Genomic DNA, 49,466 nt, shown 5'->3' with positions numbered 1-49,466 from the left:
GTAATTACTATCGGTGACTCCCGTGTAGGTAAGTCTACAAGTGCAAGGCTTCTACTCGATTTATATCTGAAGCAAAAATTAACCCCCCGCGTTTATTATCACGGTCATCGCTATAAATTAGCAGAGTACAAAAATTATTTTGATATCAATCAGTTGGGTTTTTCTAGAGGTGATTCGGACAGTCTTTTGATTGATTTGGAACGTGGGGACACTGTTGATGTCGTTTTAACAGATATGCCTGGTCAAAACTTCGTGGAATTTAGAAGTTTTGAAAAAGATGTCTCTTTGCTGAAAAACTTAGAAGCAACTGGTTATCGTGTCACTTTCCTACATCCAATTTCCCACCGTAGAGAGTGCGTAGATCATTACTTGCAAGAAGTAATAGAGGCGATTGGCGATCGCGCAGATTATATAATTGTTAAAAACGAATATTTTACGAAAGATTTTTTTCACTACGATCATAGTGAAACTAAAACTAAGGTAACAGCATTAGAGGGCATAGAGGTAAATTTAAAAAACTTAAGTCAAAATTTATACGAGATGATTGAAGATACTAATTCAACCTATACTTTTGCTTTAGAAGCCAATTCAACCTTGAATCAGTTACAAAAAGGTGTGCTTTTTTATTGGGTAACTGATTTTCATTCTCTTGTTTCTAGCAATGTTGTAGCAGCCGAATATTTAGGACTAACTAATGCCTTGGCTTTATTTGAAAAAATGGATGGAATAATCTAATTATTATGACCGACTCTAGTGTTGCTAAAATTGTTGAGAAAGTTCTATCTGAGTATTCTGAAGAAAAAAAAGCTGAGATCACAAGTTGGATTCTAAAATTAGGGGTAAGACCAGACGATCCGCTATTTAACTTGTATGCCGAACTTGGAACTACCCAGTTTGCATTACAGCAGCTACCAGGTAGACTTGACTCGGTAGTAGTAGGGTGGACAAATATGGTAGATAGCCAACTTAAAAGTGCTGCTACTGTCGCCATACAACAACAAAAAAGTGCCATTGCTGATGCCTCAAAAGAGTTATTGAAAGTAGAAATTAATCGAGGAGGCACGTCTAAGTTAAATTTGAGTTACTCAAACTGGGGGTTAATAGCTGGAGCTTTGGGGCTAACTTTAGGATTAGGCGTAGTCGTAGGTGGTCTTAGCTACAAAACAGCTACAGAATCTGCTCGATCGGTTAACTTACCTTTTCAAGACAAAGAAGCTCTTGTGTGGGCTAAATCGCCTAACGGTAAAGCTGCACGAGCTATTTATACTAAAAATGCGGGTATTATTAAAGCTTGCCAACAGCAGCAAAAAGATTTAGGTGCTTGTATTATTTTAGTTGATTGATGATAATTAACTAATCTTCATATCAGCAACGGTTATAATGCCTGTTTGAATTCCTTTGCGGATAGCATTTAGCTTATTCTCTACGTTTAATTTAGCAAATATATTTGATAAGTAGGATCTAACTGTACCTTCTGCAACATTCATCCGACTAGCTACTACTTCATTTTTCATTCCTGAAGCAATTAATTTTAAACAAATAACTTCTTTTGGCGATAATTGATTTTCTGTCTTGCTTTTACTATCCAAAAAATTTTCGACTAAAATTCCACTTATACTAGGGTCTATCCATGATTGATTTTTGTAAGCTGATACAACAGCTTCAACAAATTTTTCAGCTAAGTTTTTACCTTGACTATTTTTACAATAACAACAATTTGCACCAAGATTTATTGCGGCTTTAATAACTTCTTTATTCCTGTCAAGAGTAAGAATAACTAAGTTGGCTTTAGAATTATTTTTGATGATATTTATGTTATGAAGATCACTTAGACTAAGCCAGTCTATATTAAGCACTACAACATCTGGTTGCAAGTTTTGAATTAGTTGCATTCCCTCCTGGAGATTTTTTGTTAATCCAGAAACTATAAACTTTCCTGTTTTTGAAAGTATTTCAAGCGCTCCCATTCTGTACAAGTCATCATTTTCAATGATAACAACGCTAATTGTTTTTTCCATCTTTTTTTGTCCTGGTCGAAATTGAGTTAAGCGGGTTGATCTTAGTGTTATAATTGGCGTTATTTTGGGCTGTGCATCGTGAATAGAGCAGAAAAAATAATTGCTTGGTTACTTACCGCAATCCTAGCTTTAGTTGATGTGATTGCCATTTCGACTTTTATAAATGACCGTAATTTGAATAATATTATAGGCGTAATCTATTACTCAATAACACTTGTTATCATTTATCCTAGAACGCCTCTTAGAACAAGTACAAGAATGTTTTGTGCATTCTTAACTTTTTTAATTGGATTTAGCCTCGGATTAATTTAACCTATTTCCTTGTCATTTTTCTCAGATAACTTGCTTAATTGATTATTATCTTTGCCTGTATTGAGACTTGTTTTCGTCTTTTCAAAAGTTTTTAAAAACAAAGCTTTAAAATGTTCAAGCTCTTTTTTACTAAGATTATTCACGGTAACATTGTAAGCATCTGAATTGTTATCTTTAGAAGCTAACACAATCTCTTTACTACTTTCACAATCAAAAATAATTTTTTCAAGTCTTAGAAATTGTACATCGTTTTCAGTTTTGGCAACGGCTAAGTATTTTTCGCTTTCGTAGGCTATGGTTTTATTTTCTTCATTAACTACTCCGTTATTTTTTAGTCGTAAAACAATTAACGGAATAACTATATCCCTGACCTCCTGCACTGTAGCTATATTCTCATCTACTTCGATAGGTGCTTCTATTGTGATGGTGTCAGTATTCGTGGCATCTGTGTTAGCGTCTACTTTTGTTGTTGTGCTTGCCTGTAAGTTCTCTTCGTTGATATTTGGTGAAAATTCTTGGGTAAATTGGCTTGCAACAAGTTCTGAAAAAGTTTTAATTTCCGTCTGAAATGCCTCGTTTATTTGATTTATCTCTATGCCAACGTTTTTTATTGCTTTTTCTTGCTCTTCCAGGTTGATGCCATTAGAAGCTATTGCTTTAAAATCTTCAATAGGGATGTCAAGTTGAGCTATTAACTCTTTTAAAATACTAAACTGCATTGCTGTCGTAAGCTTGCCATCTACCCTATCTTGCATCTCTAAATTACTAAGCGATCGCATACGCATATATCCTCAGATAAAAAATAGGTAAGCTTTTACTAAAACTCGTATCTAAATTTCCTAAAATATAATTAGTTTCTATCTAACTATGCAGTATATAGTATATTTGTATTAACACAGTGATTAAAGTATAGTTTGTCAAGTCCGACACTCAAAATTTTTTTTAATGGTTCAAATCGACTTTATTAAAGTAACAATTATTACATTAAGTTTCAGTAGTTTATACGCACTCTATAATTCAAATATAGCTAATGCTCAAGTTGGTGGTCAGCTTGGTTTAGAACAGCCAAACAGAAGTTCAGTGGAACAATTGTTGAGAGATTGGCAATCTTCATCTCAAATTGAATCTGGTTCTGCTGCTAAAACCATCATAGAGGTAAAGGTTTCTAATAGTACAGTATTTAGTCAAGAGGAATTAGCAGTAGTTACATCGCCATTTGTTGGCAGAGAAATAACTTTTGAGGAAATATCTACGATTAGAAATGCGCTTACGCAGTTTTATATTTCAAAGGGATATATTACATCAGGAGTTTTTCTGCCCCCTCAAAATATATCCACTGGCGTTATTCAGTTTATTGCTGTGGAAGGCGAACTAGAGGATATTGAATTTTTGTGTCAACCATTAGTTAGTAGTGTAGAAATGGACACAACAAATTCAGAACGTGGTTCTAGCGAACTTAAGCCTAAATGTCCGCAGCCAGCTTTAAGGCGTTTAGCAACAAGCTATGTAACTTCCCGATTAAGGAGCGGAGCTAAACCTCTAAACCGTTTTAAACTTAACGATAGCTTAGAGCAATTACAACAAAACCCGCTTTTTAGTAGAGTTCAGGCTGAATTGGTGGCAGGATCTGCTCCTCAAAAAAGTGTATTAATCTTAAATTTAACTCAAGCACCAGCGCTTAGTAGTGTGATCGCCATTGATAATAAAAATTCATCTTCAGTAGGTTCTCTGGGAATTACAGCCGCAGTAAGCCACAATAATTTTTTTGGTTTTGGGGACTCTATAAATATTGAGAGTGGTATTACTGAAGGAATAAGCACGTATAGTCTAAATTATGCAATCCCGTTAAATCCCCATGATGGCAAGTTGATTATTGCAGCTTCTCGCGGTAGAAGTAAAATTATTGAAGAAACCTTTGCGCCTTTAGACATCAACAGCCGAGCTACGACTTATTCAGTAGGGTTTCGCCAACCAATTACTCGTTCACCTAGTTCTGAATTTGCCTTGGGTTTATCGGCTGACGTGCAAAATATTCAAACTTTTTTGTTTGACGACGAACCATTTTCCTTTAATTTAGGTGCGGAAAATGGCGAATCCAACGTAACGGCAATTCGCTTGACAACGGATTGGATTAAAGCTAATCCTACTAGCTCAATAGCTGCTAAGTCCCGATTTAGTTTAGGTTTAGATTTTTTAGGTTCGACAATTAATGATAATGGGACTGATGGGCGTTTTTTAAGCTGGAACGGTTCTATTCAATGGGTAAAAGCGGTTAATTTCAGAAAAAATATAGTTTTGGCTACCAGGGTCGCGGCTCAACTAACCAAAGATTCCTTGTTGTTAGGAGAACAATTTACTCTTGGTGGTTTTAATAGCGTCCGGGGCTATCAATATGGATATGCTGCTCATGATAGCGGAATTGTTGGTTCTATTGAAGTACAGTTTCCAATTCTTCAAGACCCACAGGGAATTGGAACTATTCAACTTGTGCCATTTTTTGATTTGGGGACGGGATGGAGTAACAACGATATCGATTCCAGTAATACCTTATCAAGTATAGGTGTGGGAGTGCGCTATCAGTTAAAAGATTACTTATATGCTACTATAGACTGGGGCATCCCTCTTGTAAATATTGACAATCGCAACGATTCCTTGCAAAATGATGGGTTATCTTTTTCAATCAGGATAAAACCTTTTTAAGCAGAGGAGTAAGGAGTTGAAACAGCATAATTTTTTTCATAAAATACTTCACAGCATTGGTTTACTGTTTCTCATATTTGTGCCAATTTTCTCTATAATCTTCAGAACAGGATTAGGATTTTGTATCTTTGCTTATTATTATACTGCCGGAACAAAATATGAGTGGTTCTATCCTCTTCAAATAGGTTTAATATTAGGTTTTGCCCCTTGGGGATGGAAAGTAGAGTCATGGCTCAAAGAGAGGCAGGAAGCAAGAGAGTTAGATCGAATTCGTAGTAGTTACTATTGCTACAGCAAAACAACTGTCGAAATTCGTCAATCCTCAATACTTGGTAGTTTAATTCTTATTATTTTTAAATTATTTCTAAATGGTCTATTAGGAATGGTTTTGGGCTGGAAAGTTTTTTTTGATATGGTAAAAGAGGTGGTTTGGAAGTGCAATTTACTTATTGAATATATTTGGAGTTAATTAATGACTGCCTTAGAAGAACTTTTGAGTAGAAATTACCCAATTGTTGCTTGCGAATCCCCTATTGCAGAACGCCAAAGGTTTTTTTCTAAACTTGTAAACTACGGCAAAGCTGCTAATATTCAAGTTTTTTTGTGGAATTTGAATTTTGGTTGCGTTAAAAAGCTTACTAATGGTGATGACAACAAACTTCTATTAGAGGATCTTTCATGTTTTCTTCCTGTTAATAAGCAAAATAGAGAGAATTACTTTGAAATTTTCAATTTCTGGAGGGCTTACAAAGGAACTGGCATCTTAATTATTGAAAACATTTATCCTTGGCTTAAAGAAAGCGAAACTCAAGATACTGACTTGTTTTTAGTTTGTCAGTGGCTCAAGTCGGCGATCGCTAACTTGGAACTAGAGCGGTCTACGGGTAAAACAGCGATATTGCTAGGACCGAGCGCAGAGATTACGGGGGAACTGGGAAGTATTGTTCCTCTGTGGGTTCAAGAATTGCCAGAGACTAAAGAAATTGTTAGCAATTTAATTGCAAGTAATATTTTTCCGTCTCTTAACCCAAATGAGTGGGAAGCTGTTGCGGTTTCTTCTGCGGGATTATATATTGCCGATATTATTTCGTGCTTGGAAGCCATTAAGATTGATTTTCCCGCAGTCAATTCTAGTGAATTGCCTTCTCTAATGCTTGGTAAAAAAACTCAGCTACTCAAGCGTTTGTATGACTGCGATTTTGTATTACCATCATTAGTAGAGCTTGGCGGTCTTCAATTAATGCAGGAATCTTTTAAAAGATTTAAGGCATTACTTGCTCCTCGCGCTAAGGAATATAATTTGCGCGTCCCCAAGGGGATTTTACTTGTAGGGCCGCCTGGGACAGGAAAATCTCACTCTGCCAAAGCCTGTTCTCAAAACATGAATATCCCTCTTATTATGATCGATTGGGGGAACTTCCGAAGCTTTGGAAACCTTGCTGAAATTAAGCTTAAGCGTTTATTTGCCTTAGCCGATCGGCTTAATCAAGTCATTGTGTATTTTGATGATTTTGATAAAAGCTTTGCTGGAGACGACCCTCTTGCCAAGCGATTAGCGGGGCAACTTTTAACTTGGATGCAGGAACGACAAAGTGATGTATTAGTTATGGCTTCGGTTAACCGCATGGAGTGGTTGCCTCCCGAACTTACCCGCGCAGGAAGATTCGATTACTTATTTAAAATTGATTTGCCAAACGAAGGGGAAAGACACCACATATTTAAAATTCACGCTTCTCGATTTGACAAGCGGTTTGCCAATGGCGGCGATCCCTGGAGCGATCAGCAATGGCGGAGGATTCTTAAAGAAACAAAGCGTTGTGTAGGCTCGGAAATCCAAACTATAGTTGAACGAGCGGCGGCAAGTATTTTTGCTGAGACTATTGCTATAGAAGATAATAGCAATCTAAAAAATTTCCCCTTGATGCTTTCTGTAGAAGCAATCATTGAAGAACGCAGGCAAATTAAGCCTTTGGCAATTCGAGAAGCAGATCGCGTTGAATCGATGCGAAATAAAGCAGATGCCCAGGCATTACCTTCAAGTCCTATAGACGACTCTAAGTTTGCTATTGGCGATCTAGATATTTTCAACTCAATTTCTTGATAAAGTGATGCAAAATAAATCTAGAGAAGATTTTTATTTGAAAGCTTTTAATGTTATTGGACCTATTGCAGGTATTACCCTGGTTTTTTTAATACTCTTTGGTGTTTACTTGCAGCGTCAACCTCGCTATTTACCTATTAATGCTGCTTTTCACAGCAATAATCAAGCTGTTAAACTTGAAGTCGCACAGCAGCCTCAAGACTACTATCATGGGCTAAAATTTCGTCGTTCCCTGCCAGAAAATACAGGGATGCTGTTTGTACTTAAAGAGAAGGAAATTATCAAGTTGTGGATGAAAGACACCTATATTTCTCTGGACATGGTGTTTTTGTCTAACGGAGTCATAAAAAATATTATCGAAGCAGTTCCTCCATGTAAAACTAAGATTTGCCCTAAGTACGATTCAATTTATCCTGTTGATCGCATTATTGAATTACCCGCAGGTAGTAGTAAAAGCTTAAAGCTCTACTTAAATCAAAAAATAAAATTTACCTACTAAGATATTTGCTCTCAAGCAGTCACCCCCATTCCTTTCTGTTAAAAGGAATGGGGGTGACTACTGTAAAGTTGCGATCTCATTAAAAATTGAACGGTTAATAAATAAACTACTTTTCTACTAATAGAGCTTGTCAATAGATTTTTTACTGAAAAATAGCCTATTATTTGCTGGGAAAAAGTGGAAAATTATCAATTGACTTCCTTAGAATTTAACTCGTAGAATGTGTGTCAAAAGCAGGAATTTAAAAACTAATTATTTTTTGCCTGCTTCAATTTTTTGACACGGTACGGCATTCACTTCATTCACAATTAATACCTATGAAAACTCAGAGCAGATTCGACGCTTTACAGAGCGATCGCGTTTACGATTGTTCTAATGGTCGCAAGCGTAATTGGAAGGAAAACACAACCCTGACAGGCATGATGGTTGCAGGCACAGGTCTGATGATCTGTGACATTTCGCTTCACAATATGTTTTTAGCTTCTTTAGTTTTTGGTACAGCGATCTCAATAATGCTGCCAAAACAAACAAATGCGCTTTTTAATAACTTCAATAAATTGCAGCGTAAATACGGCGTAAATGTATTTCACATTTTATTTTGCATAGTAGGGTTGTTATTTCTGTTAGATATGGCAGTTGCTCCTGCTCATGCTCAGTTCATGAATAATGCTGAAACTTTCTTTGAAAACCAAACTTATTTTCCCAATATCGACCCAAGTGTAATTGGCTTTATTTTTGGCATCTTACGTGGTTTATTCCTTATTTACCTTGCCATTAGTTTAGTTAGAGTAGTACAAGGAGCAAGGAACGATGAAGACTGGCAAATTTTAGCACGTACGCCAATTATTATTGCAGTTACCGTAGTAATTGGCGATATATTAGCTGGCTTAGTAACTGGAGTTGCTGCACCTTAAGTCATTGATGCGAATCCCGCAAAATCAAAATGTGCAGAAATGCCGAGAAGTAGACAATTACGTACAGTTAACCGCATCTTAGGTACTCAACCCCGCCTCGGTCCCTTCCCCGCCGATCAAATCATCCCGTGGGCAGCGATTTTACTTATTTCTTACATGGTTGTTAAAGAAGGTTTGCAAGCATCTTGGTTAGTAACTGGAATCGTTGCTGCTTGGGCAGTGGCAACCTGGTGGGTTGTATCTTCTAACAAAAGTTTTTTAGGCAAGTTTGTTGGTACTCCTCGCGTTACTCGCGGTTATAAACCTTTTATTTCCTTTACAAATCCTCCATCTCCTGAGCGAAAGAAACGTCTTAAAAACCGCAATGAAAAGAAAGCTAGAAACCTCTCTTGACATACATCAAATAAGTGTTGTTAACAATCCTACGCCCTTTGAAAGCCTTGATTGCTATGCCAAAATTCTTGATATTCAAAGTTTTCCTGGAGTAATACCGAATTACTTTGACTTCGAGAGCAAAATTATTCTCAAAGACTATGCCGAGTTAATGTAAACCCCATAAAAATAATAACTATGGCAGTAAAAGAAAAAATCGGAAAAAAGTCTCTTGACACTAGCCAAATCAGTGTTGTCAAAAATCTCACTCCTTTCGAGGACATTACCCATGTAGCTGGAATAGCTAGTATTTCTTTAGGCAACCGCACTGATATAGGTGCAGTTATTTTACAAAAAAACCAAGACATTCAAGTGAAGTTTTGCTTTGACGCTCAGGGATTGCACCCGTCACTTCCTGAAGAACAAATATTTCCCATTCTCGAAAATATTGAAAGTGGTCTAAAAGAGCTTCCCGAAGGTGAGCTTCTCACTATCCACCTTGGTTCTTTTACTGATGATTTTGTGCGTCAGCGAGAATTAAAAGAAATTGAAGATCAATGCAAGTTGCCTCAGTTGAGTCTATTAATTAGATCCGAACGGCTGCGAATAAGAAATCTTACAAAAGCAGGGCTTCGTAAAAACAAATTTCTCCGTTTATGGTGTACTTACAGCGCAGTAGCTTCAGAAGACAGCCGTAGCACTGACGCAATCGAAAAAGTTATTAAACAATTGCAAACTACTTGGTTTCAATTTACTGGGCAGATTCACTCTCTGCGCCAGGAAAGAGTAGAAACAGTTTTGCGGGAAAGTTTTAATTCTGGGTTTCAAAGGTGGGAACAGCTTTTCACTAATTCAATGGGGCTTTCTGTACAAGCTTTAACCAGTAAAGAGATATGGTCAGTGCTTTGGAGTCAATTTAATCGTAGTGACGCGCCCAATATCCCTAACCCTATCAAATTAGACTACAGCACAATAGCTGAAGACCAAACCAGCGATTTTCACATTCGCCATCATTTGATGGAAAATGAAAAATCTGTTCCTTTTTTAGATCGTAGTTGGGTAAAACTTCAAGACAAGTACATTGGCGTTCTTCAGTTTGGCGAAAAGCCTCAAGGATGGATTGATGAACTTGCTCAAATTCGTTACCTTTGGGCAGTAATTGCCAAAGAACAAATCACCGACACAGAAATATTTTGCCAGTTATCAAAAGCCAATCAAGGACTAGCAAAAACAGCTTTGCAAAGAATTACCAAGCAATCCATAACTTCTAGTGCCATATCAGTAAGAGGTGGATCTATTGATGTCAAAGCCAATATGAATATCGAAGAAGGTGTCAAAGCCCAAGAAACTATTTTTCGAGGCAGTTTACCTATTTATACTGCTGTCGTGTTTTGTATCCACCGAGATAACCGCCGCCAGCTTGATGAAGCTTGTCAATACCTAGCTAGTTCTTTTTTGCGTCCTGCTGTTGTTTACAGGGAAACTGAGTATGCCTGGAAAACATGGTTGCAATGCAGTCCGATTGTTTGGGAAAAACTATTAACAAAACCCTTCAACCGCCGCTTGCCCTACTTTTCTTCCGAAGCGTTGGGGCTTATGCCTTTAGTAAAAACAGCTACGGGAGACAAGTCTGGGTTTGAATTAATTGCCGAAGAAGGGGGAACTCCTGTATACCTTGACTTGTATAAGCAACACAAAAATCTTGCAGTTTTTGGCACAACAAGATCGGGTAAGTCTGTATTGGTTGCAGGTATACTAACTCCAGCTTTAGCCCAAGGCATTCCTGTAATTGCGATAGATTATCCAAAACCCGACGGTACAAGTACCTTTACTGACTTTACAAATAATATGGGGAGCGAAGGAGCTTACTTTGACATCAGTAAGGAATTTAATAATTTATTTGAGTTGCCGGATCTAAGAGGATTTGAAAGCTCGGTTATCAAAGAACGAATGACAGATTTTAAGGACTTCTTAAAATCTACATTAATTATGATGGTTTTAGGAACTAACCCTGTCGGAATTAATGCAATGATGGTTTCAAATATTGAAAGTATTATTACAATTACTCTAGAGACATTTTTTAACGACCAAGATATTAAAGTTCGTTATAGAAATGCTTTAGATAAAGGGATTGGTACACCAGAATGGCAAGACAGCCCAACTTTAAATGATTTTTACAATTTCTGTTCTCCTGGATTTATTAATTTAGAGTCCATCAGCGACAATAGCAAAAGTATACTAGATGCCCTCGACCAAATTAGATTGCGATTAAAGTTTTGGTTAAATTCAAGAGTTGGACAATCAATTTCTAAACCCTCTAGTTTTAGAGCCAATGCCTTACTTATAGTTTTTGCTTTGCGCTCCTTGGGCAGTGAAGGAGATGCGGCTATTCTTGCTCTGAGTGCCTATGCTGCGGCATTGCGTAGAGCTTTATCGTTTAAAGTCTCAATATTTTTTTTAGATGAAGCACCCATCTTATTTAATTTTGAAAGCATAGCGGACTTAGTTAGTCGATTGTGTGCTAACGGTGCTAAAGCTGGCATTCGAGTAATTTTATCTGCCCAAGAGCCAGAAAGTATTTATCAAAGTAAAGCGGGATCTAAAATTTTTGCTAACATGACGACCCGACTGATTGGGCGTATTCAATCTGCGGCGGTCGATCCTTTTATTAATAGGTTTAAATACCCCTATGAAGTTATTTCACGCAACTCAACAGAAGCCTTTTATCCTAAAAAAGAAAGCATTTATTCTCAGTGGTTACTTGATGACAATAGTAAATTAACTTTCTGTAGATATTACCCGTCTTACTGTTTACTCGCTGCTGTAGCAAACAACACAGATGAGCAAGAACTACGCACTTTATTTCTTAAGAAATATGCTGATAATTTAATGTTAGGAATGGTGAGATTTTCGGAAGCTTACGTTTACTTACTTTCTCAGAATAAGCTGAATGCCGAAGCTAAAGAATTGGTGGAAGAAAACAATGCTAGAGCGATAGTTTTTAGTCAAAGCTTAGAACAAAAAAATCTAGCTAAAGCATCTCTATCAGAAAAATCCCCAGTTATTTCAAACCAATCGGCAGCTTGAATAACTATTTTATTAATTTGAATAGGTACTAAATTATGAAATTAACGCTCGTCTCTCCTAAGAAAAAAATAGCAATTGTTTCAACGATTCTTGCTGTTAGTTTATTAAGTACAACTCCAAGTTATGCTCTTAATATTTTAGGTGTATTTGAAGATTTATTAGGACAATTAAATGGATTTTTTGAAGGCATTGTGACAGAAGTTGTAGCTGCTATTGAGCAGGAGTTTCCTGAGATAGAAAACTTCGGTGATCTCGTCGCATCTGGAAAAGGAGGTATAGATATAGGTACTACTGTTGATAACATCTATCAGGAATTACTAAATCAAGACCAAGTGAGTTCTGAGTATGGTGGTACAGAAGGAATAAGAGCGGAAAATGCTGCTTTAGAAGCTGAAAATAATATTATTTATTCTTCTTCAACTGGAGTTTTATCAGAACAAGGGCAAGAAATTGATTCAAGCAACATTGATGCAGCAAGCCAGTCTGTAGAAACTATGAACACCACCAATAATTCTGTACAACAAGCAACTTCCTCTCAAGATGCTATTAAAGGTTTAGCAGAAATACTCAATGCTCAAGGTGGAATTAATTCTACATCAGCCATCACTGCAATTGAGACAAAAAAGCTGATAGCACAAAACAATGTACTAGCTGCGCGATCAAATGAGCTACTACGAAAAGAGTCTATTGAGAGGAGTTTAAAAAGATTTGGAGACGATAATGAAACATTGCAGCTAGCAGGGGGACTAAATCTCACAACTACTGCCGACCCCTAGTTAATAAGCCTTATTTAGGTAATTAGCCTACCTAAATAAAAATACTTTTTATTTAATTAATAGTTTTTCTTCTCTAGCTAATAACTGGTTAGTTTTACCATGTTAAAAACCTTTGTTCTCGCAGAAATTTCAGGGTCTGATATTATCGAAAATGCTGCGGCAGGTTCGTCTCTAATAAGTGCAAGTTTTAACGACCTTTGGCAGCAAACTCTAAACGGCGGACTGTACACGGCTATTTGTTCTTTGGGTCAAATGTTTGCTGTTGCTACGTTAGTTTTCTTTATGGTCGAATTAGCTAAAAACTGGATTAATGGTGATGAGGCTCAACCATTTGCTAGTTTTATTTGGCCTCTTATAGTAATAGTTCTTTTGTTCAACAACGGTGCTTTATTAAAGACTGGAACTTTCTCAATGAGAGATACAATCAATGAAGTTAATAATGATATTCTTGAATATACTGCGGCGGAGGCTAACTTAAATGAATCCTTTAAAAGAGCAGTTAATAATATTGCTTTGACACAAAAAGTCAACACGGCTCTTCAAGAATGTCGTTCGCTTACTGGAAGTACAGAAAAATCAGTTGAATGTTTAAACAAAGCTCAACAAGAAGTTGAAGCTTTATCAAGTAAATTATCAGCGAACACTCCGCCTTCAGAATCTAATTGGGAGAATGAGCCAAAAACCTGGCTTCAGCAAGCGGCGGACGGTATAGCAGGTGCAGGAGATGCGCTTTCTGCGGGGTTAAGCTCGGCTATTACTGGGTTTGCAACAGTAGTTTTATTAGCTTTATGTAATGCCTACCAGTGGGGAGTAGAGTTCAGTATGCTTCTTACTGCCTTATTAGGACCAATGGCTGTTGGCGCATCTCTACTTCCTTACGGGAGTAAACAAATTTTTACTTGGTTAAAAGCTTTTTTCAGTTTAGGAATGGCAAAGCTTTCTTTTAACATAATTCTTGGTTTATGCGGTCAGCTTGTTTCTAATGCCGAACAAAATCAACCAATGATATTCCTACTCTTTATTGGTCTTATTTCTCCTCTACTTGCAACCGCTTTAGCCGCCGGAGGTGGCATAGCAATCTTTGGCGCGGTAAGTCAAGCAGCGGCAGCAGGAGCAGGTGCGGGGCAGCAGGTTTTTGGTACTAGTTCAAACTCTGTAGGAAACGCGATAAATAATCGAAAAAGTAGTGCAGCAAGTGCGGAACAAAAAGCAGATACTTCTATTCGCCATGCACAAACAATTGCAGCAATTAAAGGTTCTAAATAGTTATGCTTAAATCTAAATCCAAACCTCAATTAAAACCACTTCTTAGCTACGGAACAATAACATCTACTCCCGTTGCGATCGCTGTTTCTATTACCGCTATTGGAACAATACTATCCACTTTTCTTCAATTCATAAATTTAGGCACGAATTTGAATGTTAACCGCCATGTTAAAGGCATGACTGTTGTACAGCTTAGTGATGGTACGGCGGCAGCAGCTAGATTTGTTGCACCGCTAGTAAGAGATGACAAAACTATTAAAAGATTTGTCTCTAACACGATGATTTCAATGTTTAGTTGGAATGGAATTGTAGATACAACAGAAAATGGAGAAAGTGTAACTAAGCCAGATAAAGGTATAGAAATTCCGACTCAAAATAATAATAAAAAAGTTATTCCTACAAAAACCTGGGAGACAGCTTTTTCTTTTTCAGAAGAACGTGATTTCCGTAGTAATTTTTTGATAAATCTAGCAGAACTTGTACCGTCAGGAGTATTTAGCGGTCAAATCCAAGTTTCACTTATACCTCGACATATCTCAAGCCCCGTGCAAATAGAAGAAGGCGTTTGGGAAATTGTTTATATCGGTACATTAGTAAGTTTCAATAGACAGAAAAATCAGGGGGAAGGTATACCATTTAATAAAGTAATTACTATTCGAGCCATAGATAGTTTTCCTTTGCCACGCAAGCCAAGTGAGTTAGATAAAACTATCTATGCAGCTAGACAGTCAGGGTTAGAAATTACTCAAATTGTTGACTACAGTATAAATCCTAAAAAGTAACTGAAATATGTCACTACTAACAGAAAACTCTCCTTCTAATGTTGAAGTTAATGCTCTTTTGCCAATGGACGAAAATATTATCAAAAAAGACGTGAAGATTGAAGCTGAGATTATTGAGAAAGAAAATCAGCAGGTTGAAAATTTCGATTTTGAAGACCCAGCAACAGTACAAACGAAACATAGTTTTGCCACATCTCCTTGGACGAAACTAATATTTATTGGAGGAACTTTTGGTATTGGCTTTTTGATAGTATTTTTTGTACTTAATAATCTTGGTAAGACTAATGTAGTAGCTAAAAAAACAGAAGCTCCTTCCAAAACTTTTACTGATGTAAAGCCTCCTAAAGATAATTTAGGAGATGAAGCTATAGGTAGAGTTGCTCTTATTGAGCAGAAAAATGAACTTGAAGTTCTAAATAAACAAGAAGAAGGAGGCAAGTCAAATCTAACGTTAGAAAAACAAGAATCTTCACTAAAAGGAAAAAAATATCAAACAGCTTCGTCTCGAAGAACCAGTAATACTATTGATGTTCCACGCCGCTCTTATAGCCAAACCTCACCAAGAGCAAGTAGTACAAATAGTTACTACCCTGCGCCTCAACGGGTAAGCAGTAGCTATGCACCAGTATCTGTTCCAAGACGAAATAGACAAATAAGCTCTAATTCCAATTTATTTAATTCAGCAGCTAGTTTTCCTCCTCCGTCTCCAGAGTCTAATAATCAAATTTCTCAAGTTACCGCAAGTTCAGCGATCGCCGAAATAGATCGTCTTCGTACTCTAGGTAGTGTCGGTCAAGTTGAATACAAAACAGCCAAGGCGATACCTGTAAATCCTACTCAAACTAAAAGATCAACTGTTCGAGAAATTGTGGCTGAAAATTCAGCAGGCAATACGGAAGAGCGACTGCGACCTAGTGGTACAAGAAGTAGTGATAGAGCTAGAGGTGCTGCGTCTACTAGAAATACTGTTGAAGAATTGATTCCTCGATGGGAACCTACACCGGAAAAATCTGAACCTAGTGATAACAACGATTATGCAAGCGATTCTATAAAGAACTCAGATATATCAGATTTCAATTTAACAACACCTATACAGCCAGAAAAAATTGCTTCTACTGACATTGGTATGATAAGTGATTTGCTTGCCGAACGCGACCGCACCTCAGACAATTTTAGCAACGAGAAAAATCCCAAAGCTAGCAGTATTTTAGAGGAGGAAAAGCTAATCTTGGAAGAAAGCTACCCTCAATATTTGGTTGTTGGCTCTTTTGCTAAAGCAACTTTAGTAACGCCCCTATTAGTCTCACAATCAACTAATCGTGATAATAAAGAAGCAGATACGCTAAGATTTGTCGCTACTTTAGATGAGCCACTTTATAGCAATACAGGTAAAGTAGCAATTGACGCAAAAACTCAATTAATAATTGCTGTTTCCTCTATTAGTTCTTCATCAAGAGTTAATGCTGAAGTGGTAGGAATTCTTATGAATAAAACTGAATATCCAATTTCTCCTGGTGTTATATCAGTTCTAGGAGAAGGAGGCGGCCCCTTAGTGGCTAGTCCCTTTGACAACAAAGGAAGTGAGATTGCAAAATACGATACGTCTTTGGGTATCTTTGCAGGGTTAGCAAAAATTGGTGAGATTATTAACCAGCCGGATGAAGAAATAATTAGCGAGAACTTAGAAACAGGATTAACGACAACTCGCAGTAGTAATACTAATCGTAGTATTGAAGGAGCTTTTGTTGAAGGGTTATTTGGTAGTTTAAATGACAACATCAGCGAGCGTACTAATAGGGCAGTTAAAGAAATTAACGACCGTCCTGTAGATTGGTATGTTCCTCAAAATACGAAAATAATTGTTGAAGTAAATAAATCTATCAAGCTGTAAAACATCGCGGCGCGATCGCGTTGTTTAAAATCTCAACCAGAAAGTATCTTATTTTGAAGGTTAGGCTTAATAATGAAATTCAAATTTTTAGTACAATTTCAACATGCGACTTGCGTAAGTGCGATCTCGTTTACCTTATCACTTGCGCCCATATTATCCGCCGATGCAGGTATTGTCCGACAGATTGCCGCGTCGCAACTATCAGGGCAAACAGCAGAAAACTTATCTTTGCAAACAGTTGAAGTATGGAAAGGTCACGGTGTATCTGTTTCTTTCTATAAGACGGGGGAAGTTATTAAGAAAGTCTGGCTTGACGATCCATCAAATATTGTGATGGATTTTGATGGATGTTTGGAGAAATGTTCTACAGGCATAGGAGCGGGATTAATTCACTTACGACGAATTGATAAGATTTTAATTCCTGGCTTGCCTCCAGCAGAAAATGGAACTCATTTGACTGTAGTTACAGAATCTAATGCAAATGCTAAGAAAATTTATCATTTTAGAGTAGTGTCTGGGAGCGGTAAGCCTAAATACAGTGAGATTGAAGTTATAGGTGACAGTATTAAAACAAAGGATTCTGCAATGCAGCCGAGAGCTAAGAAGGCTATAGATGATAGTAGATTCATTACTAAAGGAATGCAAATTGCTTTACAAAATAAATGGATTGCATCTGATGGCGAGCTTTGGCAGCGATTAAATCAAGCTGTTAGCTTACGCTCTCAAGGAGCGGATATTAATGTAGTAGTGAAAGAAGCTGGAGTTTCAATAGAATTAGTCGAAAAATTAATTAGCTTAGGTAAAAATAATCGATAGCCAAAACAGTAAAACCAAGAATTTTATTTAGATCGATTGAGCTATCGGGATGTACTAATAAAAGAATCAGAAAATTTAACTATGAGCGATAATAACAGCTTGAGAAAAGACGAGATGAAGGAACAAGAATTACCTCAATTTATTTACCAAGAACCCGAAGAATTTGCCCCAAAACCTTTGACGATATCTTACCCGTTACTGCCTACACCTGCTTTCAAGGAAGAAAAAATATTTCTACCTTACACCAACCTCACTGACCAGCAAGTTGCTATTTGTTTTAAAATGCCAACAAGCGATCGGGTAATTACTCCTGCTAGTAAACTTGCTCCAAGAAAAAACACTTTCAAACAGCAAAAACAAAAAGAAAACTTAGACAGAATGCAGTTTTTAATGCTTGCTGGGCTTATTGCTTCGATTGCTGTACATGGTTTAGTTAAATACTGGGGCAAATTTAATATAAGTAGCTTATTTATGGAAAAAGTAGTAGCTCAATCTATTCCTGCTAGCGAACAGCCCATACCTACTATTTATGTTAATGGTATACCTACACCTGATTGGAATCAAATAACTTTTAGGAGTTTGAAATTTTCTGGTAGTGGAAACTCTGATGTGCCTGTTCCTGAAACTCCTATCCCTGGATTAAAGACAACTCGCATTTGGAATGAGGGACAGGGTTTATCTGAAGTTATGGAATTAGGTGATTTTGAAGGAATATTTGGAATAGAAGAACTTGCTTTGCAAAAAATAGCTGATTTTGCAGGGATAGAGCTTGCAAATTTGCCATTATCAGATTTTCAAACTTTACAGTGGCAAACACTAACTGATTTAGTTGCTGCTATACCTGAGCTTGGGGAAATATCGATTGATTCTATTGCACCATTAGCTGATTTAGCAAGTAGTGTTACAGGTCAGCTATTATCGGGTTCGGTTAGTTCGGTAATTGAAAACTATCCTGATTTAGCTGTAGCTCAATTGGGTGAATATATTTCTCTTAGCGATTACAGTTTAACCAGCATACCCAATATTGAACAAGTAGCCTTAAAAGAATTTAGCAATTGGCAAAGTACGGTTATTAATGGTATTCCAGGATTAGAAAATATACCTTTTAGTTATCTTTCAAATGTTCCTGTTCCTGACTTTAGTTTTATTGGGAACGTTGATTTACCACTTAATGCTAATGAAGCAAACCGTTCTCGCTCTATCTCCGGTAGCAACCAAGCGGGGTTTAATGTTTCCTGTGTTTCCCCATGCGCTCATATAGAATTATCTGGCAATAACAATTTAACAGGCGCTCAGTGGATTTCGGGTAAAGATCAGAAAAATATTAAGGGTGGATTTGGACTCTTAAAAGTGATGAATGGTGGAAAAGAACCAACTGGTCGCCATCCTTACGGCTCAAGCTTCAAACAAGTTATTTGGGACGTACAAGAAGCTAAAGGTGATGTAACTACTGCTATGTTTTTTCGCAAATGTCATAGAGGTATTCCTGATTTAGGTTGTAGTCCTTATTTTATAGGCCCTGTTGTTTACTTTACTTATCATGAAAAAGATCCTATGGCTTTGGGCTTGCCGATTCTCATACCTTGAGTTGAGTTGTTAAATACTGAAACTATTTAACTATTTGGAGTTCTGCTAACTTGCGATTGCTTTTGAGATTAGCGAAAGTATAAAGTCCATTACTAGCAACGTTCGCGCTCTCGCGCACAAGAACAGTTGTCTTAATTTTTTGGTGGAAGTTAACACAATGAATAAGCATTTTTCAATTTATCACTCTCCTATACTTGCACAAACAAAAACCAGTTCTAATAACTACTTAGATTCTGCTAAGTATACAGATTTTTTGCTATCTCCTTCAGGATTAATGCTGCTAGGGTGTGCTGGATTGTTGTTGTTTTTGCAACTATTTGGTGGTAGTAAAAAAAGTAAGTTTGCCACAAGTTACTGGGGAGGAGCTAAGGAAATCGCTGCTGCCAAGAAAAAAGGATTAAAGCAAATTGCAAATCCTGTCTGCGATAGTGCTAGCTTGTATATTGGCGTTCATAGATGCAAAGGCAAGCCAGTCCCTAAAAAAGCTGGTGGTAATCCAATCTATGTACCTGATGTTCAAAGAGGTACAGCAGTAATTGGAGCGCCTGGTAGTGGCAAAACTTATTCTGTAATTAACCCAATGTTATATTCGGCGATCGAGCAAGGATTTGGAGTAGTCGTTTACGACTTTAAGTATCCAAGTCAGGCAAAGATTGCTAGTTATGCTAAGTCTAAAGGTTACGACGTTCACATATTCGCCCCAGGGTTTCCTGAATCTGAAGTATGCAATCCTATTGATTTTTTGCGTGATAGTAGCGATGCGGAAACAGCTAGGCAAATAGCAACGGTTGTCAACAAAAACTTTCGGATTTTGGGGGGTGGAAATGATGATGGGTTTTTTGGTCCTGCTGGAGATCAGTTGACTCAAGCCATTCTTATGCTGACAAAAGAATTTGACCAGTACGCTGATATCATGACGGCAGCAGCCCTACTATCTACTCCAAATATGACTGAAAGATTAATGGCAGCATCCTTAAATCCTTGGGTGAAAATTGCTTTTGGTCAATTGTTCAGTTCCGCAGCCTCGGAAAAAACAATTAGCGGTATTATGGCTACGGCAAGCTTGATGTTTACTCGCTTTATGGCAAAAAATACTTTAAGTTGTTTTATAGGTAAAACAACTTTGCCTCTTGAAGTTGGTCGCAAGCAAATGATTATTTTTGGCTTAGATCGAGAACGCCGCGATGCTGTGGGTCCTCTGATGACATCAATTCTGCACATGACCGTTGCTCGTAGTATTGCTAAGAAAAGAAAAGAAACAGGACCTTTAGTAGTATCAATTGATGAATTACCTTCAATTTATTTACCAGACTTGTATAAATGGTTAAACGAAGCTCGAAGTGAAGGATTTTGTGGCATTGTAGGCTGGCAAAATATGGGTCAGATAGAAAAAATCTATGGTAGAGAAATTTCTAAATCTATTCTTGGAGGGTGCGGAACAAAATTCGTATTTAATCCAGGAGAAGAAGAGTCTGCTCGATTGTTTTCTACTTATTTAGGTGATGAAGAAGTTAAGTATAAACAAAAGTCTCGTTCGACTGGAGGAGGTAAAACCAGCACTTCTACTAGCGATCAAGAGAAAACTAAGAAAATGTTTGAGCCTGCACAATTTTTAAAATTGTTACCGGGAAAGTGTCTGTTTATTAACCCTGCCTACAGCAATAAAAAAGAAGGGTTTATACCTATATTAAAGAGTATAAAAATATCAGGATATATAAAATCTTTAGAAGAATACAATAATAATAAATGGGAGAAAGTTGTCTCTTTACTAGCTAGAAATAGCACCCAAAAGAAATTATCAAAGAATGATTTGGACTTAAGAGTAATAGAAGTAAGTAAACGATTTCCTATGCCAACAAGTTCAGAGTCAACTCCCATAGTAGCACCTGTAGATACAGAATCGATTCCTAGCTTTTTTTAGATTTTCGTGTAGCATAAATTAATTTATAGGCTTACATATGTTTAACCAACGTGAACCTGCTATTGATAGCTCCTATCTAGCAAGCATAAATAGCTTTTTAAAAACGCTAGAACTAACAAGTGAGATGACAACAGGAATTGCTAAACTAGCATCTCCTATTGTTGCTGACTTAGCAAACAAAGTTATAACGAATCTTCAAGAGAATAATATTTTAAAAAGCTTAGTAATCGATACTCAAGATCAAACCTACACCCTAATCCCAGATGAATCAACACCTGGAGCTTACAAGTGGGAAGAAACTAACGTATCTGAAAGTTCTTTCTCCGAGAAAAACAATGCACTTCAGTCTCATTCTTTATTTAGTAAATTAATAAAGAATGCCCTACAAACAGAGGAAAATTTAGAACAAGCTAATCCTCCAGGTACTCAAATAACTGCTACATTTGAAAATAATGGTTTAGAAAAATCTGAGCTTATTTATAAGGAAGACAGCGCTGGTGAATGCGTAGTAAATAAAGTTAGAGATATTTTAAGTTTTGAGCAAATATCCGAAGCTATAAACAAGTTTTCACTTGCATTAAATTTACGCACAAAACATCAAGAAAATAACGAGCAAAGCGATCAGGAACACTTAGAAACTTTAGATGATGTTAAGAATGCTGTAATTGCTCAAGACACAACTTTCAGAAATACTCTTGATAATTCAGAGCCACAGATAACTACTAATGAGGCTTCATCAAAGTTACCGCAGCAGCAAGTAAGTATTGAAACTAATCCTGATACAAATATTTATGTTAAAAAAAATCTTGGAAAAAAAAATGGCAAAAATCAACAAGATTTTAATAAAGAGGATATTGAAATAGCTAAAAATGCTATCGCCCTTTTAATAAAGTATGGTACTCATAATAATACAAATAGTGTTTATTATAGTGATAAGTTTACTATAAAGGATATGGAAGGCAATATCAGTATTCATCGCCGAAAGGATGAATTACAAGGTATTAATAACCCTTTGATGCAATTTAGTTTAGATAAAAATTATGAACCAATAATAACTTCAGTTGCTTTAGGATTTGGAGAGGGAGAACGTGGTTGTTTTCAATTTAAGAGAGAAGAATTACCAGACTTAAAAACTGTTACTGTACGCCAGATTGGGCAGTTTTTGAATCATTTAGCTCCATTAGGGACATTAGAAACTTTTGAGAAAAATCCTGATGCTGAATATATAGATGAAGTAATTGATAAAAATATAAACAATGAAGCACCTAAAACGACTCAAGTAGAAACAAATTCTCCATTACTTACTTCGCAAGTAGTAGTAGAAGCTTCTCAAGCAAAAACTAAACCTATTGAGTTACCTAACCTACCTAAAAAAAGTAATCAAGAAGAAGCCGTACTTTACGTTAAAGAAAGTATTCCTCCACAATTACAAAATAATGCAGCTAAAGTAAGTAATTCGGTTGAAGTACAAAATCAATTATACAAGTTCGAGGTTTTAACGACTGAAGAAACAACTAAACTTATTCCAAATTTAGACAAAAAAAAATTACAAGAAAACTCTCTAGAAGAAGAAAATGTACCTGTTACTCCCTTACAGTCCCCTAACAGTTTAATAGCTTCCTCTAGTACAAATCAAGTTCAACAACCTGTTCGCCAAGTTTCTGTATCTTCAGCTAAGAGCAAAATTGGTTTAATACCACCATTTTTGCTTAAAAATACCAAAAAACTTAATCAAGAGAATAAAGATATTGCAATAACTGCTACAGTTATGCTTGCTAAATACGGGACTCTGGAGCCTGACGGGACTCGCATTTATCGTAGCGATGCCTTTGTGATTCGTCAAGACGGTGATAATTTAAGTGTTCACCGCCGTAATGATGAAAAGTTAGAGTTTAAGAAGCCATTAATGACATTTAGTTTAGATGCTAATAAACAACCAAAAAATATTAAAGTTTCACCAGAAATAATGTTGGTTGAAAGGCAAGAGTTTCTTATTGTTGCTGAAAATGTTAAAAGTAAGCAAAAATTTCCTAACCTTGATAAAGACAACATTCGTGATGTCGGAAACTATTTGGGTAGTTTAGCTCCAGCCGGAACAACGGTAGCCTTACAAACTTTTAAGCAAAGTAGCTTACTTAGCGGTTTAGGTATGTTACTTAAACAATCTGAGCAAGATAAAGTAGTTCTGGGTGATTTTACTGTGGTAAGATCGATGGATCAAGAAAATAACCGCACAAGCTTACAAGTATTTAAAACCGATGGAATTCTTGGCACTCAAGAGATTGTGCGTTTTGATAGAGTTGTTGATAACGCAAATAATGTAAGTCTTGCAGTCGCAAAAATGAATATTTCTAACTACGATATTAATGCAATTAATTTTTTAGTACAAAATGCTAAAAGTTTAAGTAAAGAAGAAATTAACAATACTTTTAATGTAGTTAATAAAACATCTTCAAAAGCATTACCATCAGACAAGATAAAAACAGTACAAGTAGAAAACAATCACGAGTTATTACCTCCTGAAAAAAATTTGGGAGATATTAGACTTCCAGTACATGACTATCTAGAAGAAAATTATCAAAATGCTGCTACATTGACTGCCGCTCAATCTATAGAAGATAAAGCATTTGTTAAGGAAATGACTGATTTAATGATGGCAAATGATTGCAAGTTGACTATTGCTGAACAAGGCGTAGTTTATTCTATGGTTTCTAATTGCAGTTCTAAAGATAAAATAGATCCATTGCCCTGGCTTGTAATTCAAAAAGATTTAATGCAGTTAAGAAGTCAAGAGATAGTTAATCAAATAGTTAATAAACCAGCACCTCTAATTGAATCTGTATCGCACAAACCAAAAGAATCAACTCAGACTAAAAATGCTGCAAAATCCAGAGTTAAATTAGGAATTGATAGGTAACAACTTACAATTTTAGCTACCTGTGTTTTTCCAATTAATCTAAAAATATTTTGTAGTGGTTAGTAATAAACAAATTGAATTAGATAGAAACTATGGTGAATGGCGAACCATAAGCATTCAAGGTAAGCAAATATTTTGTGAGTGTAAATGTGGAGTTAAAAAAAATGTTTGTAAATATGCTCTAATCAAAGGGCGCTCTACTAACTGCGGTTGTAAAAACAAGTCAATTTCCTTACCTATAAATACTGTTTTTGGGAGGTTAAAAGTTGTTTCTAATATTGAAGAGAAAAGTGTAAAAGGCGAATTAGTTGTGTATGTAAATTGTACTTGTAGTCAAAATATAATTCTAGTTAATAAAAATAGTCTAAAAAAAGGTTTTACGCAAAGCTGTGGATGTTTGAGAAATGAAATCGTAAGGGAACGCAAAAGAATTCATGGACTAAGTAGTAGTTATGAGTACAAAACATGGATATATCTTAAAAGTATTTGCTACAACAACAATCATCGTCAGTACAAAAGTTATGGTGCTTTAGGGATAGAAGTTAGTCAAAATTGGCGCAATGACTTTACTCAATTTTTACACGATATGGGAACAGCCCCGCCTGGTACAACCATTTCTAGGATTGATTTTGCTAAAAATTTTACTTTAAATAATTGTTTTTGGTTAACGAAATCGTCTAAGCAAAAACGATTTTTAAAGAGTAGTCCTGATGTTTTCCCAAGTAGTATTTTCTCGGATCAGATTAGAGATTATTGTGCTTTAACGGTTGGTTCTTCAATTATTGCTGAACACGCTGCGGGCGAACCGGATATTGATAAACTGGCTTTTAAGTACAACCTTAGTAGCGCAGAAGTCATAAACATTATTCTACGGGGCGATGATCCGCGATCGCTAGGCAGCATCTCGGCTTTGCAATGAGTATAACGAGAATGACCGTTTCTATTTAAGCGCCATCATTAGTGTGTAGCGTCCCTAATGCTAGTTCACCTTCTTTAGGAACGTACTTACCACGTAGCAAACCAATTGCCCGATGTTGCAGGGGATTATTAGGGGGTCGAATTGGCTCAGTAGTTTCAGCCTTTGGGGTTGGCTCTATTGTTGTTATCTCAGTGGTGATCATGGCTTCGTCAAAGGCAGGGGAAAACCCTTTGTCCCCTTAGAGTAAAACACGATTCACACAATCTAAGGACGGATGATCCATTATCATTTGTATAAATGAATTAATTGCTATTGTAGCTGTCATTGATCTAAATTTATATTCGGCTAATAATTGTTTTGCAGATTAAAATCACATTTCCGTAACTTTTTCATTTTTAGTTTGTTTATGTCTTAGTTTTTGTTGCGCTAGTGATTTTAAGTGTTCTATTTGCCTAACTTGATTAGTTGTTAGTATATTTAATTGCTCGTTCCATTGATTATTAAAATAGTTTGTCTGCATAACTGGAGTGTTATCTATAATACGAGAAACTTGCAATTTGTTTTGTGTTAGTTCAACCCGCAGTTCTCGACCTTCGATTAGTTTTCTGTTTGCTACTTGCATATAGTTGACAATAATAGAGGATAGCTTTTGGCTTGTTTGTTCAGTTGTTTCAAGCAGGTTTGACGTAACTACTGTTGGCTTAGGGGTTGTTAATGAGGCATCAGAAGGTGGCGATTGCTGTTTCTTTTTGGGCAAAACTTTTAGACTAGAAACTGCTTCAGTAGATAAATTATGAGTAATTTGGCTAGGCAAATTTTCTACCGTTACCTCGGAAGAATTTTCTGTTTTAAAATTCACGCTTGGTTGAATACTTAGCTCAAGTTTTTGAAGGTTGTTTGGGGTGATCGCGCAATCAGAAAAAGATTTATGTTTTGTAGCATCATTACTAATAGCTCTTAAAGCCTTCATTCTCGTTTTTTCTAGAAAGAAGCTATCTTTTTGATAATCGTAAGTTAACCCATATTCAGATTGTAGTTTAGCCCAGCTATAGGGTCTGTACACTTGATAGCCAGCAATTTTAACATTGCCTAATATATAGGTTAACCCAAGCAAATTGTTTGATTCAATTTTTGGTAAAACCATTATCCCTTTGGTTTCCAAGCGCTCAATGAATGTAGAAATGTCAGGGCGATTGACGATTGAGGCTTCTATAGCTTGACGAATAATCTGTTTGCTTGTGAGTTTTTTGCGTGGATTGTGAATGAGCTTGATGTTTTTTTGGTGTTCGGGACTTACTTCCGCGATAATGCCAAACTCTTTTTTTAGCCGAGAGGCGATCGCATGATTAGAGACTGGCGCGATCTCTAATCCCAATTGGTCGGCAATTCGTCTAGTTGATACTTCAGCATTAAAGTAGTCAAAGGAATCGCTTACGGATTTACCGTTATGCTGAACGCGGGAAGTAACTATGTGTATGTGTTCGTGGTCGCGGTCGTAATGGCGAATAGCTACAAATTGGCTCGTGCTGGAAGATAATTCTTGGGTTGGTAAATAGCTTAAGTCTTGAAGAATTTCTTTAGTTACTTGATGATATTGACTGTTGGATAATTTTTCACGGGCAGCTATAGATACAATTATGTGAGCGCATTTTTTCACCACCGACTGATTTAAAGCCGCGATCGCTAGAAATTGCTCGTTTAATACATCTGGAGAGCTTCCTGCCATTCCAGTTCCAATAATTTCTGCTTTCTCTTTATCCAAGACATATTTGAGCGTCTTCAGAAAATCTTGCTTTTTATGAATTACGCAAATCATTTGAGTGCTGTAAGAATAATTGTATCTATTAAACTTAATAAATTTTCTGCTGTTTCTAGTCCTCGCTGATCAGATGCTTCTACTGCTAGGTGTTTATGGCTTAAGACATGATTTTTGAGATTTTCGGCTTGTAAGCGTATAGAGACTAAGTTAGTAGAGGGTTTGGTTACTATTTTTTGTTCTAATCCGCAAGAACGTAAAAAATCACTACTGGTTTTACCAGATTCCTTAGCTCGCTTTTCAATAGCAGCTTTTTCTTTGTCGAGAACATAAACTTGAATACAACGATTTCGTTTATTCTTTTCCACTTCTATCAAAGATTTATTTGGTACTTTTGTGTAGTTCAAAATAATACTTATGTAGTTAAAATTTTGTGAACTTAGCTAAGTATATACGATAATAATATCAAAATAAGGTCATTACCCATTCCTTGCAGAACCTTAAAAAGCGGCTAAAAACGACCAAAAAAGGGTAGTTTTTGAGCAGCTAATAGTAGCCGTAGAGTAGCCGTAGAGTAGCCATAGGGTAGCCATAGAGTAGCCCTAGGAACTACTATAATTATTGATAGGGTAGCCGTAGAGTAGCCATAGGGTAGCCATAGAGTAGCCATTAAAGATCATTGAATTATTTAGGTTAGTAGTTATGCCAGAGAAACCGACAAGAGATAGAGTAAAGTTAACTTTTTGGAGAGAGCGATCAACACTAGAAGGATTAATTTTAATCTACTTAGATTCTCATCATCCATTCGGAACATCCACAAGTGAAGGAGTAATGGATACTCTATTGAAGCACTGGCTACCGATAGTGCTAAAAGAAAATGGTAGAACAAAGGAAGAATATCAAAAAGTGGCAGCGTACTCAGTACAACAGTTATTAGCGCAAGTAGAGTGGATTAAAGCTGAGTGCGGTTTGTCACCTTTATCTTTATCAGAGAGAGAAAGCGATCGCCATGTGTCATCTAAAGTAGGCTCTAGTAAGGAGTTATTTGAGGAAGATGATGAAGATGATAGATGGATAGATGAGCCAGATGATTCTGGAATAGATTTGAGCGATATGGTAATTGATGCAGGATTTAGAAGTTAGATAGAAAATAGGTTGAAGTAATTGAGACTTTAAGGTAAATTAGAATCAAATCTTAAAAATAAATATCTAACAAGATGCCAACGCTCAGTGACAAGACCGATCTGAGAAAGGTTGTTCTTACTATTGATATGGGTGGTAGTAAGAACAAAGCTATGGTACAGGAGTATCCTGAAGGCAAAACTTCTGTCTTACTATTAGATCCAGAAGTTGCAGATATTCCCTCTGCCTCGATTGATACCATTGAAAGTCATGGGGAATTAGAAAGTAGAGTTTGGATTCAGACAGCAGAGGGTTCCTATGCTTTAGGGGAACTTGCAAGGCGGCGATTTGGAGGAATACTACAATTAAAAGAATTAAAGTACGAACTAGCAGTACCAAAAGTATGCGGACTGGTTTGGCTAGCTAAGGAGAAGCTAAATCTACCTAACAACTTTGCCATTTATCTAACAATTTTGTTGCCTTCTGGAGAAGTGCAAGACAAAAAACAGCTAAAACTAAGTTTAGAAAAAGTGTTACGTTCTTTCTTAACACCTTCAGGGAAAATTCGTTTAAAACTACTTTATTGTGATTTTGCCGCAGAGGGGAGCGGAGTCTACTTTTATCATCGGCTATACGGTGGCGATCGCTCATTACCACCTTCGATATATGCCATGTTAGGTTATCGCAACGCCAGTATATTTTCTGTTCGGTCTGGAATTCTTAGTCCCGGAGTAACTAGCACCTTTGGTATGGCTTGGCTAGTAAATAATTTTGTTGCTAAGGTATCGGGATTAAGCGCTGATAATCCAGCGATCGTAGAAGTGATCGTAGAAGCGGGATCTAATTGCGACTCTTTAGTTTTGCAAAAATTATCTAGAAAGCGTAGGATGGCTGATGTGGAAGCAGACGGTGAATTATTTTCAAAAGCACTTACTCTCGCAAGGCAAGAATACGTGCTAGCAATTGCTCGGTGGCTGCGCTCAAATATTGATGAAGATATTGAAGAATTGATATTTTGTGGGGGAACCGTCGATTATATTCATGCAGAGATAGATAATTTTTTTCAAAAGCAAAGTAAAATTAGTATTTTTTGGCATGGAAACATATCTATTCCTGAAGAGATGTTTGCAAGTATAGGCAATCGTCTAGCTGATGTATATGCTCTACACCAGCATATAGTGGTTTTATTGGATGCAAAAATGGGATACGACAGATTAGTGTCAGTATCTACAAAGGCAAATGAGGTTTCTGACGTTAAAGAATTTAGCACTAATACCAGTCAAAAGTTCGATTACACCCCACGTCCACGCCCTAAAAACTTTGTTAATGTCAATGAAAATTTATGAACAGACCCATTTTTTTAAGTTTGTTATTACTTGTCTTTGGTTGTTCAAAAGCTAATCCGCCCGCAGCAATTGAAACAGTAGTACCAGTGTCGCCGTCGCCTCTAGTTAGCGTATCGCCATCGCCATCAACTTCACCTGTATCTCAAGCACTGCCGGAATTACAAGAACAAGAAGTTTTAGGGGAGTTGGATAGTACAAACGATCTACTTGATTCTTTTTATTTTGATGGTAATGGTATCAAAATGAGTTTAAAAGTGGGAGGTAGCCAAGCGTGTTATGTATATATTAGGCGTAGTACGCCGGAGAAGTTAGGCGAAATAGAAATGGAGTCTTTAGTTAGAGAGAGGGCTGGGTTGTGGCGTGGTAGTCAAACGGGTAGACAGCTTGCTCAAGGTGCGGGTAACAAATTAAATATTTATCAAAACAATGAATTATTGACTTCCTACGAAAATCCATCAATTTCTTTAGATCAAGCACAAGCAGTAAAGGACTTGAATGAGAGAAAAAGTGCGTTTTCTTTACTTCTGAGACAGGACTTAAGTATTAGCGAATCGGCAAAGAGAGTGTATACAAATCAGTGTCAAGGACTTAAAGGCTTTTACTACAAAGAGGAATTACCTTCTTTGACTGTAGCGGAACAGGCAGAATTTGAACGCAGTATAAAAAACCTTAAGGATTAAAAGTTATGGAATTAGATAGTAAACAAGTGAACTCTATTATTGCTCGTGCTAAACAAGAAAACCTTACTGAAGAAGAGGTAAAGGTCTACGATAGTTTTATTGCGGAAGCTGGAGTAAAGCTCAATGAAATAACTTTGAATGATGCTGATACGATAGTAAGACATTTCCATAGTTCTGGTGCTACTAATGAATTTATTGCAAATAGTGTTAATCGTTTAGCACAGCTATTACCTGCAAATATTACGGCAAGAATTCTTTCGAGTGATAATGACAGTGATGGAGTTCCTTTATATCGAGAATTAGAGTTAGGTACAAGCCCTACAAAAAACGAAAATATTGTAAATAGAGAGAGCTTGATATCTCCAATTAACAAAATACAATCTAAAAAAAGTGATTTAGAACTATAAAAGGCGCTGATATAAATTTTTTTGCGATCGCGCACAACAAATTTTTTGCGGCGTAATGCAAATGATCTTGGGCTGACAAAATTCAGATAAATATTTTTTCCTAGAATAGCGATCGCAATTCATTTCATTTTGTGAACTACCAAATTATCTATAATCTCCATGAATAATACATCTATTGACCTAGCAATTCATTCTAATCAGAACAACGCAGCTAAATCCAGTTATAGTTCTATCAAATTAAGTTCGTTTTTTAAGGCTAGTTTATCAGTGATTGGTAGGCTGGGAAAAATTCTGTTTTCTAGCTATAAAGTACAAGTGCTGCATCGATTATCACAAAACTTAATTGTGGGGTTGGAGACATCTTCTAGTTGGGGTATCCTATTGCCAGAGACTAATGGGTCGATAGCATTACTCTCTGACGATCTTATTAAAGTATTAGTTTACGAAGAAGATGATGGGCAATTTATTTTAAAAGAGAAACTATGGAAACTAGATGGATTAAGATTTTTTGAATTAAGTATATCAACGAAATTGCGAGTAGGTATTGCTACTATTGTCAGAGCAAAATTATTGTTAGACAAAGAACTAAATACTCTCGTAAGTCATGCTGCAAAAACAAAAGAATTATGCAGTTTAATGAATAACCAATCTGAATATATACTTGTAGCTAACAAGTTTAATTCTCTTTACCAACATGAACTAGAAGTAATCTCACAGTTGAAATTATTACAATCAACGCAAGACAAGTCTATAGAACAACTTTTATTCTCTTTGAAAGTCATTGAATTTGAACAAACTCATTTACATATAAGTTTTAAGCATTATCAAGTGGTATTAGCTGAAGCTATGCAAAAATATCAAGATAGTATTGCTTACATTAACAAAGATGTAAATTTACTTCCAGCAAAAATTATTTGTAACTGATATTGATGTATTAATAATGTCTACACCAGTATTAAGATATTATCAAAAACGATTAAGTAGTTGGGCTGAATCAAATATAAGATAGCTTTGCCTGAAACTCTTGCAATAATTGAAAACTATTGTAAGTTTAATTGCGCCAACCTACTTAGTAGGCGATCTTTACGGGAAGATACGGGCTGGATTTAAGCGAATTTTGATATTTGCGCCTACAGGAGCGGGGAAAACCTTGGTAGGTAGTCAAGTGTTATCTGATGCTCAATCAAAAGGAAGAAAATCTTTATTCCTCTTTTATAGACATTCTTAATCTATTCATATAAAACAACAACAACGAACAGATGAAGTGATAGAGTTGATTGTTAGTAAACCTTTCAACTTATTCATATTATTCAAGTGAAGATTCTTGATTCTTTACAGCAATTGCCAAATGGCACAGAACTAATTCGATGGCATCTATTAGACGATAACTATCAGCTAGTTAAGCCGGTTGAGGGATTTCTGCGATTTAAGCAACGAGGCGGTTCTGCTATAGGAACAATTAAAACTTATGCAGAAAAGCTAAAAGCTTTTTGGAACTTTCTTGAGCTAAAACAACTTGGTTGGCAAGACTTTCAAGTACAGCACATGGCTGAATTCGGCTATTGGGATCTCACTGGTGGGTTGCTGTTAGGTAGTTGATTTAGAAGATGATGTGGATTTGCTGCGTAAACAGAATCGAGAACTGTTAGCTTCTTGGCAGGCTTCCCAGAAGGAGAAGGTAATTAATTTATCCGTACAGAACAGCTTACCTATTCAAAATACATCCACTCAAGTTGAAGTAGCACTGGAGCAGGCTAGTATCAAACTTAGCCCAAAACTTAATAAAGAGATTCGTCAGCACTCACCTGAAGCTGTTCTCAAAGCTATTGATGCTTTTAAACAATACCGCACGGAACATACCATCCAAAAGCCAGATGCTTGCTTGCTGAGGGCAATCCAGGAGCAGTGGGAGCCAAACATAGCCCAGGAACCTACTACATCAGAAGATCGTGAGTTCGACGAATGGTATGCTGAAGCTATTCGCCAAGGCTTTGTACTTGACTTTCCAAAGAATTACCTGGGTAAAGTTATGGGCGCGATTGAGGTTAAGGTTAAGGACTCTAATGCTTCTAGCGGCTACATCAATATGAGGTGGCGGGAAGCCAAGGCAAAGATGGAGAAGTATGGTGAAGTTTCTAGCCTGAGCTAAAACTGATACCGCAGCACCCAAAATATGGATGGTTTACTTCAAAGAGAGTTTCATTTTTTCACATTACTCGCTGTTTAATATCCATTATCAAAAGATGTTTAAATAAGCCTTGCTATTTAGTTTTGCCCAGCTTTAGCGAGAAGTTCTTCTATTCCGTTTATATTTAATTTAAGAAAATGATCTTGTAGCTTAATTACACGCTGAATTAAATTTAAATCATCGGTTTCGTCTGCTTCCCGAAATATCTCATTCAATGCTTTAATTAAAGGTTGTGTACGCCCTAGCGCTTGTGTAGTCAATTTGCCCTCAAGTTTTTCAGCTAATACCTCAGTTACATCTAATGCAGATAACGGGTCACGGCTTGCTTCGTAGCTCAACCATTCAAACAAGTGGTAGATTTCATATCTTTCTGATGACACCGGTAGTGCATCGAGAAACGCTAATGCAAGATCGCTCGAAATGAGGTTCCCAGTATTTTTTTGAGCAAAACACCGTTCAATCTTCCAGATAATTTCCTCCGCTATGCTCTTTTGACGTAGAATGGTCATCAATCCGGAATAGCATATTACTGTATGTTGGTGCTGGTCCAGATTAACAATAAATACTTCGGTAGCACCCTTCCACGCATTAACATTATTGGTTTCTGTTAAGCTATCGAATAGCTGTTGTTGATTGATATAACCTGCCAAGCAAGCTAGTGTAGAAATACAACCCCACGTACTACCAGCATCTTCTATTCCTTCATGTAAGAGACGGTCTAAATATGGAGCAACCAGATTGAAACAATTTTTATATTGGTAGTAGAAACACTGCTCTGCATATTTCCATAGTTGAGATTGCGATTCTTGAAAAACATTGGCTAGTAATTGCCAACCTAAATCAGGTCGCTTGTGTATAAGAAAAGGAAGTTGCCAGAGAATGGAAACCCGTATGCCGATTGCTTGATCTCTAGCAAAATGATGCAGTAGGAAAGGAAGTAGTTCAGGTAGAGATTGATCTTTTTCTAACAATCGATTGCATAAAGTCATCGCACTTTTTGCTGCAACACCACGTGTTGAATTAATAGCAATAAAGTCAATATCTGCTTGATTATTCGCAATTTTGTCGGCACTTGGGTCTTTATCCCAAACTAACCAGAATAGTAAAAGTGATAACCGCTCTGCTGATTCAGGATCATCTAAAATATTACAACAGGCTTCTAAAGCTTGGCTAGCAGTGTGACCATTCTTCCAAATAAGGGAATAGCGCTCTAACAAGCTTAGTAGTTTAGCAGCAAGCATTTCACCATCTGGTAGGGGAGATATTGGTTCCCATTTATATGCAGGCTTAACATTGCTAAACCGATAGCTCAGATGGGTTGCTACACCTTCGATAATAGCTTGTACATAATCTTGATGTAAATCTTCCCCAATGAAGCGATTAAAAAGGAGCAAAAAATGTATAGGGTGTAGGGAGCAAGCGTCACATAAAGCAATTCTAAATTCACTAAATCCACCGACTAGATTTTCTTCAAGTGGGTTCCAGTTTTGATATTTTTCATAATATTGTAATAATCTAAAAAGCCCATCATCGGACAACTTTAAAAGTGCTTCGGGAGACAGAGGAGGCATTACTATTCCCCCTTGGCTATAAATATTTGCTGAGGGACGACTATATCCAAAATAATCTTGCCACTTAGCAATAAAAGCTTGTGTCTCTAAAGATTGATAATTGCAAGGAATCCAGGTAAGGAGGTCATATACACTTTGAAATTCCCAAGCGACAAAATTGCCCTCGTTACTATCTTCTCCAGAACAAAATGATAAAATTAAAGACTGGTTATTTATCCACGTTGACTCTGAAATATGTGGATAAGCTTTCAGAATCAGTTCCCCTAATTCATACTTAAGGCGGCTCCATGAGAGAAGCTCCTTATCTTGAAGTTGGTATTCTATTCCAGGTCCGTTAGCTTGAATATTTTCTTTGTATGCTTGAATTACGAAGTAACGGATAGTTTGTTCCTGCGTAATACGCAGTTTTGGCTCATTTTTCCGCCACCAAGTATCGTTGAAGCTGGCTCGATGCTTTAATCCTTTCTCTAAGCTATCAAGCAATATTGTAAGATTGTCTACGGGATGTATACCCTGGCTGTGCCTCAATACCCACGATATATTGTGCAATCCCACAGCGCTTTCAGCACTCCAATGTTCCAAGCCATTTATTACTAGATTCAACAGATCATCAGATTGGCTTATGCGCTCTACTAAAAAGGTTTCCTGATGGAAGGCATAGAGTCCACAGCATAACTTATCACCTAAACCCCAAGGACGCACATCTTCAGGTAAAACATTTCTAGTAATGTAGCTCCACAGTAGATCGTCTCCAGAATTAGTAGCTTGCACCCATCTACTGAGAACATCGCCAAAGTCCAAGTTAGTGCTAGACTCCTTAATTAGGACTTCTAAGAGCTGTCGTACCCCTTCAGCATCCCATACTCTAAAGTTGGTTAACGCAGAGCAAATTACTCTAATAACATTTGGCTTGCTTGCCCAGTTTGAATCAATTGCCTCTTTCCACAATTTCACCACATCTACAGGGTATTGGTTCATCCAAACTTGCAAGCACTGGATAAACTGAAACAACCAGGTCTCCCGGTCTTGTGCTACTTTTGCCTCTAATAACCAATGCTGTGTGAGGATATTAAACCAGGCATTGCCCTCCACTCGCCATAGTAGCCGTCTGAATAAATCGGGGTACTCCTGAAAAATCCTATGCAGCAACCGCCAGTCTTCCTCTACAGGTACAATCTCGGCAAAGGATTCGCAAATAAGACGTTTGACGTGGTATGCAATCTCATCATGGGACAAAACTCGCCACACCTGTTGCCTGAATATTTTTGGTTGACTAGCGTGTAGAAAGAAGAAAAATGCCCGAACCGCAGGACGGATAAAGGGAAGTTGGGGATGCTTAAGAATAAATTGCTCCAATGTTCTTTTTTGAGCCAAAGTAGCTCGTACAATGAGGCAGTCTGCTAAAGTTTGGTGACTAAATGCCAGAACACCATTGGAGGGTTCCCATAGCACTTCCTGACTAATAAGCTGCCTCACAACATCCTCACCAACCCCAGAAGCTACCTTGGGGTAATATTGGCTTCTCTGCTGTATTAAATGTTCAGCCATGTTTTGCAAGGCAACCAGAGCTTTGTCTCCAAGCTGTGGGTTTTTAGCTACTACTTCCTCAAGAAAGATGTTGTAAAGTTCGTAGGCTGTTGCAGGCTGAGATGTAGTACCAAGCTTTACCAGTTTTTCATAAATCCGTAGATTCTGAGGTAATTGTAACAATGCCTGGAGTTCAGGGCTAATGCTGGAGAGGTTTACTCCCCACTGAAGCAGAAAAGGTTTAACTACACTTTCAAAATCGAGTAGCTGTAAATTAACTGTGTGGTTCCATGAGCGGCTCCTGAGCAAGGGGTCGTACTCCAAGTCAAATTTACGGCAGGCGGCAATAACTGTTACGTTTTCAACCCTTTCCAATCGATCCATTAATCCTAAAAAAACCCTGATAGTGCTGTGCTGACGACTTAGGGATAGAACATCGAGAGAGTCAATCACTACAACAACACGGCGAAAACCTGCTAGGCGAGCGCATTGACCAACAATATCCTTTGGCAAGCCTCTTTCTGACAACTCCTGCTCAGTGTTCACGTTAGCGAACTGGTCGCCTTTAATAAACAACAAACCCCAAAGAGATGATTGCTCGATATTATCTGCTAGGTCTAATAGTAAGCAGGTCTTACCGCTACCAGGGCGGTCAGTGAGGAGAATTGTGCTGCTGCCCTGCTCGATTAGTTTGATAAGGTGGGGCAGCTCAACGCGTGATATTGATGTGCCAGCTATTTGACGTAACCAGTTGCGACCGATGCTTGAGGCTGCGGTGAAAGCTTCCAAAATTTCTGTCTCGTTGAGCTTAGGTGTTGGGCTTAATCCGTGTTCAGCTAGTTTACTTAGTACATCTGTACGAGTAATGACATATCTTGAATCCCTTAGATTAGTTTCGTGGCTACTTAGGTAGCGTTCCAGTATGGGCATAGCAAAATCTGCTCGCGGTACGAGTCGATCTAGATCTGCACTATTCTGGTGGTCCCAATCCTCAAATTCAAAGGTTGGACCAAAGCCAAGTCTCGGCAATAATATGTATGTTTGCTGTTCCGAGCGCTCCAAAATTTTTGAAAGCCGCTTCAAGGATTCAATTTGATTTTTAGGTGCATCCCTCACAAATGCTGAGTAATCAGGAAACTTCTTACAATTCTCGACTAAGGCTTTCAACTCGCCGAAAGGGGAGCGAGAGTAAAACTTAACTTCTGAGTCTTTCGTAGTCTCTAGTTGATCTCGCGCCTTGCATAATTCCTTTTGTAATTCTTTATCTGACAAAGACCAAGAGTCATGCCCAGTCTGATTTTTCTTAGCCTGGATAAAACAGGTATGACCATTCGCGTAGATTACGACTACATCGTCTACAGTCACCGAGTAATCCTGTTGCGGTAGACCTGTTGAATTAACTTGAATACCCTGAATAGCGTTATCTTCCACAAGCTGAATTAGCCAGTGTAGAGCAACGCGGAGTTGGTACTCATCACCTTCACTAGATCTTTTACCTGCAAGACTCATATTCGGATGCTCATTCTTATAGGACTACTTAAGTAAACTAATGTTAACCAGTAAATACTTGAACGTTCGTTTACTAAGTGCTAACTCGAAAATTTGCAGTATTGTATAGCGATTTTTGCTCAATCTTACTTGTTATACGTAGAATGCACATCGTTCATTTGAATGTTGTGTAGTTATAATCCAGTATACAAAATGCTTATAAGAAAAAGCTATAGAAAATCCCTCGTTCATAGGGACATTCTGATATCCCAAACAAGGGAGAAGTTAGAGTCATTTGATGTTAGTTGTGGTTTTATTAAGTCTGGATGGACAGAGGATAAGAACGATCTGGTGCAGTTAGGTTCAATCCAAACAATGGTAAAAAGGCAGTGGTAGAAAAAACGCTCGTTTGCGTATTGCTCTGCTGATGGCGGGGATTGGTTTAAAAACGTAAACACTCCTACAAAACCCCAACCAAGATACTAGCGACTGGAGTAGTTTTAATCTTTTGATTGGGCATTTTATTTCCTCAAATATTCAGTATATTTATATGTTTGAATTGCTAAATTGTTTTATCTTACGGTTTAACTTAATTGCAGCGATTTTTAACTCGGAACTTGCTACTCCCTTACGAGTCACACAAGAGGCTTAACCGTTTATTTTAGTATACACTTATCAAGTTTACTTATTCAAGAAATTTCATTTTTTTCTGCTGCTTTACTTGTAAGTTTAGAATTTTTAACATTAAGATTTTGATAATATTGTTTTTGCTGCTCAGATAGCTTGTTAATATTTGCAGATTGTCCATTTATAGCTTGATAAATAACTTGTCCTGAAGTGTTATTAGCAATAGATAATTGCTTTTCTGCTATGTCATAAATGATAGTATGATTTATGCCTAAAGGAGCCTTTTTTAACAAATTATCGGTTTGATTAGCACTTTTTTTCAGAGATTGCATTGCTGTCTCAATTAGATTCTTTTCCCACTGATCTCGTACTACCTTGGGAGACTGAGAAGTAACACTAGCTGGGGGTGCGGCAGATTGATGGGGGAGAATGCGATCGCCATTACTATCAATATTTGCGGTGGAGGAGGCGGAAGCACTAGCTGAGGTTTGTTTTTCAAGTCGTGAATTGCTTAAACCCTTTTGAGCAATATCTTTTTTGGCTGGAAGGGTTGGAACAAAATCAAGTCGTTTGTCATAATCTACTGTGTTTAATGGCTTACCAAACTTAGCTTCGAGATTTGTTAAAACCTTGGGCGCGATCGTTTCTGTAGCTAAATTATAAACAACCATACCTTTTACAGATTCTCTCGCAGCCTCTTTAGGTGGAGTAATCGTAAACTTTATATTAGAGGTTTTTAACCACTCCTCTATTGCTCCAAATTTGTTTTTATCGGCAGCTATTCCTAAAGTTTTGCTGTCCTTTGACTCAACTAATAGAGTAGGACGCTCTTTAATTTTTGCTCCAATAATCTCATTTATAGATGGAGTTGCGTCAATGGTTTTCTCTACGTTACTTTCCTGTTTCACCCAAACTTCGGGGTATTTTATAGTAGTAGTATCTACTGTTATGGTGGCAGTGGTAAAATTGCTTTCTAGCTTATAAGTTCCTTCTACAAGCTTACCTGGCTGTAGTAAACCTATGCTTTTTAAAGCTTCTTTGTCTTTATTAAAATGCAGTACGCCTAGTAACTTATCATCCAAAAACACTGCATCTTTTCTTTTAGCTTGAGGAATGCTTAAGTTAAGAATTTTGAACTTACTATTACTCAAATCTTTATTCGCAAACTCGTAATGATTTACTTTGTTTATTTTTAATAAATTTCCCCTGGGTGATTCACCAATAATAAAAGCTCCTTGTTCACTACTAACATTAAAAGATTTTAGCTTGAGTTTTAAAAAATTACCTTCCTCCAGATAATCCTTTCCTTTTAGCTGGCGGGCAGAATCTGGATCTAATTCTCCTAATATTTTGCCGTCCAACTTGACTTTGACATTGCCATCGGGGACTAAAGAACTACCAATAGTTAATTTGGCTTCCTGCCCTTGGAATGCTTGACCTGAGTAATCAAATTTACCAATTTCTCGAATAGTAAATTCTACGGGTGGTCTACCCTCAGTCGCTACGGTGGCAGTAATTGTCGCTGAACTATCGGAGGCTACAACAGCTAAACCAGTAGTATTTAACGGTAGCAAGGAAGCTCGATTTTCTATAGCTGCCATCCCTTGATACCCAGAACTAGGATCAGTGATAGTTATGGCTCTAGAGAACTTAGGATCGCCCGTTTTGACTATTTCAATGGGATATTTTTGTTCGTTTGACCATTGATTTCCAGATAAAGGCGAATCCCCTTGATTAATTCCAGACACAACAAACCTATCAAGCTGCAAAGTATCAAGGCGGGATGCTATTTCATGGCTAAAGGCTACGAATACAAAGCTCGATACCTTTTTTGAGTCATTTGGTGTTACGTCTTCGTTTTCACGGGTGGTCGAAATACTCCAAGCGGCAGCAGCGGCAGAAAGGCGCTTCGCTTCAGGAATAGATTCATAAAAATTAGTTGCAATTTCTTTAGCTTGGGTAAAGAGTAAGTCTACCTGTCCACTTTGAATTTCTGGGACTATTTCTGCGACTTCTCCCTTCGTCACCATTCCCGCTTTCAACTGATGGGTTATTACGTCCTGCCTAGCAACGGTTCCAAGTTCTCGGTACTTGGGTTTGCCTTGCTCCATCTCTGAATCAATTTGCGCCACTGCTAGGATTCTAGGGGAGTGGTCAGGGGCTTCTTGCAATTTAAGATCAATATTTTTGCCTCTGAGTGCCAGGGGATGACCGTATTTAGCAATATTTGTAATTTCCAAACTTTTGCCTGTCTCGGTAACGACTTTTAAGGATGGACCTGGATCAGTTTTTAATCGGTTATTTAATTCGATTGCTTGTATAGTTTTTTGGTCGTACTCGTGTTTGACGACAATAGCTGCATTCTTCTCTTGGGCGCTAAAGTCCACTTCCTTAAACAGGTTAGCAAACTGGACAGCCATTCTTGATTCCAGTTGCGAACCCTCAAAATACTTGTTGGTTTGAGAAATTAGCAGTTCTACGGGAGAATTACCCGTAGGGTTAATCGGTTGCTCTAGGTAAGCTTGGGCATCTTTTTTATCTTTGATGTAGTTAACTTTTCGGTACAAGTAGCGGCGGTTTTCATTAACTAAATCCATGTCAGGAGCTTTGGAGCTTTTCATCATATCTACTGCTATTTGGTTTTGAAAACAACCCTCCTCAATTAAATTGCGGTAAATATTACGATTAACAGCCATCGCTTTAAGAGTATTTTCAGGATTGTTAGTCTTTGCTAACTTAACAAATTCCGCCATTTGCGTTTTGTATTCCGGTCGTATAGGCTGGGGGTCAGCTTCTTTTCTTTCTAAGTAAAATAATTTTTGATAATGTTCGGCAACTTGTCCTACATACGAACTTTGTTGTTCGGGAGTCCCATAGGTTTTTAATACTTCAATTTCTGATTCTAGAGCTTCTAGGGCTGTAACTTGGTTGTTGATGGTTCCTACGTTGCCCCCAGTCATGTATAAGGCGATTTCCTCAAAGTCTTTTTGAGTACCGTCTTTCTCGCAGAAGGATTGCTTTTGCTGTTTTACGGTTGGGTTGTAGGCATTTTCTTTTTGGTTACGATACTCTGCTTCACGGGTAAGGTTGGGATACTCGGAAGCTAATTCAACTCCAATGCAATCGCCGTCAAAGTCACGAGCTTGGCGTTCCGATTCAGTTTCATTAGGGATTGCTTCTAAGGAAATACCTTTACCTAATAAGCGATCGCGCATTCGTTCGTAATCTTCATCATTGACGACGATTACACCTTCTAGCTTTTGACCATCAGGACCTTTGCAGTCCTCAACAATTTTATTAGTTGATACGCATAGCCCATTGGAGTTTAAGAAGGGCGAACGAAAGTTCAAAACTTCCTCATCTGGGCCTAGCCAAGGAACGCAAATTTCTCCGTTGACTAAATCTTTTGACGGAATAATCATGCCCCGGTCAAAAGTCAAGCTGCGTCCGGTTGCTATCTCTTTCCACTGTTTTTGAACAAAACGGCTAAGTTCTTGTTTTACCTTTTCGGTTTCTAATAGCTGATAATGACCCGATTCAACATCTGCTTTGATTATTTTGTACATTCCCGAAATTTCTGCTTCGGTACTCCTGTCTTCCTCACCTTCTTTTAAACTTTCTATATCAATATTTTCTTCATTTTTGCGCTCTGCAATATCTGCAATTCGCTTTTCATAGCTTTTGCAGTATAGTTGAGCAACGAGCCTTGGATCGTCTAAGGATTCTGCTAATTCTTTGGCTTGGGCTTCAACAATTTCTATAAAGTCTTTTAAGCCCTGGGGGAAAGAAGCAAGAAGCTGAGAAACCGCAGTTTTACCCTGTTGAGATTGAGATTTTTCGCCAATCCAAATAGTTTGATTGTACAAACCCGGTTGGATTTGAGGTTTAGTAGCCCCTTTGGGGTTGTCTTTATCAGTGCCTTTAAAACTACTGAGGGGAATGATTAGGTCGATTTGAGGTTTATCGGCGTTGGTGTAATTTAGTTCTCCTAATTCATGAGGTCTAAGAGTACCTTTACCAAAACGGAATGTTGAGTCTTGCCCATCCCCCTCTCGCCAGCCAAAACGGTGTTGAACTACAGCGTAAGCTTTCTCTGAGCCAAGTTCGCGTTCCGTTAGTAAGTCATACAATTTTGAATCTATTTGCCCGTAGCAGTCACCTGTTAGTCTCTTAGCTTGATCTGTATCAACAATGCCGCCGTTATCTCCAGTTTTATCATCTACAATCAGAATGTTTAGCTTTTCGTTGATGGCATTGTTGCAACTACCTAAAAAAATAGATCCATAGGCTCCTCGGTCTTTGCGGTCAGGACAAAGCTTATCTATTACTTCTTGACATTCTTCGCTACCATATACTAGGCGATCGCCAGAAGCTAAAAGTAGTTTATGTCCGTCTGGGTGATTTTTGAGGTCATCTGGTTTACTGTACTGGTCTATTTGTCCAAAAGAAAATTGTTTGTCTGGTAGAAAAAATTCTAGGAGGGTGTTGTCTAGTTCCTCCTTAATTAATGACTCAGAATTTGCCGTGTTATTATCAGAGTGGAGCCACTGGTTTAATCTGGTGTCAAAATGTTTAAATGTTAGTGTCATAGCAAGCAATTAGTTATATGGAAGAGTCAGTTACTAAAGAACTAGGCACAAGAGCTAAACGCTGGATTAATAGTAAGAAATCTATGTGTCTTCCTTCTGGCAAACTCCGACCAGAACTTAGACAAAGTAAGTTAGACCTGGGTTGGACTGAAGCTGATATTGATGATTGGGAAACTAGATTTACGAGTAAATTTGAAGAACTCAAAAGACTGGATGAGACTAACCCCGAACCTTGGATAAATTATACAGCATACGACTTCTTCACGGAAGAAGAAAAAAAATATTTTAATCCAGATGGGACGCTCAAGGATAATAATTTTCTAGATGCACCAGGTAGTTTTGATTATTGGATGAGGCAAAGCCGTCGCAAAATGATTGAAGTTGATAATTACAATAGTGTTTCAGAGCGAGATGCGGCAGAGGGCATAAATCATGGACAATGGTTAATGGATAGTCGTGCTAGTAGGGCGCGTAATTATGCCAAAAATCTCAAACAACAGAAGCAGGATAGGCGGAACAACGAGGAAGTCTCATCGCTGCCCTTTGATGCCGAGCTTGGTTATTTCTAGAAAAAAATAGCCTGCCGTAGAATATTCTACACCAGGCTATTAGGCGTTATGTACCGAACTGATAATATTGAACCCAGTCTGGGTAATCCACTTCTCTGGAGAGAAAACTTTCTAAATTATTGAGAATGATCGAGGCTTGTAGTTCGGGAAAATAGCCCGAATTTATGGACAGCATAGGAACGACCTCGGCTGGGAACGGGCTAGTTCTGTGGATAGTTTGAATGCTTTTGATTGCTTCGGCAACTAACTTTTCTGGAATGTCGTCGCCTTGCCAGTCAAACTTTACTGCAACTAAATTATCTGGATAGGCAAGATCATCTCCGACTGGTATCTTAATCTTTTCAGTAGAGATTTTTGTAGCGCCTGCATCAGTTAGTGCTACGGTAACAGAGTTTATAAGATCAGACTTGTTTGGAATGTAGAGCATGGTTTTTCTGCATTAATTTTCACTTCAATTACTGCGTAGCAAGTTTTACTCGCTTGTTGGTAAAAAATGGTTGGAGAACGTCGATTAAAAAAAATAGTTGATTTTTAACGGTTACGACCAATTATCGGAGCTATTCGACAAATAATCCGAGCGAGTTTTTGTCTTTTTTCTAGGTTACTTTCTTCGTGCAAAGCTTCCCTAATCTTTCCTTCGTGACCATCTGTAACTGCTAGGATTAGTTCATGAGATCCTCCGTGCGGCAAAAGCTGACCATCAATGAAGCCAACTTCCCAATTATCGTTGGCATTACCGAGCAGGCATGGTACAGAATTAGTCATTTTTAAATTTAGCGATCGCCCTTTTCTAATTTTTCAATAGCCGCGCGGACAACAGCCATAGTTTCTTCCGCATTTCTTGTAGGATTAAGAAACGCAATATTTGGTCGCTTTTTCATTTCAGTAACAAGTTCTTGTGGTGGTTTTCCCTGGCGAGTTGCTTCTTTAAATTTTTCAACCAACTCGTCTGTACTTAGTTTTTCAATGTTATTGATGTTCATCAGACAAAATCTCCTTCTTCATTCATCGAACAACTTGGCAAAAATGGCAAGAACAAATATTTGCCCAAGCATCCCGTTCTCTCCTGATAGGTGATACTTTAACCTTAATCGGAAATCAAGGTTAAAGTATCGCGGTAAATATTACAACGTAACCTATTACAACAGCAAGGCACAAATCAGACAGTTTTTGCAGCAGGTACAAAGTAAATCATTAATTCGCCAGACTGGTCTTTGTGCCATTTTTCAAACTTGGCTCCAGCCATCACCATTACCGCTTGAATTTTGTCTATTTCAATTGAGTTACTTGCTGAAATACCAACGAAATAACCAGGTTGATTTCGATCAACTTCATTGTTAGAAACGATGCAGACTTCGGCTGTAGGGCAACTAGCACCGTTTCTCAAAATTGTTTCAAGTTTCTTTGCTGATTGTTCGACAGACATAATTATTTCTCCACTATTATCTAATTAATCACGTTAACTTTTGTGTAGCAACAAGAGGAAGGTCGCCGCGCAATCCTCTTGTTGCAAGGAAGGTGTTATTTACTCCATTGCATTCCCAGTGTTTTAATGAATTGTAAGAATGTTTTGCAATCGCTTACTAATTTTTCTAGTGAATTGCACGAATCTTCTTGATAACTTCTAAGGCAACTTCAGCTTTAGTTGGAATAAAAGCCCTTGCCTTCCACTGAATGATTTCGCCAAAAGCTCCTAAAGACTTAAGGAAGTCAAGTTCGCTTTTTCCTTGAAAACCAATTATTTCAATTCTATGTTCCCCCGCAACTAGACTGTTAACTAAAGTTAGATTCTCTGTTAAATTAACCTTTTGCTTATGTTCGATGAGTGACTGATAAATCTCCCGATCACTCATCGAACACTTGATTCCAAATTGAGAGGCAAGTTTGGACATACTAGCGGTATTGAGAACCCGTCCAAGTAATTGCTCACCATCATCGGTTTGTAGTCGATACACCCGCATCAGAGTAGTGTCTAGCTTCTTCCAAATTGGCAATAGTAACCCCGTTACCAAATAGAAATTGCTGTAGGTAAACTCTGGAAGATCCTGAAGCTCCTGATTCCAAGCTGAAGTAAATTTATCCATTGATAAATTTCTCCATGTTGAATCATGGAAATCCTGCATTGTTAACTTGCTATTTCCTAGGGGTCGTAATAAGTTAACGCGAGATATATTCTCGCCATCATCTCCAATCAAGGTGCTGGTAGCGGTAACTACTGCAACACCGCCAGATTTTTCGTTGATGCACAATTGCCCATTATAAAGCCTAGCTTTTTCGATGGCAGTATTGACTAAGGTAATCTTAGTTCTCTGTTTCTGCTCAATTTTGACGGCGTGACTTAAAGCTTCAGTGCGAGGATGCTGATAAATAACAGTACGCTCCAGAACGCGAAAGCCCTCTGAACGCAATGTTTCAACGCCAACCTCATAGACTCCAGCACTAATCGCTTGCTCAATTCTAGACTCGATTCGCACTTCCAATTCCTCAAAGAGGCGCTTTTGGTCGGCAATGGGCATTGCCAGACAGCGATTGAGAAACTGGGTAATTGGGGGTAAATCTTCCTTAAGAGTGCCTTCCTCCGTTACTAGCTTTAAACCTGTTACAGCCAGAAATTTTCCTAAACTAAAGCCCTCAATTTGACCGCGATAGATAGCAGCATATAATTGGCGCAAGGAAGCCTTCGCATAATCGCTTTCTAGGTTATCTTCCTCTTTAAATAACCCTTGACCTCCAGTTTGCCTTTGACCTTTAGTTAAAGCTCCAAGAGAATCCAACCGCCGAGAAATGGTGCTAGTGAACCGTTTTTCGCCCTTAACATCGGTGGAGACAACCACAAATACCGGAGGTTGCTTTTGGTTGCTGCGATTAGTACGTCCTAAGCCTTGGACAGCTTCGTCGGCTCTCCAACCAGATTCCAACAAGTAATGTTTTCTCAATCTTTGATTTTTGGCACTCTTATCAGCGTGATAAGAGCGTCCCGTACCGCCAGCTTGGGAGAAAATTAGAATCTGCTTTTGGTCGTTTTGGAAGGCTTGCGCTTCAGCTAAATTTGCATTAGTGCTACGCTTTTGAACTACAAGCTTGTCGCTATTACTTGTAATTTCCCTGACGATCCGCTTGCTTCGCCCAGTACATTCTGCTACTTGTTCGTAACCAAAGTGCTGCACAATTTGGTCTAAAGCCGATGGAATTGGCGGCAATAAAGCTAAAGACTCAATCAATTCGTCTCTTTGCGCGATCGCTTCAACGCAGAAGACTGGATTGCCATCAATGTCTTTAGCTGGCTCGGAATGCTCTACACCTTCTCCGTCTGTCCAAACTCGATGCAGCAATACCGGAAAAGCTTTCATCAGGTAGTCAAACAGGTACTCCCTAGGCGTAACATCCACTTGGATATCGTTGTGCTGCGAAGCTGGAATTTCTGCTAGTCTTCGGTCTAATAGCGCCTCGTCAGTAGAGACAAGCTGAATAACGATAGCGTGACCAGCTTCCAAATCCTTTTCAACGGACTTAATCAGAGTTGGGCATTTCATTGAAATTAGCAGGTGGTTAAAGAATCGTTGCTTAGTAGACTCGAAGGCAGAATAAGCGGCTGACTTGGCGTTAGAATTTCGAGTTTTACCGACAGGGGAAACAATATTAGTGGCTTCCATTGCTGCCTCAATATTGGCGTGAATAATTTGATAAGCCTCAGCGTAACGGTCATAAATATCAACTTGCGCCTCAGACAGTTGGTGTTCCAGCACTTCATACTCGACTCCATCATAAGAGAGGCTCCGGGCAGTATATAGTCCCAAAGCTTTAAGGTCACGAGCAACAACTTCAAGAGCGGCAACTCCACCAGTTGCCACGCTGCTAATAAAGTCTTCGCGGTTCTTAAATGAAGTGTCTCCCCCTCCCCATAAACCTAACCTGTCTAAATAACCCAAGTTGGCAAGAGCCGTAGCACCAGTTGCGCTCAAGTAAAGCACTCGTGCTTGGGGCAAAGCTCTTTGGAGGCGCAAGCCAGAGATACCTTGCATTGAGGCTTTCGTATCACCGCGACCGCCTTTTTCAGTAAGGGCGTTAGCCATTGCGTGGGATTCGTCAAAGATAACTAATCCGTCAAAGTTATTACCCAACCAATTTACAAGCTGCTCGACTCGTGAAATCTTACTTTGCTTTGCTTCGGTTCGGAGAGTTGCATAGGTACTGAAAATAATCCCTTGAGTTAAATTTATTGCTTCACCCTGATTAAACTTAGACAAAGGAATAAGATCGTGTTCGCTGCCGCCTAAAGCACACCAGTCACGCCGAGCATCTTCTAAAAGCTTGCTGGATTTAGAAAACCAAACAGCTTTCTTTTCCCCGCGCAGCCATTGGTCGAGTAAAATACCGCAGCATTGTCGCCCTTTACCAACTCCTGTACCATCGCCAATAAAGTACCCCTGGCGAAATTGAACAGCCCCAGGTTCCCCCTCCGCAGAGCGTTCTACTCGATCCAAAGACTCGTCAACTTTGTACCAAGAAGAAAGGAATTGCTCGTGAGCGTTACCCGCGTAGATAATAGATTCTAGTTGAGCATCAGAAAGGATACCTTCGGTGATTAGTCTTTGCGGTAACTTTGGTCGATAGGTAGGTTTTGGAGGAGCTACCGAAGCCATTGCCGCCGATTGCACCAGGGGCGTAATATGAGAACTTGCGCCCAGAACACGGATGGTTTGTGGCTCGTAGGCTTCGTAAATCCCTGAACTTAATGATAAAGTGTTTCTATCCCAATCAACTACTTCGTACTCCAGGTCAATAATTTCTCCAGAATTTGCGGGAATTAGTTCTGGCGCAACAACTGCTGTGGTTTTAGCAAAAGTTAGCTGTACGGCTCGGTCTAGCGTATTCGGCGTTGCTGATATTACCTTAGCTGGTGCTAAAATTTGTTTTGCAACTTTTACACTTCTAGGTGGTAGCTTGGAAATTTCCTCTAATAATTGAGGCAATTCTAAGCATTCGTCAATGATTATTTGTCTACCATTATTAGGAATCCGGTCGATTACCGTAATCCTAGTTTCAATCCCAACACCATGTTTATGCCAAGCTGATCCTTCAATCCCGCACGAAAATTCTACCGTGCCGTACTTTTCTAAGTGATTTGTGAATAAATCCTGCCAATGATGATTGGTTGGGCTAAACCAATTAGCAGTAATTGCCACTAATCGACCACCAGGACACAATCGCATTAAAGCTGATTTAACGTGCTTTAGAGTTGCAAAAGGATTGCGGCGATCGCTGTTAGGGGAAGCGCTAAAAGGCGGATTCATTATTACAACTGACGGCGATAAATTGCGCTCTAGGAGATCGTTAATTTGCTCGGCATTGTGTTTGCTAGCTTTAATGCCTGGAAATAGTTCAACCAATAATTCTCGGCGGACTTGGTGGAGTTCGTTGAGAATAAGTTTTGCTCCAGCAAGTTCTGCCCAAACTGCTAATAATCCTGTTCCAGCACTAGGTTCTAAAACTACATCTTCTGCTCTAATTTGGGCTGCTCTAGCGACACAATAAGCTAAAGAGATTGGTGTACTAAATTGTTGAAGCGATATTTGGTCAAGCGATCGCTTTGTTTGCGTTGGTAATAAAGCCTGAATACCCAATAAATGCTGTAATACAAACTTTGGTGACTCCTGTAAGAAATTCCGTGCATACTGGCGCAAATAAATTATTAAGCCAACTTCCATCGCTTCGTAGGCTTCTTTCCATTGCCAATTGCCTTCAGCATCCGTACCGCCAAAGGCAGCAGTCATTATTTGTGAAAGTTTTTGAGGACTAATTTGTTGCCCTTGGACAATCAATTGGGAAATCGCTAATCCAACACTAGTTATTAATTTGGCTTTCGGCAGGACTGGATCGAGTTTTAGGATAAGCTGTTTTGTATTATTAGAAATAGTACGACTGGGGACATCGAATAAATTTAATTGCAGCATTGTTCGGTAATAAATTTCACTTTTGTGATGCGTAGCATCATGAAAAAAACAACCCTGCAAGTAGCTTGCAGTTTTAGCACAATTATTTTTGGGGTGGCTTAAATTTGTTTTTCTTCCCCGCCATTAGGACGAGTTACTCAGCAAATGATACTTTGAGTTTGCTATTAAGGCTTAGTTATAGTTCAACAACAGTAGCGCCCTTAATTATCAAACGTAGTGCAGCGGTGGTTTCTTCAGTAGTACAGGTTTTGCTGATTAATGCGATCGCACTAAAATCAATCCCAATAGCCGACAAAAGTAGTTTTAATCTTTTTAACTTGTCACTTTTGTCTGCGATCGCATCTGGATTAACCGTAACATCAATGCCAATTGTCCAACCGCGAAAAGTAAACAGTTGGTCAACTCCATAAACGTAATCCAGAATTACTGAAGCTGGGACATCCTGCCAGTCGATTATGAATTTCTTACCCCATTGTTTGCCGTACTCAGATAGCAAGTAGGGCATAGCATAACTAATTCGTTCTTGCCCGATAGATGAAGATTGAGCAATTTTAATTAATTGTAAAGAATCAAGTTTAACTTTTGGTAATTTGGCAGCTTTCAACTGCTTATCGAAAATTTGTTCGCCAGCATAACCGCAGATATTTGGTGCTAACATAGTGTTTGGTTTGATAGTGTGATCGCGTTGACTTTCAATTAGTCAACGCAATTGCTTTTTCGCCCCAAGCATTGCGCTAGCAAGAATTAAAAAAATAGGTATAAGT

The 49,466-nt window shown here is 38.1% G+C and carries 43 protein-coding genes; 29 read left to right on the top strand and 14 right to left on the bottom strand.

Features of this window, described 5'->3' with window-relative positions:
- Together C7B70_RS26400 and C7B70_RS15445 are read left to right on the top strand one after the other, a co-directional pair.
- The coding region (locus C7B70_RS26400; RefSeq protein ID WP_106369913.1) for a hypothetical protein at positions 1 to 735 on the top strand (735 nt) is incomplete at its 5' end.
- Between the two features lie 5 nt (positions 736 to 740).
- Entirely contained in the window at positions 741 to 1,343 is a 603-nt protein-coding gene (locus C7B70_RS15445; RefSeq protein WP_106369912.1) for a DUF6753 family protein, read from the top strand.
- Positions 1,344 to 1,349: 6 nt separating this feature from the next.
- Here C7B70_RS15445 and C7B70_RS15440 read toward each other — a convergent pair whose 3' ends face one another.
- Positions 1,350 to 2,018, bottom strand: coding sequence for a LuxR C-terminal-related transcriptional regulator (locus C7B70_RS15440; RefSeq protein ID WP_106369911.1), 669 nt, complete (start codon positions 2,016 to 2,018; stop codon positions 1,350 to 1,352).
- 78 nt (positions 2,019 to 2,096) lie between these two features.
- Between C7B70_RS15440 and C7B70_RS27835 the strand changes: the two genes are divergently transcribed.
- Positions 2,097 to 2,330, top strand: coding sequence for a hypothetical protein (locus C7B70_RS27835; RefSeq protein WP_233220956.1), 234 nt, complete (start codon positions 2,097 to 2,099; stop codon positions 2,328 to 2,330).
- Here C7B70_RS27835 and C7B70_RS15435 read toward each other — a convergent pair.
- Positions 2,327 to 3,109, bottom strand: a complete 783-nt coding sequence (locus C7B70_RS15435; protein WP_146134071.1) for a hypothetical protein — start codon at positions 3,107 to 3,109, stop codon at positions 2,327 to 2,329. The two genes, C7B70_RS27835 and C7B70_RS15435, sit on opposite strands and share 4 nt — an antisense overlap.
- Before the next feature lie 166 nt (positions 3,110 to 3,275).
- Here C7B70_RS15435 and C7B70_RS15430 point away from each other — a divergent pair, with 166 nt between their 5' ends.
- The 17 genes from C7B70_RS15430 (at position 3,276) to C7B70_RS15355 (ending at position 24,878) form a co-directional block, all read left to right on the top strand.
- Positions 3,276 to 5,030 (top strand): ShlB/FhaC/HecB family hemolysin secretion/activation protein, encoded by a 1,755-nt coding sequence (locus C7B70_RS15430; protein ID WP_106369909.1) that lies wholly within the window; start codon positions 3,276 to 3,278, stop codon positions 5,028 to 5,030.
- 16 nt (positions 5,031 to 5,046) lie between these two features.
- Positions 5,047 to 5,499, top strand: coding sequence for a hypothetical protein (locus C7B70_RS15425; protein WP_106369908.1), 453 nt, complete (start codon positions 5,047 to 5,049; stop codon positions 5,497 to 5,499).
- A 3-nt stretch (positions 5,500 to 5,502) separates the two neighbouring features.
- Complete coding sequence (locus tag C7B70_RS15420; RefSeq protein WP_106369907.1) at positions 5,503 to 7,131, top strand: ATP-binding protein; 1,629 nt, start codon at positions 5,503 to 5,505, stop codon at positions 7,129 to 7,131.
- A gap of 7 nt (positions 7,132 to 7,138) precedes the next feature.
- Positions 7,139 to 7,630 (top strand): DUF192 domain-containing protein, encoded by a 492-nt coding sequence (locus C7B70_RS15415; RefSeq protein ID WP_106369915.1) that lies wholly within the window; start codon positions 7,139 to 7,141, stop codon positions 7,628 to 7,630.
- Positions 7,631 to 7,947: 317 nt separating this feature from the next.
- The gene (locus C7B70_RS15410) at positions 7,948 to 8,544 is read left to right on the top strand and encodes a hypothetical protein (protein ID WP_106369906.1); all 597 of its coding nucleotides are present in this window, start codon (positions 7,948 to 7,950) and stop codon (positions 8,542 to 8,544) included.
- A 39-nt stretch (positions 8,545 to 8,583) separates the two neighbouring features.
- Positions 8,584 to 8,937 (top strand): hypothetical protein, encoded by a 354-nt coding sequence (locus C7B70_RS15405; RefSeq protein WP_106369905.1) that lies wholly within the window; start codon positions 8,584 to 8,586, stop codon positions 8,935 to 8,937.
- Positions 8,909 to 9,094: a hypothetical protein gene (locus C7B70_RS25995; protein ID WP_146134070.1), complete on the top strand. Its 186-nt coding sequence runs from the start codon at positions 8,909 to 8,911 to the stop codon at positions 9,092 to 9,094. The genes C7B70_RS15405 and C7B70_RS25995 overlap by 29 nt, the downstream gene beginning before the upstream one ends.
- 20 nt (positions 9,095 to 9,114) lie before the next feature.
- Positions 9,115 to 12,003, top strand: coding sequence for a hypothetical protein (locus tag C7B70_RS15400; RefSeq protein WP_199192293.1), 2,889 nt, complete (start codon positions 9,115 to 9,117; stop codon positions 12,001 to 12,003).
- A gap of 35 nt (positions 12,004 to 12,038) precedes the next feature.
- On the top strand, positions 12,039 to 12,779 hold the full coding sequence (locus tag C7B70_RS15395) for a hypothetical protein (RefSeq protein WP_106369904.1): 741 nt from the start codon (positions 12,039 to 12,041) through the stop codon (positions 12,777 to 12,779).
- A 99-nt stretch (positions 12,780 to 12,878) separates the two neighbouring features.
- The gene (locus tag C7B70_RS15390; protein ID WP_199192292.1) at positions 12,879 to 14,045 is read left to right on the top strand and encodes a hypothetical protein; all 1,167 of its coding nucleotides are present in this window, start codon (positions 12,879 to 12,881) and stop codon (positions 14,043 to 14,045) included.
- Between the two features lie 2 nt (positions 14,046 to 14,047).
- Positions 14,048 to 14,827: a hypothetical protein gene (locus C7B70_RS15385; protein ID WP_106369903.1), complete on the top strand. Its 780-nt coding sequence runs from the start codon at positions 14,048 to 14,050 to the stop codon at positions 14,825 to 14,827.
- A 7-nt stretch (positions 14,828 to 14,834) separates the two neighbouring features.
- Positions 14,835 to 16,718 (top strand): TrbI/VirB10 family protein, encoded by a 1,884-nt coding sequence (locus C7B70_RS15380; protein WP_106369902.1) that lies wholly within the window; start codon positions 14,835 to 14,837, stop codon positions 16,716 to 16,718.
- 72 nt (positions 16,719 to 16,790) lie between these two features.
- Positions 16,791 to 17,534, top strand: a complete 744-nt coding sequence (locus tag C7B70_RS15375) for a hypothetical protein (protein WP_106369901.1) — start codon at positions 16,791 to 16,793, stop codon at positions 17,532 to 17,534.
- Positions 17,535 to 17,615: 81 nt separating this feature from the next.
- Positions 17,616 to 19,121, top strand: a complete 1,506-nt coding sequence (locus tag C7B70_RS15370) for a hypothetical protein (protein ID WP_146134069.1) — start codon at positions 17,616 to 17,618, stop codon at positions 19,119 to 19,121.
- 157 nt (positions 19,122 to 19,278) lie between these two features.
- Complete coding sequence (locus C7B70_RS15365) at positions 19,279 to 21,042, top strand: type IV secretory system conjugative DNA transfer family protein (protein WP_106369899.1); 1,764 nt, start codon at positions 19,279 to 19,281, stop codon at positions 21,040 to 21,042.
- A 37-nt stretch (positions 21,043 to 21,079) separates the two neighbouring features.
- A complete protein-coding gene (locus C7B70_RS15360) occupies positions 21,080 to 23,959 on the top strand; it encodes a hypothetical protein (protein ID WP_106369898.1) in 2,880 nt (959 codons plus the stop codon).
- A 55-nt stretch (positions 23,960 to 24,014) separates the two neighbouring features.
- The gene (locus C7B70_RS15355; protein WP_106369897.1) at positions 24,015 to 24,878 is read left to right on the top strand and encodes a hypothetical protein; all 864 of its coding nucleotides are present in this window, start codon (positions 24,015 to 24,017) and stop codon (positions 24,876 to 24,878) included.
- A 25-nt stretch (positions 24,879 to 24,903) separates the two neighbouring features.
- On the opposite strand, the gene C7B70_RS26395 is transcribed toward C7B70_RS15355, so the two are convergent.
- The 4 genes from C7B70_RS26395 to C7B70_RS27830 form a co-directional block, all read right to left on the bottom strand.
- Entirely contained in the window at positions 24,904 to 25,080 is a 177-nt protein-coding gene (locus C7B70_RS26395; protein WP_158260506.1) for a hypothetical protein, read from the bottom strand.
- A 168-nt stretch (positions 25,081 to 25,248) separates the two neighbouring features.
- On the bottom strand, positions 25,249 to 26,694 hold the full coding sequence (locus C7B70_RS15350; protein ID WP_106369896.1) for a relaxase/mobilization nuclease domain-containing protein: 1,446 nt from the start codon (positions 26,692 to 26,694) through the stop codon (positions 25,249 to 25,251).
- The gene (locus C7B70_RS15345) at positions 26,691 to 27,041 is read right to left on the bottom strand and encodes a MobB protein (protein ID WP_106369895.1); all 351 of its coding nucleotides are present in this window, start codon (positions 27,039 to 27,041) and stop codon (positions 26,691 to 26,693) included. The genes C7B70_RS15350 and C7B70_RS15345 overlap by 4 nt, the downstream gene beginning before the upstream one ends.
- 104 nt (positions 27,042 to 27,145) lie before the next feature.
- Positions 27,146 to 27,304, bottom strand: coding sequence for a hypothetical protein (locus C7B70_RS27830; protein ID WP_233220955.1), 159 nt, complete (start codon positions 27,302 to 27,304; stop codon positions 27,146 to 27,148).
- A 32-nt stretch (positions 27,305 to 27,336) separates the two neighbouring features.
- Between C7B70_RS27830 and C7B70_RS15340 the strand changes: the two genes are divergently transcribed.
- From C7B70_RS15340 to C7B70_RS15305, 8 genes are all read left to right on the top strand, one after another.
- Positions 27,337 to 27,777 (top strand): hypothetical protein, encoded by a 441-nt coding sequence (locus C7B70_RS15340; RefSeq protein ID WP_106369894.1) that lies wholly within the window; start codon positions 27,337 to 27,339, stop codon positions 27,775 to 27,777.
- Between the two features lie 74 nt (positions 27,778 to 27,851).
- Positions 27,852 to 29,102: a ParM/StbA family protein gene (locus tag C7B70_RS15335; protein WP_106369893.1), complete on the top strand. Its 1,251-nt coding sequence runs from the start codon at positions 27,852 to 27,854 to the stop codon at positions 29,100 to 29,102.
- Positions 29,099 to 29,782: a hypothetical protein gene (locus C7B70_RS15330; RefSeq protein WP_106369892.1), complete on the top strand. Its 684-nt coding sequence runs from the start codon at positions 29,099 to 29,101 to the stop codon at positions 29,780 to 29,782. Before C7B70_RS15335 ends, C7B70_RS15330 begins: the two co-directional genes overlap by 4 nt.
- Before the next feature lie 5 nt (positions 29,783 to 29,787).
- A complete protein-coding gene (locus C7B70_RS15325; RefSeq protein WP_106369891.1) occupies positions 29,788 to 30,189 on the top strand; it encodes a hypothetical protein in 402 nt (133 codons plus the stop codon).
- A gap of 159 nt (positions 30,190 to 30,348) precedes the next feature.
- Positions 30,349 to 31,113 carry a hypothetical protein gene (locus tag C7B70_RS15320; protein WP_106369890.1) on the top strand — a complete coding sequence of 255 codons (765 nt, stop codon included), beginning with the start codon at positions 30,349 to 30,351 and terminating at the stop codon, positions 31,111 to 31,113.
- A 109-nt stretch (positions 31,114 to 31,222) separates the two neighbouring features.
- On the top strand, positions 31,223 to 31,417 hold the full coding sequence (locus C7B70_RS15315; RefSeq protein ID WP_106369889.1) for a DEAD/DEAH box helicase family protein: 195 nt from the start codon (positions 31,223 to 31,225) through the stop codon (positions 31,415 to 31,417).
- An 86-nt stretch (positions 31,418 to 31,503) separates the two neighbouring features.
- Complete coding sequence (locus tag C7B70_RS15310) at positions 31,504 to 31,788, top strand: hypothetical protein (protein WP_106369888.1); 285 nt, start codon at positions 31,504 to 31,506, stop codon at positions 31,786 to 31,788.
- Between the two features lie 19 nt (positions 31,789 to 31,807).
- Positions 31,808 to 32,338 (top strand): hypothetical protein, encoded by a 531-nt coding sequence (locus C7B70_RS15305; protein ID WP_146134068.1) that lies wholly within the window; start codon positions 31,808 to 31,810, stop codon positions 32,336 to 32,338.
- Positions 32,339 to 32,454: 116 nt separating this feature from the next.
- Here C7B70_RS15305 and C7B70_RS15300 read toward each other — a convergent pair whose 3' ends face one another.
- Both C7B70_RS15300 and C7B70_RS15295 read right to left on the bottom strand, forming a co-directional pair.
- The gene (locus C7B70_RS15300) at positions 32,455 to 36,984 is read right to left on the bottom strand and encodes an ATP-binding protein (RefSeq protein WP_106369886.1); all 4,530 of its coding nucleotides are present in this window, start codon (positions 36,982 to 36,984) and stop codon (positions 32,455 to 32,457) included.
- Positions 36,985 to 37,652: 668 nt separating this feature from the next.
- Entirely contained in the window at positions 37,653 to 42,179 is a 4,527-nt protein-coding gene (locus tag C7B70_RS15295) for a hypothetical protein (RefSeq protein ID WP_106369885.1), read from the bottom strand.
- A gap of 17 nt (positions 42,180 to 42,196) precedes the next feature.
- Here C7B70_RS15295 and C7B70_RS15290 point away from each other — a divergent pair, with 17 nt between their 5' ends.
- Positions 42,197 to 42,748 carry a hypothetical protein gene (locus tag C7B70_RS15290; protein WP_106369884.1) on the top strand — a complete coding sequence of 184 codons (552 nt, stop codon included), beginning with the start codon at positions 42,197 to 42,199 and terminating at the stop codon, positions 42,746 to 42,748.
- Positions 42,749 to 42,794: 46 nt separating this feature from the next.
- On the opposite strand, the gene C7B70_RS15285 is transcribed toward C7B70_RS15290, so the two are convergent.
- The 6 genes from C7B70_RS15285 to C7B70_RS15260 all read right to left on the bottom strand — a co-directional run bounded on the left by C7B70_RS15285 (position 42,795) and on the right by C7B70_RS15260 (position 49,360).
- Positions 42,795 to 43,175 (bottom strand): hypothetical protein, encoded by a 381-nt coding sequence (locus C7B70_RS15285; protein WP_106369883.1) that lies wholly within the window; start codon positions 43,173 to 43,175, stop codon positions 42,795 to 42,797.
- A gap of 104 nt (positions 43,176 to 43,279) precedes the next feature.
- Entirely contained in the window at positions 43,280 to 43,513 is a 234-nt protein-coding gene (locus tag C7B70_RS15280) for a hypothetical protein (RefSeq protein WP_106369882.1), read from the bottom strand.
- 8 nt (positions 43,514 to 43,521) lie between these two features.
- The gene (locus tag C7B70_RS15275; protein WP_106369881.1) at positions 43,522 to 43,731 is read right to left on the bottom strand and encodes a hypothetical protein; all 210 of its coding nucleotides are present in this window, start codon (positions 43,729 to 43,731) and stop codon (positions 43,522 to 43,524) included.
- A gap of 176 nt (positions 43,732 to 43,907) precedes the next feature.
- A complete protein-coding gene (locus C7B70_RS15270; RefSeq protein ID WP_106369880.1) occupies positions 43,908 to 44,174 on the bottom strand; it encodes a hypothetical protein in 267 nt (88 codons plus the stop codon).
- A 166-nt stretch (positions 44,175 to 44,340) separates the two neighbouring features.
- Complete coding sequence (locus C7B70_RS15265) at positions 44,341 to 48,702, bottom strand: strawberry notch-like NTP hydrolase domain-containing protein (protein WP_199192291.1); 4,362 nt, start codon at positions 48,700 to 48,702, stop codon at positions 44,341 to 44,343.
- Between the two features lie 175 nt (positions 48,703 to 48,877).
- A complete protein-coding gene (locus tag C7B70_RS15260; RefSeq protein ID WP_106369879.1) occupies positions 48,878 to 49,360 on the bottom strand; it encodes a hypothetical protein in 483 nt (160 codons plus the stop codon).
- Between the last annotated feature and the right edge of the window lie 106 nt (positions 49,361 to 49,466).

Source organism: Chlorogloea sp. CCALA 695 (assembly GCF_003003885.1).
Taxonomy (GTDB): Bacteria; Cyanobacteriota; Cyanobacteriia; order Cyanobacteriales; family Chroococcidiopsidaceae; genus Aliterella.
The sequence above is the reverse complement of the archived record's forward strand: the minus strand, read 5'-3'. Positions and strand labels throughout refer to the sequence as shown.

What these genes read in the sequence shown, in the direction of transcription:
- C7B70_RS15325 (WP_106369891.1), top strand. Translation starts at nt 29,788, where the DNA reads ATGGAATTAGATAGTAAACAAGTGAACTCTATTATTGCTCGTGCTAAA.
- C7B70_RS15385 (WP_106369903.1), top strand. Translation starts at nt 14,048, where the DNA reads ATGCTTAAATCTAAATCCAAACCTCAATTAAAACCACTTCTTAGCTAC.
- C7B70_RS15400 (WP_199192293.1), top strand. Translation starts at nt 9,115, where the DNA reads ATGGCAGTAAAAGAAAAAATCGGAAAAAAGTCTCTTGACACTAGCCAA.
- C7B70_RS15340 (WP_106369894.1), top strand. Translation starts at nt 27,337, where the DNA reads ATGCCAGAGAAACCGACAAGAGATAGAGTAAAGTTAACTTTTTGGAGA.
- C7B70_RS15380 (WP_106369902.1), top strand. Translation starts at nt 14,835, where the DNA reads ATGTCACTACTAACAGAAAACTCTCCTTCTAATGTTGAAGTTAATGCT.
- C7B70_RS15435 (WP_146134071.1), bottom strand. Translation starts at nt 3,109, where the DNA reads ATGCGATCGCTTAGTAATTTAGAGATGCAAGATAGGGTAGATGGCAAG.
- C7B70_RS15275 (WP_106369881.1), bottom strand. Translation starts at nt 43,731, where the DNA reads ATGAACATCAATAACATTGAAAAACTAAGTACAGACGAGTTGGTTGAA.
- C7B70_RS15280 (WP_106369882.1), bottom strand. Translation starts at nt 43,513, where the DNA reads ATGACTAATTCTGTACCATGCCTGCTCGGTAATGCCAACGATAATTGG.
- C7B70_RS27830 (WP_233220955.1), bottom strand. Translation starts at nt 27,304, where the DNA reads ATGGCTACTCTATGGCTACCCTATGGCTACTCTACGGCTACCCTATCA.
- C7B70_RS15420 (WP_106369907.1), top strand. Translation starts at nt 5,503, where the DNA reads ATGACTGCCTTAGAAGAACTTTTGAGTAGAAATTACCCAATTGTTGCT.
- C7B70_RS15300 (WP_106369886.1), bottom strand. Translation starts at nt 36,984, where the DNA reads ATGAGTCTTGCAGGTAAAAGATCTAGTGAAGGTGATGAGTACCAACTC.
- C7B70_RS15405 (WP_106369905.1), top strand. Translation starts at nt 8,584, where the DNA reads ATGCCGAGAAGTAGACAATTACGTACAGTTAACCGCATCTTAGGTACT.
- C7B70_RS15395 (WP_106369904.1), top strand. Translation starts at nt 12,039, where the DNA reads ATGAAATTAACGCTCGTCTCTCCTAAGAAAAAAATAGCAATTGTTTCA.
- C7B70_RS15265 (WP_199192291.1), bottom strand. Translation starts at nt 48,702, where the DNA reads ATGCTGCAATTAAATTTATTCGATGTCCCCAGTCGTACTATTTCTAAT.
- C7B70_RS15430 (WP_106369909.1), top strand. Translation starts at nt 3,276, where the DNA reads ATGGTTCAAATCGACTTTATTAAAGTAACAATTATTACATTAAGTTTC.
- C7B70_RS15370 (WP_146134069.1), top strand. Translation starts at nt 17,616, where the DNA reads ATGAGCGATAATAACAGCTTGAGAAAAGACGAGATGAAGGAACAAGAA.
- C7B70_RS26395 (WP_158260506.1), bottom strand. Translation starts at nt 25,080, where the DNA reads ATGATCACCACTGAGATAACAACAATAGAGCCAACCCCAAAGGCTGAA.
- C7B70_RS15330 (WP_106369892.1), top strand. Translation starts at nt 29,099, where the DNA reads ATGAACAGACCCATTTTTTTAAGTTTGTTATTACTTGTCTTTGGTTGT.
- C7B70_RS15415 (WP_106369915.1), top strand. Translation starts at nt 7,139, where the DNA reads ATGCAAAATAAATCTAGAGAAGATTTTTATTTGAAAGCTTTTAATGTT.
- C7B70_RS15335 (WP_106369893.1), top strand. Translation starts at nt 27,852, where the DNA reads ATGCCAACGCTCAGTGACAAGACCGATCTGAGAAAGGTTGTTCTTACT.
- C7B70_RS15290 (WP_106369884.1), top strand. Translation starts at nt 42,197, where the DNA reads ATGGAAGAGTCAGTTACTAAAGAACTAGGCACAAGAGCTAAACGCTGG.
- C7B70_RS15440 (WP_106369911.1), bottom strand. Translation starts at nt 2,018, where the DNA reads ATGGAAAAAACAATTAGCGTTGTTATCATTGAAAATGATGACTTGTAC.
- C7B70_RS15365 (WP_106369899.1), top strand. Translation starts at nt 19,279, where the DNA reads ATGAATAAGCATTTTTCAATTTATCACTCTCCTATACTTGCACAAACA.
- C7B70_RS15285 (WP_106369883.1), bottom strand. Translation starts at nt 43,175, where the DNA reads ATGCTCTACATTCCAAACAAGTCTGATCTTATAAACTCTGTTACCGTA.
- C7B70_RS25995 (WP_146134070.1), top strand. Translation starts at nt 8,909, where the DNA reads ATGAAAAGAAAGCTAGAAACCTCTCTTGACATACATCAAATAAGTGTT.
- C7B70_RS15445 (WP_106369912.1), top strand. Translation starts at nt 741, where the DNA reads ATGACCGACTCTAGTGTTGCTAAAATTGTTGAGAAAGTTCTATCTGAG.
- C7B70_RS15350 (WP_106369896.1), bottom strand. Translation starts at nt 26,694, where the DNA reads ATGATTTGCGTAATTCATAAAAAGCAAGATTTTCTGAAGACGCTCAAA.
- C7B70_RS15375 (WP_106369901.1), top strand. Translation starts at nt 16,791, where the DNA reads ATGAAATTCAAATTTTTAGTACAATTTCAACATGCGACTTGCGTAAGT.
- C7B70_RS15295 (WP_106369885.1), bottom strand. Translation starts at nt 42,179, where the DNA reads ATGACACTAACATTTAAACATTTTGACACCAGATTAAACCAGTGGCTC.
- C7B70_RS15270 (WP_106369880.1), bottom strand. Translation starts at nt 44,174, where the DNA reads ATGTCTGTCGAACAATCAGCAAAGAAACTTGAAACAATTTTGAGAAAC.
- C7B70_RS15410 (WP_106369906.1), top strand. Translation starts at nt 7,948, where the DNA reads ATGAAAACTCAGAGCAGATTCGACGCTTTACAGAGCGATCGCGTTTAC.
- C7B70_RS15320 (WP_106369890.1), top strand. Translation starts at nt 30,349, where the DNA reads ATGAATAATACATCTATTGACCTAGCAATTCATTCTAATCAGAACAAC.
- C7B70_RS15390 (WP_199192292.1), top strand. Translation starts at nt 12,879, where the DNA reads ATGTTAAAAACCTTTGTTCTCGCAGAAATTTCAGGGTCTGATATTATC.
- C7B70_RS15360 (WP_106369898.1), top strand. Translation starts at nt 21,080, where the DNA reads ATGTTTAACCAACGTGAACCTGCTATTGATAGCTCCTATCTAGCAAGC.
- C7B70_RS15260 (WP_106369879.1), bottom strand. Translation starts at nt 49,360, where the DNA reads ATGTTAGCACCAAATATCTGCGGTTATGCTGGCGAACAAATTTTCGAT.